The organism is Marinococcus sp. LNSP9103-4 (genome assembly GCF_056034345.1).
The window spans coordinates 1-41,533 of sequence record NZ_JBQLIA010000025.1 but is presented as its reverse complement, the minus strand read 5'-3'; the positions used below and the strand labels follow the sequence as shown (position 1 = coordinate 41,533).

Below are 41,533 nucleotides of genomic sequence, written 5' to 3'. Positions count from 1 at the left end.
ACAAAAGCATGGCTTGCGCTGGACACTCCTCGCCGGAGGGGCACGAAACACCGCGCAGGCGATGCTTGTTTATGCGGTGATGAACCTCAAAAAACTCGCCACCTGGCGGTGGCGACAGACGTGCACCGGCCGTTGGAGGCTTCTTTTTCCCTCGATGGCACAAACAAAGGCCTCCGAAAATGAATTTCGGAGGCCTTTGTCTACAATCTGAAAGCCCTGATATAAAGGGCTTTTATATTAATATACTTATCAGTCAATAGGGTATACCCTATTGACTAAGACACATGTTTAAGGTCGAATAATTTTGGTGAAAGTCATTCTATTCACAGTAGGATCTATTTGAGCTACTTTTTGACTCAAAGCTATTTGAGCATTTTTTAAGTCGTTAGCTTTTATTTTTTTCTTTTTAGATAATCTATCATCTATAAAAGCTTCCATATTAATCTTTTCCTCAACTTCACCTGTATGCAAAAAAGTATATTTTATTTCAGTACCAGTGCTTTCATAAAATAATAATTCGTCTCTATTAGAATCATACGTGGCTACTTGTACTCTGTTATTTTTAGTCTCACAAAGAGCTATTTTAATCTTGTATTGTTTTAATCCATTTTCTATAATTTTAGCCCGTATATTGTGAGCTAGATCAACAAAGTCCATTGTCTCCAAATCTTCATCTAAAATTTCTATGATTTTTTCACAAGGTTCTTTATGCCCGGCGAAAGCAAATACTCTTTGTCTATCTATCACACGAAATTTTTGGTAATCTTTTTTCGTTTCTTTTATTTGGCCATTTTCATTTTCTGTAACAGATCCGTCGGTTACTATAGAGATTTCTTTGGGAGTAAATAAAACAGAAACTAAGCTCAATGTGATTACCCCCTTAACATATTTTATTTTGGCCGTATGTTTAAATTACTGTATTTGATAACAGAGTTAGGTACATAACTATTTAATAAATCTTTAACTTCTTGTTTTCCTTCGTTAGACATCAAAGGACTACACATTACTTCTAAATCTTCAAAAATGTTATCTTTTAACTTTAAATCAATATAACCAAGATCGGTTCTATTTTTGATTTTGTCCATTATTGTCTGAGGACCTTGTTTAGGTTGCATCTCAGGTACGCTAATAGGTAACGATCTAACTATATACCTCCATTCATTTTGGCCTTGCCATTCTACACGTTTGAAAATTCCAAGATCTCGAGTAATTAATTGAGTGTTAGTTTCATTTGAGTGATGTACTGTTGGCTTTAACAGTCTTTCTAAATCTGTATAAGTTACTCTAGATAGTTCTGGATAAAGAGGGCTAAATGTAATAATCTCTTTAGTCATTAAATCCAGTAAATCAGGATGAAAATTATCGTGTTTAATATTTACGTTAACACCATGTAAATTTATGTTTTCGTTTATTGATTTCTCTTCAAAAATATTGGGCCTTAATCTAATGCGTACCCCCCGGCTAGTATTAGCATATTGCTGCCATAATAATAATGAATCATCTGGAATACTAGTCCAACTACTAACATATACATGACGTCCTAATTTCTCAAAATCTTTAGTTTCTCCTTCGTCTAAATCATCTACTCCAGCTAAGCTCGAGAACCTAAATGTCCTATTAGCCAGTATTAACTTCAATACATCAAGAGTTGTATAGTGATAAAGATAGTCAACCAAGTGACTCCCCCATTTATTTATTAAGATTCTTATCTAAGTGTCGTATCAATTATTCATTGTTCATTAAAGCTTGTAAAGTGTCTTTTTCTTTATCGGAAAGTGTATGTTCGGCATAATATTCTACTGCATCAAAAACTAATTCGTTCATTCTTTTATAATCTTTACGTTTAATACTCATTAAAGAAAGAACTAAATCTTTTGTATGGTGATCTACCTTAATAGTTTGTTGAGCATATTCATTAGATTTCGCTACCATTTTTTTATAAAAATTTAATTTTCTTTAGAACTTAAAAGAGTTTCAATTGGCATTAATACTTGATCTAGATGCTTTAAAAATTGGTCTTGACCTGTTTTCGGCCATTCGGATATTTGTATTTTCATGTTATATAACTGCATAACGTTGAAACGTATTTTAACTAAGAAGCGATCAATATCTTTTAATAAACATGGGTAATGATATGGTGGATCTAATAAGTATAATGGGAAAAAAATTCATGAAGCTTATAGCTAGAAACAATACGATGGTTGCCATCAATAATCATAGCCCCCAAAGGATTACTTTGTAATTCAGGATGTCGTACAGCACTAGCAGGTTCATAATTTGCTTCGTCTAATCTAGCTGTTCTTTCTTCAACATTGTGACGAGCTATATTATACAGTTCTTTATTATTTACAATTCCTACTGGTAATTGATAGTGATTTATCAGATCACGCACATAAGGAATAAAATAAGTTATGTAATAAAAACCATCTGTAATATTGATAGGTATCGAAAATTTTTGCGAATAAATGTCTAGATTTAATTCTTCTTCATATTTTTTTCTAGATTTATCGGATAGCTTTCGTAATCTGCAGATAGGTTTTTTACAATTCCAATGTACGAATTAATTTTAGATAACAAAAGCGGATAATCTTTGATTTCTTCTTTTATCTTCTGTAAGTGCGGTGCTAATTCAAAATAAGGATTGTTTGTCATAACAGTTCTCCCTTTAAATTTGTTCAAATTTTATATTTGTTGCTTTCCAAGACTCATTTTCTTTATCCATTTTTAAGGTAACAAAAGAACTCACATCATCAGGCACATCATTATAAGAAATGGTATTCGTAAATGTAATGAATAATTCATGTGTGCTTTCAGTCGAGGAACCGTAATATACTTCCATATCACTAACGTTAGATTTTACGTCTCCACTAATTTCCCTTTCTTCTTCATTAGAAAAAGAAAGCTTTTCCATCAATTCACTTGACGCATATTCCTGAACTTCCTGTTTATTAGGGCTACTAGAATAATCAAAATAGGCTCGTACAAATTCTTTAGCTGCGTCTTTAGAAGAAGTATGAAATTCATTACTCTCTTCTTCATACTCATTATTAGAAGTATTGGCTTGCTGTTGTTGAAGCTCATTTTCCAATAGTTCGATCTGCTGTTGAGACTGCTGTTCTTGGCTTTAAAGATCGTTTTCTAGCTTTTCGTTTTGATTATTTAAAGAGATGACAAACATAAATAAGAAGAAAACAATAATCCCCATTAATGACGTAGCTATAACTGCCGATTTTTTCATGTCATCACCTCCTTAAAAGTTTAAAACATCTCTAGGTTTGGTACGCTCTGAACTGTATGACGGGTCACTTCGATATTCCAAGTGCAAGTGTGTACCTGTACTGCTTCCAGTCGTACCGCATTTACCTAAAGCTTGTCCTTGTTCAACCGATTCCCCTTTTTCTACGTCTAATTGGCTCATATGGCTGTTCACCATGCTGAATAATAAGGTGATTGCCTAACCCTGTATTTTCATGTAAGGCACTATCAATCACGCCATCTTTAACTGCGTAAAGAGTGTCACTACGAGTACAAGCAAAATCAATGCCATTGTACATTTTCTCTGTGTTATCAATCGGGTGGAACCTCATTCCATATTCAGAAGTAACATTAAAGCTTTCGACAGGCATAGCTTAATTACCTGATTCAGCACTAGCAATAGTTCTAGTCTCTGCTGAAAATCCCTCTACATAACGCATAACATGATCGGCATATTCAGTATCGCCGTAGTTGCTCCAGCCAAGCTCGGCTTCTTTTTCAGCAGCAAATTGTTCAGCCAATTCTTTACTGTACTCCCCATTGTTATGTTCTTCTGCGTAATTAATAAACCCTGTGCCAAAATTGTACGCCTGAAGTGTTAATTTTACGTCTCCATTGGCTTTTTCCAATACTTCACTAAAGTATTTGATGCCTTGGTCGATTGATCTTTCGGGGCTAGAAATCGTATTTCGTGGCAGTCCTAACGATTCAGAACTTTGCATAACATCGGCATATCGCCCACCGGATTCTTGCATGGTTTTTGCCATTAATAATTCTGTATATTCTTCAGTAAATCAATGACGAACAAATTTTATTATCATTCATTGATCTGATCACCGCGAATAGGATCGCAATCGTTTTCAAACCTCATACGGATCGATTTCCCCTGAAGAAAATCCGCCTGGGTCGAAAGCTGCACGTGCAGATGCGGCTCTGATGAATTGCCTGAGTTGCCGCATTTTCCTATCAGCTGTCCTATTGAAACGCGTTCGCCTTCCTGCCCTAGAATCGAACCGGGCTGCAGGTGAGCCAGGACGCTGTACTCCCCGGAAGCATGATGAATAACCACCACATTACCCGCCAGTTCCTCTTCATTCATAACTCCCGGCTCGTTGTCCGGAATTCCATCCACAACCACAGCTACAGTGCCCTCTGCCGGTGCATAAATTGGCTCCCCATAGGCCGCATAGTGCTCATTTCCTGCCGGCGATTTTTCATAGGTTTTCCCTTCCGTTTGAATAACCAGATCATACGCATAGCGTTGGTTGGATAGGGGATGATGAGCGTTAGCCAGAGGATGGTTCCCGCCCCAGACGATTGTCCATCCTATCCCCGGCTGTACCGGCCATCGATACTGTTGCCTGGATTTCACTTTTTCGCCAACGGGATAAATAGCTACGGGAATCATAGCCAGGCCGTGTATGATGTATTGATCATCCATGTATATATCAAGCGCCCGTTCATTCCGGTCGTCGTTCCAAACGTACTGCACTAAATGTTTGTCTATTTGATATGAAAACAGAAGAGTGTATGCTGTTACCCCTTTATTGAACCTGGCAGCCATTTCCTGAAATTCATCGCTGTCAGCAAGCTGCTTAAAATCATTCGTTGTTTGCTCGTAAATGCGAACAAAATCGCCGCGCAGAAACGAATTTCCAAACTCTTGAGGCGGTATTGGATGATTCGGAAATGTGGATGTCATGACATCTCTCCTGACTAATCATATATTTATTATTCCTTCATCATATCAAGAGTCAGTGAAAGAAGGAACATTATGGATAATATTTGTTTCAAATTAGAAAGCTTATGAAATTTTAAAACAAAAAGAGTCCTTAGACATTTATCTAAGAACCCTTGCTAGCCGCTTCATTTATTTTTTTATACGCAGTCTTACCATATTCCAGGACATGCGCGGCAGCTCTGCCTGCAGCTGCTTTTCTTCCAGAACAGCATTGCCGCCGTTGTGCGGTGCTACTTCTTCCTTATCTTTCGTGTTCACCGCTTTCGGATCATCATGCTCGAGCACGACATGCTCCACTACCTCCGCCTGTTCAAACGAACGCAGGTCATAAGAGATGGATAATGATTCTTCTAGATGCCTGTTGGTCATAAAAAGCACCAGCTCATTTCGTTCTTCATTCAATACTACCGCACTATCTAAGTATGGAACGTCTGTAAATTCCCTGGAATCGTATTTATCCGATTGAATAATCGGGTGCAGTGCTTTTCCACGTCCGTAGACCGACAAATAATAATATGGGTAATAAATGGTCTGCTTCCACGCTTTCCCCTGATTTTCCGTCATAATCGGTGCGATCACGTTTACCAGCTGCGCCATGCAGGCCATCTTTACACGATCAGCATGGTTAATCAGCGTATGAACCATGTTAGCTACGAGCAAAGCGTCTTCGAAATTATAAACATCCTCCAGCTGCGGCGGCGCGATCTGCCACGACTCCAGCTTCTCATCCGCTTCGGTCGAATGAAACCATACGTTCCACTCATCAAAGCTGAGATTAATTGTTTTATTGCTTCGTTTTTTAGCCTTAATGTAATCACATGTGGAGATGACCGTACGAATGAATTGATCCATATCCAATGATTTTGCTAAAAAATTAGCCGTATCATTTTCCGGGTTCCCATAATATTGGTGCAGCGAAATATAGTCGGCAAATTCGTAGGTGTGCGAAAGAGTCGTTGCTTCCCATTCCGGGAAGGTCGGCATAGCAGCACTTGAGCTTCCACAGCTCACTAGTTCTATTGATGGATCTACAGTTTTCATTGCCTTCGCTGTTTCATAAGCGAGACGGCCGTATTCTTCAGCCGTTTTGCCACCGAGCTGCCAGGGGCCGTCCATTTCATTGCCAAGGCACCACGTTTTAATATTGTGCGGCTGATCATAGCCGTGGGATTTCCGCAGATCACTATAGTACGTGCCCCCGGGATGATTGCAGTACTCCAGCAGATATCTTGCGGCATCGATGCCTCTGGTGCCAAGGTTTACAGCCATCATAACCTCGGTGCCGGCTTTTGCCGCCCAGTCAGCAAATTCATTTGTACCCACTTCGTTTGTTTCTATAGTGCTCCAGGCAAGCTCCAGCCGTCTCGGCCGTTCATTTTTTGGCCCAACACCGTCTTCCCAATTATAAGCTGAAACCATGTTCCCCCCTGGGTAACGAACGATGGGAACCTGCAGATCCCTGACTAATTGCAGTACGTCCTGGCGAAAGCCTTGTTCATCTGCCAGTTCATGTGCCGGCTCATAAATGCCGCCGTATACAGCCCGTCCCAATTGTTCGATGAAGGAGCCGTAAATTCGCTCATCCACATCGGAAATCACAAAATCCTTATCGACAATAACTGAAGCTTTAGGTTGTTTTTTCGCCATATTTTGTACGCTCCTTGGTTATGCTGTAATTCGTAAATTCCTGCTCTCGTACACTTTTTTCTTCCAAACGCTGGTACAGATTTTTCGTAATAAATACGGTTGCTAATGCGGAAAGACTGCCGTAGAAAAAGAGGAAAAATGCCGGGATCGTTAACGCCCCGTAGATTAGAGCAAAATGAACTGCTATTAATGAAACAGTAATATGCATTTTTGTGATTCCAATAATCAAAGCGTTTTTAAAGTAAGTTAATAAACTCGTTTGAAAGCTTGAATGTAAAGCAAAAAGATGCACTGTCAGTGAACTGTAAACGACTAAAATAACAATGTAGAAAAATATTGTTACTGCGTTTGCGGAAAAACCGTTATTCAGCGCCGCATAGTTAACCAGAATAAGCACGGCGCCTCCCAGCCACAGGAAGCCAAGCATATTTGCCTGCATAAAATCCCGTTTGTAAAACTGAATAAATTTTTTCCCTACCTTTATCTCCCTGCTGTTCAAAAGCTCTTTTGAAACACCAAGTGCTGCCGTCGACGCTGGAAAAATGCCAAACGCTATCAGTCCGCCAAGCATCCCTACAATCCAACATACGTTTAATATAAAAAGTTTATTGATCCATGCGAAAATCATATTTAATTTTTCTAATGGGAGCTTTTTCATACTTTTTTCCTCCCCCTGGAGTAATCAGCCTTTAACACCGCCGACAGTAAGTCCGGAGATAAAAAACTTTTGAAAGAATAGAAACAGGATGACAATAGGCACGATTGTCAGAACGGATCCGGAAAACAAGAGCTCATAGTTATTGCCATAAGGAGTAAGTAATGTAGCCAAGCCTACCGGAAGCGTGAACATTTCACTCGACCTTAGCACCAACAGCGGCCACAAAAAGTTATTCCAGCTGGTAAGTCCCTGCAGAATAGCCATTGCCGCAAATGACGGTCCCATGAGCGGGGCCATTATTTTGAAAAAGATGCCGTATTCAGTGCAACCGTCAATTCTGGCCGATTCCATCAATTCTTTAGGAAGCCCGAGACAGTATTGTCTAAAGAAAAACACCGCTATTGGAGCGACAATTAAAGGAAGCATGACAGCAAAATAGGTATCCACCAAATTGAAACCGATCATCATCTGGTAAAGTGGAAGCATTAAAATTTCGAATGGCACCATAAGTACAAACAATACAAGCATGAAGATAATTCTCGAGCCTTTAAAATTGTACATCGCGAGCGCGTATCCCACCATGGAGGAAAAGAATAGCGATAATACGATTAAGCCTCCACTGATAATAAGACTGTTCATGTACCACTGCCAGTAGCTGGCCCCCTCTTCAGAGAAAACGGCCAAATAGTTTCCAAGGTCCAGGGTAGTAGGATCAAAGAAAAAGGAAAGCCCCTGCCTCATCAATTCAGAAGAAGGCCGCATAGACGCTACTATTAATGAAACTATTGGTGTTAGAGCAATTACAGTTATTACTGCAAACAACGCAGTTAACAGAATTGACAACCATTTTTTATTATTTTTGCCCATTACTCTCTACTCCTCCTTTTTGAAGGCGCCAAAGAATTTTAGCTGAAGCATGCTTACAACAAATATAATCAGCATTAGCACGACTCCGATAGCTGCACCGAAGCCCATATCGTTTTGTTGAATGCCTTCGCGATAAATATATCCTACAACGGTTAATCCAATGTTGCCGGGAGAACTGTTTTCCCAGAATACAAAGCTTTCTTCAAACATCCGAAAGCCATTAATAATCGTAATTGTGGCCACAAATATAATAACTGGTTTTAAAGCGGGCATTGTAACAAATAAAAACTTCTGCCAGGCGCTCGCTCCGTCAATATCAGCTGCTTCATATAACTCTTCTGAAACATTCTGCAGGCCTGCGAGAAAGTATAATATGTTTACACCTATCCAGCGCCAGCAGGCAAGCAGCACCATTAAAAACATTCCTGTACCTGCCCCGTACCTCCATTGCACTGGTTCCATACCTATTAGTCCTATTAGTTCGTTTACAAAGGAGTTTTCTGACTCCCCAAACATCATCCGGAAAATGATACCGGCGACAATAACTGAGGTAAGAGCCGGTATAAAAAGTGAAGCTCTGAAGAAGTTTTTAAAATACAGGGATTTGCTGTTTAAAAACACTGAGAGCACAATCGGAATCATTACTAATATAATGACTGTAAAAAATACGTAGGTTGCTGTATTTCCCAGCGCCTGAAAAAAAGTCGGGTTCAAAATTCGCTGGTAATTATGAGTTCCTATAAAGGTGGTCTGCCCAGGAAGAACCTGCTGAAAACTCATAACCACCGCCTGAATCATTGGATACAAGTACAATGCCAGGAAAGATACAATGAAAGGCGACACAAAAACATAAGGGGCGACCTTTCTTGAATTCAGAAAATGCAGAATACCTTTTAAAGAAAAAGTCTTTTTATTGGACATTGTTTCTGAACGTTCCATTTTTAGCTCCTTTCCGTTAAATAATGATAGAAGGAGGGCAAAAGCCCTCCTGCCTATTGTTCTGTCTGACCACTGCTTACTGCCTCTTCAGCCTGTGCCAATGCTTCTTCTGGATCCTGGCTCTGCTGTCTGACAGCACTGTTTAATACATTTGTGTGAATTTCAGATTGTACATCCGGCAAGTCTGACGTAATATTTCTCGATTCTATTTCGTCATTTAAGTCAAGAAGGGTGTCAAAGATGTCATCCCCAAAGTAATCATAATATGGGTTTGGCTCGTCCATCGCTTCGTCATCCCAAACTGAGTACATTGGTGGATCAAATCCTAATTCCTGCCATAATGCGATATTCCCTTCCTCCGATAATTTAGCGTAGGCTAAAAATTCTTTAGCCAAATCGGGCTCTTCAGTTTGTTTCGTGACGACTGTACCTGTGCCTCCCATTCCTGCTGTACGATTTCCGCCTTCTTCCCATACTGGTAAAGGTCTAATTTCCATATTATCTTTCAAATCTGGCATATAATCAATGAATCTTCCCATATACCAGGTAGGCATCATCAACGAAGCAGCTCCTCCGTTATTCATGTATCCATAATAATTTTCAGAGTGATGGTGTCCACCCGGGGCAGGTTCGGCTATCATATCTTCATTCACTATGTCACTTAGAAATTGTAGCGTATCAACATTTGTTTCGTTGGCTAAAGTTAAACTTCCGTCTTCGCTAAAATAATCTGATTCTCTTTGGCTAATTAAAGGCCAAAAGCTCGAATGCCCATCTACTTCTATTGTAGTCATCATAGAATCGGTATTTTCTACTACTTGTTCTCCGGCTTCTACGTAGTCATCCCAAGTGACAATTTCATCTATATCTACGTTGGCTTCTTCCATAATCTCCGTATTGTAATACATTACTGTAGCGCCAACATGATAAGGCATGCCGTAATAATTATCATCCTTGGAATAAATATCAAACCGTTCTTCCACCATATCGTCGAGTACCGGTTCTACGTATTCATTCATCGGCTCTAATTGAACATCCCCCTCTAAATAATTAGAAAAATAAGGAAGTTCTATGTCTGCCATATCAGGAGCACCGGATCCTGATTGAAGAGAAAGAAGTAAATTGTTATTCATCTGCTCAATAGGATAAACCTCAGCCTGCAATTTAATCGGTCGGTCCTCATACTCCTCATTCCATCTTTCCACTGCATCTTCAAAGAGTACGACGTGTTGTTCACTAAATGTCCAAAAAGTTAATTCAGTAGCGTCTTCACTCTCTTCTCCAATAACTTTTACTTCCTCCGCTTCTCCACTCTCACTGCTTTCTCCACTGTTTCCGTTTCCATTTTCATCTTCACTCCCGCCGCCACAGCCTGCCAAATATACAAGCGACATCATTGCACCACCAAAAATTGACCAACGTTTCATAATTGCCCCCCTTATCTATTCTCCTAACTTATACGTACAAGTTATTTTTCATTTAACCACAGGGTTATATTTATTGCAAGCGCTTTCCTGTAATTTCTCTTCAGTTGTACGTATGTGTATGATACGATAAAAAGAAAAAAGAGGTGTATGATGGTCTCAAAATATAAACAATTAAAGCAGCACATCCAATCCAAAATTTTGGACGGCAGTTTCCGTCCCCATCAGAAAATCCTATCCGAATACGAATATGTAAAGAATTTTGAAATAAGCAGACACACGGTACGCCAGGCTATCGGTGAGCTTGTGAGCGAGGGATGGCTGTACCGGGAGCACGGCGTAGGAACGTTTTGCGCAGACCGTTCTAAATTTTCTCCCCCATCCACCCGTAAAAATGTAGCCATTATCACTACGTACATTTCAGATTACATTTTCCCCTATATTATCCGCGGGGCTGAAAGGTATTTAAGCGATAAAGGCTACAATGTTATTCTCATGAGCACCAATAACGATTTTGATAAAGAAAAACAGGCGCTCGAAAATATTCTTACCCAGCAGGTCGATGGACTGATTATTGAGCCAACGCGCAGCGCGCAGGCTAATCCAAACCTAAACTATTACTTGAATCTCGAAAATGCCGGTATTCCTTATGTCATGATGAACGCATACTATGAAGAGCTTGAACCGCTGAGTTTAACTTTAAATGATCAAGAGGCTGGCTTCCGCAATGCAGAGCATTTAATTCAGCTGGGCCACCAGCGAATTATAGGATTATTTAAAAACGATGATATGCAGGGCGTCCAGCGAATGAAAGGCTTTCTTAAAGCCCACCGCTATTATGGCTGTCCGGTAGATCCATCTCTGCTGATCACGTATTCCACTGACGAAAAGTTTTCCAAGCCCGCCCAGGCCGTCGAGCAGATTTTATCGAACCAGACCGACGACGGCCCTACCGGCCTTGTAAGTTATAATGACGAGCTCCTCCTTCAGCTTCTCGATGTCTTCCGTAATAAAAATCTTCAGATTCCTGCGGACATTTCTGTCACAAGCTTCGACGATTCACATTTCGCGCAAATCTCCGAAGTGAAATTTTCTTCTATCGTACATCCAAAAGAACGCATGGGAGAGGATGCAGCAAAATACGTAACCACACTCATAGAACAGCCGGACGCAGCTCTTTCCTCTATTGTTTATGAGCCTCATTTTGCCGACCGGCATTCAACCCAAAGCTTAAAACCCACACCGGTTATGCGAACAGAATAAGCTTTAAGTCTTTACAGATTAATAAATGAAAACCCCGCAAGAAAGCTGCCTATTTTGTTAATAGCAGCTTTTTTTGCATTCAAATGATCCTTACAGCAGGAAATATTTAACTGAAGATTTATTCACTCATGAGGGAAGTAAACAATTGCTCAAAAATTAAAATTTACAGTTGTAAAAATAATATTCCTTTTTAATCTTAGATTAACAATATTTATATTCTGATACGTACAAGTATGTTTTAAGCTTAGAATTTTTCTTTCACTGCTCTATTGCAACTAGTAGTGAACAGAAAGTAGTTGCTTCAAATGTAATTCCGTGGTTAAATGACTTTAACTTATACGTACAAGTTCGTTTTATTTTTACATTCCATTAACGCAATGAAACAGAAATGAGAGATTCATTCGAATTACTAAAAATGCTTTTTAAAGGAATGAGTCAAAATGAAGCAGTCAGAAATGAAACAAGCCGTTACTCAAGGCCAGACTTCTCTCGGAATTGAATTTGGCTCCACGCGTATTAAAGCAGTATTGATGAACAACAGCTTTGAAACAATCGCCTCGGGCAGTTATGAATGGGAAAACCAAGTGAAAGACGGTTTTTGGACATACCATCAGGAAGATATTATTACTGGTTTGCAGAAGGCTTATAGTGACATGACATCCGAAGTAGAAAGCACTTACGGGATCACCCTCCGCACTATTGGTTCGATTGGAATTTCCGCGATGATGCACGGATACATGCCATTTGACCACACCGGGGAGCTGCTTGTTCCATTTCGCACGTGGCGTAATAATACCACAGGCGCTGCGGCCAGCGAATTGACGAGCCTTTTTCAGTACAATATCCCGGAACGATGGAGTATCGCCCACCTATATCAGGCCATACTCGATGATGAAAAACATTTGCCGCGTATTCAGTTGATTACGACTTTAAGCGGATATCTCCATTGGCTGCTGACCGGAAAACAGGTCATTGGAGCCGGGGATGCCTCGGGGATGTTTCCAATCGACGAAACTACTCAGAACTACAACGACTTCATGCTTGAGCAGTTCGACACTCTCACTGCAGCAAGAAATTATCCATGGAAAATTAAAGACATTCTTCCTGAAGTTCTTACAGCTGGCGAACAGGCAGGCGCCTTAACCAATGACGGCATTAAAATTCTGGATAAATCACACAACCTGCAGCCCGGGATTCCGTTTTGTCCTCCGGAAGGTGATGCCGGAACCGGAATGGTGGCTACGAACAGTGTGAAAAAACGTATTGGAAACGTTTCTGTAGGGACCTCTGTTTTTGCGATGATTGTGCTGGATCAAAAAATTTCTAACACTCATCCGGAAATTGATTTAGTTACTACACCAAACGGAAACCTTGTCGCCATGGTGCACGCGAATAACTGTTCAAGTGATTTGAACGCGTGGCTTGGGTTGTTCCGGGAATTTTCAGAAGCAACGGGACAAAAGCTTGATTCTGACGAATTGTTTGAAGTGATGCTGCAGAAAGCTCTCGAAGCGGATCCTGATGGCGGCGGCCTGCTCAGTTATGGTTATTTCTCCGGTGAAAATATTACAGGACTGGAAAGTGGCCGCCCTTTGTTTGTGCGCTCTCCGGAAAGCAATTTCAATTTAGCTAACTTCATGCGCACACATCTTTTTTCTGCTTTTGGTGCCCTAAAAATCGGCATGGATCTTTTAACAGATAAAGAACAGGTAGCGATTGATAATGTCTTCGCTCATGGCGGCTTATTTAAAACTCCAGTCGTGGGACAACGAATAGTTGCTGCTGCAATGAATACGCCTGTCTCTGTTATGGATACGGCCGGAGAAGGCGGAGCCTGGGGCATTGCTGTACTGGCTTCCTATATGAAGAACAAAGGCCCGGCTGAGGCACTGGAAGAATTTTTGGACAATAAAGTTTTTAAAGAAATCGAAACCACAGAAATTCATCCTGATCGCGCTGACGTAGAAGGATTTGAAGTCTTTATGGAACGTTATAAAAAAGGTCTCGTCATCGAACAGACAGCGGTTGATCATTTAACACCGGCCGAAGCAATCGGCGAACAAGTCAAAGTAAATTAAACTATCAATAAGAAAAGAGGATTACTTATGCCCGCTATTGAAAAAAAAGAATTCTGGTTCATCGTAGGCTCCCAGCAGCTTTACGGAGAAGAAGCCCTAAAGGAAGTAAAGGCTCATGCCCAGCACATAACTGATGCATTAAATGAGAGCGGTATTTTACCTTATCCACTTGTTCTAAAAGACTTAGCAATCAATACAGATGAAATTACACGCACCATGAAAGAAGTGAACTACCGTGATGAGGTGGCAGGCGTTATCACATGGATGCACACCTTCTCCCCCGCAAAGATGTGGATTCGCGGAACGAAGATACTGCAAAAACCACTGCTTCATCTAGCTACCCAATTTAATGAAAGCATCCCCTGGGAAACCATTGATATGGACTTCATGAACCTGAATCAGTCGGCCCACGGGGACCGCGAGTACGGCTTTATCAATGCCCGCTTAAACAAGCAGAACAAAGTGGTCGCAGGCCACTGGGAGCATGCCGGCATCCAGCAGGAAATTGCCCAATGGATGAACACAGCTGCAGCTTATAACGAAAGCTTCAACATTAAGGTTGCCCGCTTCGGCGACAACATGCGTAATGTAGGTGTTACGGAAGGCGACAAAATTGAAGCGCAGATTCAATTTGGATGGGTCGTCGATTACTACGGGATTGGGGACCTTGTGGAGTACGTCCATCGTGTTACAGACGAAGAGATTGATGCGCTACTTTCGGAATACGAAGAGCTTTATGAATTTGAGTACGGCAGCTATCCAGAAGAACAATGGAAAGACAGCGTTAAAGTACAGGCAGGCTATGAAATTGCTATTAAACGCTTCCTGGATGATGGTGGCTACAACGCTTTTACGACCAACTTTGAGGATTTACATGGAATGAAGCAGCTGCCGGGCCTTGCTGTTCAACGCCTCATGGGACAGGGGTACGGCTTTGCTGCTGAAGGGGACTGGAAAACGGCTGCGCTCGACCGTTTGATGAAGGTGATGAGTCATAACGAATCAACAGGTTTTATGGAAGATTACATCTATGAATTAACGGCTGGAAAAGAATCTATCCTTCAATCACATATGCTTGAAGTAGACCCTACGATGGCAAACCATAAGCCAAAAATCGTGGTATCGCCATTAGACATTGGAAATAAGGAAGATCCTGCACGCTTAGTTTTTGATGGTAAAGCTGGAGACGGGGTCGTGGTTTCCATGGCGGATTTTGGAACGCATTACAAGCTTCTGATTAATGAAGTGTCGGCATTTGAACCTCCTGTTCCTGCCCCGAACCTCCCGGTGGCCCGCATACTCTGGAGTGTTAAACCAAATCTCCAGGATGGAATAAAAGCCTGGATTGAAAATGGAGGTGGCCACCACACCGTTGTTTCATTAAATGTAACGACAGATCAGATTATTAATTACGCGAAGCTGGTAGGTCTGGAGTACGTCGTTATCCGGTAATGAATTTCATATAAACGTCGTAAATGTTAAAAAATATTTAAGAGTCAAAAATACATGTACGTACACTGAAGGAGGTTTCCTATTGCTGGAACTATTGAAGCAGGAGGTCTGCAACGCAAATCAGGGACTCGTTGATCATGATCTCGTTACTTTTACCTGGGGGAATGTCAGCGGATTTGATCCCGAGACAGAATTATTGGCCATCAAGCCTTCCGGGGTGCCTTATGAAGAGCTCTCTCCCGGGGATATTGTACTGGTGGATTTGAAAGGAAACGTTGTGGAAGGCGATTTAAAGCCTTCCTCTGATACTCCTACCCATATCGAGCTGTATAAAGCTTTTCCAGGTGTACGGGGCATTGTTCATACGCATTCGGACTGGGGCACAGCCTGGGCCCAGGCTGGCAAAAGCATTCCCTGCTCCGGAACTACTCAGGCGGATTACTTTTACGGAGATATTCCCTGCACACGTCAACTAACAAAAGAAGAAGTCCAAAATGGTTATGAAAAAGAAACAGGGTCAGTCATTATAGAAGCCATGCAGGGAAAAAATCCTGTGGAAGTGCCGGGAATAGTTGTTCACGGGCATGCTCCGTTTGCTTGGGGGGGCTCTCCAGAGGACGCCCTTCATAATGCTGTCGTGCTTGAAAAAGTCGCAAAAATGACCTTTCTTTCCTTCCAGCTCTCAGGTGAGCTTCCCCTCGATGACCATGTACTGCAAAAGCATTACGAAAGAAAGCACGGAGAAAATGCCTATTACGGGCAGTCTAAATAATTCCTGATTTCAAGAGCAAGCCTGTTTAAACCACGGCTTGCTCTTTTTTCCGTTTAAAACGCTTGAGAAGGCTTACATAGCTTTTGTATAATTAATTAGTCTATTTCCGTATACCAGCTCAATGCATTCGAATACAGGATCTTATCAGTTGCTTTCTCATCAAATAAATTTTGAATCATTTCAATGTCTTCATACTTGAACGGTCTCGGCGCTCTTGTGGATGGCAGATCTGTGCCAAACATCAATGCATCCGGGTTCGTCTTGTAAATGGAGGTTAAAGCATGCCCGACGTTTAATTCCACCCGGCCGAACCCAGTGGCTTTCACTCTGAGGCCTTTATCCACCAATCGCAGCAGATGAGGCAGTCCTTTCTCCGACAGTCCTAAATGATCGATGGATACAGCAGGCAGCTTTTCAATAGTTGAGGTGATTTCAGGCAGCCCCTTGGCATCCATGTAAAGTTCAGAGTGCCAGCCCGCTGTTTCATGCACTCTCCTTGCCAGGTACTCGAGCCGGGAAATATCTTCAGAGCCGCCCCGCCGGATATTAAACCGCAGGGCCCTCACACCTTGGTCATGCAGCCTTAAAATTTCTTCATCACTCACACTGGACGGCAGCTGAGTTACTCCACAGAATTCGGGCCCCAGCTGTTTAAGAGCTTTTAATAAATATCCCTGATCAAACCCCTGAAACGAACCTGACACAACTGCTCCGCCCAGGACATTGAGTTCAGCCGTATCTCTCTGATAATCGGCTGCCATATATTCCGGAGGTATATAGCTTTGATTTTCAGTAATAGGAAAATCAAAATCAATAATGTGCAGGTGCGCATCAAACATTCTCATATTCTCCCTCCTCTTTTATCTCTTCTAAGAATATCCCGGTTCAGATTATTTGGTCAAAAAATCTCTAAATGTTCGCCCCCTTCTCTCCTCACACATAGTATGCAACGCAATAAACATGTAATATATTTTTGACATTATGTTAAAAATATATTACCATAAATGTGAGGAGGCCATAGATGAATGAAAGAACAAGGTGAATTAACTAATCAGCTGTCGGTATTCCGGGCCAAAAAGGGATATTCCCAGGCAGAGGTCGCAAAGAGAATCGGTGTGAGCCGCCAGACCATTATTTCCCTGGAAAAAAATAAATACAGCCCTTCTCTTAAATTAGCATTTGAACTGGCACACTTATTTGAAACCGGCGTGGAAGATATTTTTCAATATAATTTGAAAGGAGAGGAATAACATGGAATGGTTCTTCTATCCGTATTTAGCCGTTGTTATTTTCTCCATCATCATTTGGTTTAGGTTTCAACACGGGGAAGAAGGAAAAGATGAACGCGGCCGTGAAATTATTAACCGATCGTATTCGATTATTTTTCCCATGTTTATCATCGGCTGGGTCGTAGTCAGATTGATCGAAGACTTCGTAGTTCCACTCGACGGGGACGCCTGGCGGGACGCCATGTGGTATTTGATTACCGGGATTATGATTCTTCATTCCATCCTAATTTTTACCTTCAGGAAAATCTACTAATACTAAAACCATAAAACAGCAAACCAAAGAGAATAACATTAACAATTAATTATCTTAATTTTCGTATAATTTAATATAGTAAATGTCTTAATTGATTTTCCCGAAATGTTTCTATGCTTCATATTGTCTGCCACATTACCTGAAAAATGGTGATGTGGCCTTCGTTAACAGAAAAACTGTCCCCAATCACTAAAGGATTTAAATATTGGCGGAGCTTTACATCAACTTTTTTTTGATTTATTCATTGTTTTTTCTATCGCACCAGCCTATACTTATATTACATCAAAAAAATTTGATATAAAAAGGAGATTTTTTCAATGAACTCTCCCTCTTCTTCTAAATTTGTTGCAGCTTCCCCATTCACTATCTATGAACAAAAATTCAAAGCCCTGGCCGACTATCAGCGGCTGGAAATTTTGCATCATATTACAGAAGCAGGCAGCGTGTGCGTCTGTGATTTGACTGAACGCATGCACCTGCCTCAGTCCAAGCTTTCGTATCATTTAAAAATTTTGCTCAATGCTTCACTCATCGATCGCGAAAAACACGGCACCTGGAATTACTATATGCTGAACGACCAGGCACTAAACCATCTATTGTCTGAGGAATTGTGCTGCCTTTTTCGCGAAAAATAAAAATTTATTTAAAATTAAGGGGGTTAAATCATGAAAATTCATATCGGATTAAACACCAGCAGTCTTTCCAAAGCCGTAGCGTTTTATACCAAGCTGTTTAACGAGCCCCCGGTCAAGCACAAGGAAGATTACGCCAAATTTCTTCCAGCCGGCATTCCAGTAAATTTCACTCTAAACGTTCATCCCAATGTGACCGGGAACCAGGTGGAGCATTTTGGCCTGCAGCTTCCTGATGCTGACACTCTCGTCTATCATAAACAGCGTATCCAGCAGGAAGGATTTTTCGCCCGAGAGCAAACAGACACCACTTGCTGCTATGCTCTTCAGGATAAGTTCTGGGTTACAGACCCTGATGGTAACGAATGGGAATTCTTCTATACTAAAGCAGACGTTGAGACTGCCGCCAAAGAACCCGGCTGCTGCTCATCCTAGCTTCATGCTTGTCGGATCTTAACTTTCTTCCCGCCAGAACGTGGAGCAGTCTGCTTTATCAGCGATATTAAATTCGATCATATTTTTAAGTAATTCATAGTCCACCGGCTGCTCCCACGGAATGCGCACGAACTGTTTCGTATACTCATAGCCCGTCCTCGTAATCTCTTCTGAAAATTGATCAATAGCCGTTTTTTCCGGGGCAACTGCCAGATGGCGTTTAGCTGTGCTGAAAGCAATGATAAAAGTTCCGTGATCGGTAAACATCGGCTGATTCCATGCAATTTTCGGCTCCAGCTGTGAAAATTCCTTCGCTATCCAATCCAGAACCTCTTCTGTCCGCTCCCTGTGCTCCTGGTTTTCTATATTCTTCAGATACTCTGAAAAATGTTCCATGCGTCTCCCTCCCCTTGAAAAATTCAGTAATTATATAGCATTTTAAAAGGTCTTCTAATGCTACTTATATTTTAACAGTTCAAAAGGGTTTAATGCCGGCTTGCTTCATAGGTATTTTTGCTATAACACTTGGGCTCAAAAAATTAAAAGAATCTAAGATAAGATATATTTTATCTCCCTTAAGTCATTCAGCTTTGAAGATGGAGCACTAATACACCGATAACAATCAACGTTAAAGATAATAGCTTTTTTCTCGTGAATGGCTCCCGGAAAAACAAGGATCCGATTGCAGCTGTAGCAGCGACCATTACGCCGGACCAGATCGCATATGCGATGCTGATATCAATATATTGGACACTCAATGTCAAAAAGTATATACATCCTAAAAACAGAAAAAAGGAAGCAGCACTGGGCAACTTTCTCCGGAACCCTCGGGATAATTTCACCGCCACGTTCGCTATTACAGCAAATACTAAGCTTATGATTAATAATAGTGTTCCCATCACCAGGCCCCTTTATTACTTTTTTGGTTATCGGGCATATTTAGCCCAATCATGCCTGCTACAACAAATAAAACCCCCAGGGTTTTAATCGCGGATAGGTTTTCCTCAAAGAAAACGGATCCAATAAGAACTACCAGCACTGTTCCCCCTCCTGCCCATAAGGCATTTACAATTCCCAGTTCATAGTTCTCCGTAAGAATAATATAAAAACTAAGCGCTATACTATAACAAATGATGACCATGAGAGTTCCTCCCAAATTCGCAAATCCATTTGCTACCTTCATGTAGGAAGCACCCACAACTTCTAAAACAATAGCAAAACTCAGAAAAGTGTAGTATTTTAGCATAGAAGCTCCTTTTATTTTTAGAATGGATGTGTACAGATGAATATACGTATGCTGGATTATTTTCTGGCCGTCGCTCAGGAAAAAAATCTTTCCAGAGCTTCCAAAAAATTATTCATTTCTCAGCCGGCTTTAAGCAAACAAATCAAACAGTTGGAAAGCATACTTGGGTTTTCCCTTTTTGTGCGCTCCACCCACGGGATGACGCTAACCCATAAGGGGGAACAGCTGTATGATGATATCGAACCTCTTGTAAACCAGCTGCACTCGCGCATGAAAAAGCACATGGAAAGCAGAATTATTCACATAGGCGCCGACCCTTTACTGGCTTCTTATTATTTTCCACAGCATATGGAGAGCTTCAGCCCTTTTCAGATTCAGCTCACTCATATTAAAGACGATACGGTCGATTTATTGCCGCTAATTCGTTCAGGAGACATTGATGCAGCTATTGTTCAGGATCATTCCTCGTACCACGGTCTGGCTTCTGCTTTTTTATTTCACGATGAATTTTTTGCGGCAGTCCCTGCCAATCATCCGTTAGCACAGTTCGAACGCCTTTCCATGACCCAATGCTTTCAGCATCCCCAAATATTGAGCCCCTCCACCCCTCTATACCAGCGGATCATAAGGCTTATAGATGCTTACAATGCTCCAGTTCCTTCTATTAAGGAAGTTCCTTATAATGCTATTGTGGGATTTGTTGCTCAAGGGTACGGCATTTCCTACCTTCCTTCGATGGTAGTTCAAAACGTGGACTATAAAGGAGTTGTGTTTATACCTCTTCAGGAGGCCCCCCTTCACCGCGACATGTATTTGTTTGCTACAGATCAAATCTATCTGGAAATGCTTCGGAACGGCTTCGACCTGTAATTACTATAAATGCATATGGCAGGTGCGCATAATACTTATTCTGGATGGAAATATAACCAAAAGTTATATCTTCACAAAAAAACACTTTCCCCGTTAAAAGAGAAAGTGTTCGGGCTAAAGGGAGTGCAATCCTCAGAACTACTAGCAGCTCCCTTTAATATTAATTTTTTTAAACTTTATTCATCTGCCTCCTTTTCTTCCCTGTATTCCAAAATATCTCCAGGCTGACAATCCAGTGCCCTGCATATTGCTTCTAGAGTGGAGAATCGTATAGCTTTCGCCTTCCCATTTTTTAGTATTGAAAGGTTTGCCATCGTAATGCCAACTCTGTCCGAAAGTTCAGTTACGCTCATTTTTCTTTTCGCAAGCATTACGTCAATATTGATGATTATCGCCACTAGCTTTCACCTCAGACCGTTAAATCATTTTCAGATTTTATATCTATCGCGTGCTGAAATAATTTTTGAAGAACAGCAGCAAAGACTGCCACTACTGCCGGAGCAAATACAAAGCCTGCTCCAATCAGGATAACTCCCGGGGCGTCATCTAATTCCGCAAAGATGTAAAACAGCGGCATTCCTGCTATATACAAACCGCTGATGGCGACCGCACAGTACTTAATCACTTTTAAAGCTTTGAGAGCCGATGCTGAAAATGCTTTGTTTTTGTCAATGTAATTCAATAGCTTAAATGCCTGATACAGAGCAGCAAAAAAGGGAACTGCCGCTGCATACATTACAGCTAAAATTCCGTATATAACGTAGGCGAATCCCGTTTCACTGCCCGCAACTTCTCTCGCAATCAGAGGCAGCCCAAACAAACATAAAGCAAGCACCGGCAGTCCGATACAAATGACAGCTATCTTTAAAAAGAGCGTTGAGCCTCTTTTCATCAAAAGCACCTCCCTCTTGATACTTTTATTCTACCATTAAATATATTGATAATCGATAAATTTTTATTCTTAAACAAATTATAATATACATATCATTCAGGACATTCATGACTACTTTACGGAATTGTCATTAAACAAAAAATCAGGTAAGACTGAATTAACTTTAGCCTTACCTGATTACATCAATTATTCTAAACTCTCTATTATAGATGCTCTTTAATTTTTTGAATAACCTGATTGGTAGCATCTTCGCCGTCCTCTGCCCGGATCGGATCTACTTCGATGTAATTGCTGCGGTTGGTTAACTCTTCAGCCCAACCTATAAAAACATCCTCTTCATCGTCTTTGTCCACGATAGAAATTTCCCAGTGCACGCTTTTGTCCTGACGCTTCAATTCAAAGTAATACTTTGCAATTGGCATTAATTTCGCTTCGGCCTGCCCGTCGAACTGATCTTCTAAACTTTTCGGCTGATCAGCCATAAAAATACTCCTCCCGTTTAAACACTCGCGTGCAAAATAATTTGAAGCAGCAAAAACATAACTGCTTCTCTTCGTTTATTTCCGTTTAAATGCTTCATTAATCATTGAATGTGAGAGCCTGCACGTCAAAAGCTGATTGAAATAAATCAGTACTGTTTTTATATATTACCCGGTCGATTTAGTCCAAAGCAGATAAAGATATCCCAGCTGGGCCCGTTCATATTTTACAATTTCCAGATCAGAAGCATCGACTATTCCTTTGATATCCCGGTCATGATGACAGCCGAATGATTTTAAAAATATAGGATTCAGGTGATGCTGCAGCCACCGCACACCTTTATTATTTAGTAACCCATGCTCAAGCAGCAGGATCTCTCCCTCACTTTTGCACCATTTGTTCAAGAGATTCAACACACGAATTGGATCCTTGTAGCAGCATAATGTGCCGGTAGAAAGAATCGTATCAAATGTGTTTTCCGGAAATGATAAATGTTCTACTTCGGATAAAATAAAATCAGCATTTACTTTGTATTCTTTCGCGCCGGCTTCTGCCGCCTCAAGCATTCCCGGGCTGAAATCAACACCGGTATATTCAGCGTCCAAAGGCAGAAAAGCATAATTCATCCCTGCTCCGACAGCGATTTCCAGTGTTTTCCCTCTCGCGGCACCGCATATCTTTCTTCTCCATTTATTATCCGCTTCATATTTTCTATGCCTCTCGTGCTTATAGGCCTGCTTGTTAAATTTCTGCACCAATTCTTCATTATTCATTATCAGTCCTCCTCTTTTTGCCATGTATTGTGGTTCAAAGATGACTGTTATTAAAATAATGAGGCTGTTACATTGATTATACTCTTTTCTATTCTTTCCGGCCGTTAAATTACATTCATTATTTCTAAAGTTGATATGCTTTTTGCTGCTGAATTAAAAACAATCCAACCCCGAGCAGCACGATCATCCCGCCGATAATCTGTAGTGCGACGACTTCTTCTCCAAGAATGAAAAACGCCAGGATAGTAGCGCCAACCGGTTCGCCCAGAATCGTCATTGAAATAGTGGAAGTGTTAATAAAGTTCAACAGATGATTGTAAATAACATGGGCAATTGTCGGAAGAATTGCAAGCAGCATAAATATCTGCCATTCTTCAGCCCCGTATCCCCGCACCGGCACACCCGAAGCTGTATTAAAAATATGCAGAGATATCCCTGCTACAAAAAACACAATAAAGCTGTACAGCCAGTGTGACACCCGCTTTACGACACGCTGGCCGATTAATAAATAAACAACCACCGCTATCACGCTCAAAAAGGAAAGCAGGTTGCCGAGTAAGGCAGAGTTGCTGCTGCGCCCAAGGTCTCCCAAACCAATAATCACTACTCCTAAAATCGACAGGCTGATCGTAATCAGCTGCGGTATGCTGACTCGTTCTTTATAAATCAAAAAGCCGCCGGCCAGCGCTACTACCGGCTGCAGGGCCAGAATAATGGTGGAGCTTGCCACCGTTGTCAGCTTTAATGAACCAAACCAGAGTGCAAAATGCATGCCAAGGAAAACCCCTGAAAAGATGAAAAGCACCCATTCCTGTTTTTTGATATTTTTAAAGTCTCGTCTTTTTAACCAGACAAAAGGGAGTAAAAACAAACTGGCAATATACATGCGGTACATGCTGAGAATCGTGGCCGGTGCTTCGGACCATTTTACAAATATCGCCGCAAAAGAAATCGCGATAATAGATATTATCAGTAAAAATGCTGTTGATTTATTCATCCTTTCTTCTCTCCATCCTTTATTATCATCTCTTTTTGTATTGACATAAAGAATCGTATCAAACGAGCGTTTAAAAATCCGGTATATAATTTCCTATTTTAAGCTACTTTTTTCCGGTGCTTAAATACCTACAAATGCTTTAATAATATTTACATAATCAACCATTTTATATATTATGGTGGCTTACTTAAAAGATTAGGAAACAATGACACTTCATATAATACTGAAGGGAGAGCCTGCTATGAAGAAATCATTACCCGGCTTGATAACGCTAATCGGTATTATCGCCGTTAACTGGCTTATAGCCTTTCTTTTATCTGCAGCTTTCATTGAATTTTCGTTTTTAACCGGCCTGGCTGCCACAATTGTGATCGGCTGGCTTACTTCGTCCGGCGGCTTTTCCTCCGATGCCGTTCGTATGCAGACGCAGGGGGATACAGGTATTAGAATGGAAACAGAATCCCGCAGCGGTCTCCGTTTCTCAATGCCTTTCTTCGTCGCCCTTACATATACCTTACTTACTTTAATAATAACGATCTACTATTACCGGGATTATTTTTTATAAGTACATGATACTATCACCTCGGCCAATAATTACTCGGGCTCACATCAAAAAAGCCTCTTTTCAGCTGTTTAAACTGAAAAGAGGCTTTTAAAATAATTAAAATTATATTTACGTCATTTGCGGCTGTTTTTGATTTTTCAATCCAAGCACCTGCTCGGTAGACTTATGGATTTCATCAATCATCTCTGGATTTTCTGAAAGGTTCATACCGTATGAAGGGATCATTTCTTTTATTTTCGGCTCCCATGCTTCAAGTTGCTCTGGGAAGCATTTCTCCATGATTTCGAGCATCACAGAGACTGCAGTAGACGCACCCGGAGATGCTCCAAGGAGTGCAGCTATAGAGCCGTCCTCGGAGCTGATCACTTCTGTGCCGAACTGCAGGGTGCCTTTACCTTCTTCAGTATCTTTAATAACCTGAACCCGCTGGCCGGCTACGAGCAGCTCCCAGTCCTCTGTTTTTGCGCTTGGGACAAATTCCCGGAGCTCTTCCATGCGCTGTTCCTTTGACTGCATTACCTGCGTGATCAGGTATTTCGTTAATGGCATGTTCTTAGCTCCCGCTGCCATCATTGTAATCAGGTTATCCGGCTTGACGGATTTCAATAAATCCATCAGGGACCCCGTTTTCAAAAACTTTGGAGAGAAGCCGGCATACGGTCCAAACAAAAGTGTTTCCTGATTATTGATATACCTCGTGTCCAGATGCGGAACAGACATTGGAGGTGCTCCGACGGGCGCTTTGCCGTATACTTTGCCGAAATGCCCGTTGACAACATCCGGATTCTGACAGACCATAAACTGGCCGCTTACCGGAAAACCACCGATGCCCTTTCCTTCTGGAATACCGGATTTTTGCAGCAGGTGCAAGCTTCCGCCGCCTCCACCAATAAACACAAAATCCGCCTCGTGCAGCTCAAGCGTTTCTTTTTGATGATTGCGCACCTTCACTTCCCAGGTACCGTCTTCGTTACGCGTAATATCATCCACGTCATGGTTATATTTCATTTCTACGTTATTCTTTTCAAGATGGTTAAACAGCTGACTCGTCAACGAACCAAAATTCACATCGGTGCCGTCTGCAATTTTAGAAGCCGCTATCGGTTCTTCAATCTGACGGTCCTTCATCATTAACGGCATCCATTTTTCAAGCACTTCCGGATCCTCTGAAAATTCCATCCCTGAAAATAATGGATGCGCAGACATTTTTTCGTAACGCGTCCGTAAAAAGGAAACGTTATGATCGCCGCGCACATAGCTGATATGCGGCAGAGGCATAATAAAGCCACGCGGGTTATGGATCAAGTCGCTTTTGACCAGATAGGACCAAAACTGTTTGGACACCTGAAATTTTTCATTGATGCTGATGGCCTTACTGATATCAACGGAGCCGTCCGGCTGCTCGTTTGTATAATTTAATTCACATAGCGCCGCATGACCGGTTCCTGCATTGTTCCATTCATTCGAGCTTTCTTCACCCGGCTTTTCCAGCTTTTCAAACACTTTGATATTCCAGTCCGGGGACAGCTCTTTCAGCAGCGCACCTAATGTTGCACTCATAATGCCGGCCCCGATTAAAATGATTTCTTTTTCACCCTGTTGTTTATTCATTTCTTTCCTACTCCCTACATAATAGAAAAAGACGTCTCCTTTTGGCGGAAATCTTCCGGCCATATTTTGTTCACGTCAGGGAGGCATCTTTTCCAATAATTTTGCACCAAATATAGATTATCATTATTAGACGAAGATTAAAATCATTATTATTAATATAATAACCGTTTATGAACCTAGAAAAACAATTAATATAATTCAAGACCCTTTAAAGCCTTTTCCAAGCTAAAAAAACCGAAACCGGAGAATTTCCTCCGGTTTCGGTCCGCTTATTATGATGATTAGTCGACTACTGTTACTTCAACGTCCTTACGGCCGAAGGAAAGTGCTTCGGAGTTGGTTGGTACGTGAACGTCGATGCGATTGCCGTTAATAGCGCCGCCAGTGTCTTCTGCTTTATAAGTGCCCATGCCTTCCACTTTTACAGTGGAGCCGAGTGGGATAACGTCCGGATCAACAGCGATGACGTTAGCGTCACGGTCGTTGTTAAGGTTAACGCCTGTTGCCGTGATGCCGCTGCAGCCTGCACACTCAGCAGTGTATGCTGTTGCTTCCACTGTCATGGTTTCGCCGCCGCTTGTGCTGTTCGAGGACTCGGAAGTCGAAGCTCCTGCTACTTCTTCGCTGGATTCACTTGAGGAATCAGAAGATCCGCCGAGAGCTGCCTGCGTTTCCGGACCGGCTACGCCGAAGTAGTTGCCCGCAGAAGAAGAAATACCGTTTGCTGCCTGAAAGTCTTTTACGGCGCTGAGCGTTCTTGGGCCGAATGTAGAACCAGTATTTCCGTGGAAGTAGCCTTTTTCCTTCAGCGTGTCCTGAAGCTCTGCAACAGAGGAGTTAACGTCGCCGTAAGTCATAGAACCATGGTCGCCGATGGATGCGTCTGCTGCCTGTGGTGCTCCGAATACGACGCCTGCTGTAATTGCTGTACCGAATAGTGTCTTTTTCATCATAAATAATTCATCCTTTTTAATTATAATATTTGTTATTCGTCCTAATGACGAAATCCATTGAAAAGTTTACCTATATGTTTACTTGCCTTTACGTCGTCACTGCATTGATTATCATGTCGTTTTACTGCTTTTGTTTTTTTGTGCCGTCTCTCAAACACAACGCTACCGATTATGCCTTGAAAAAGTACAAATGGCAATAACATTAATTTAGTTGTAATCTAACCTTAATAGTTTTTCATATTATGTAAAATTAACAGGTATTCCTACACATATTCCACTAAAAACTGCCGTATTTTTACTCATTACTACTGAAAATATATTTAAAATATTACGCTATTATTACAATAAGCCCGTGTTCGCGTAACATTATTAGAAATAAAGAAAGAAAATACTTTTGAATTTTGCTTGTACGTGGTAAATCTATTAGTTTTTAAGCTTTTCCAGGGCATATCAGCAACTAAAAAACCCATACAGCACTTCTTTTTGAGAAGTCTGCATGGGGCCAAACTTAATAGTAGAATTTATTTCACCTGCTTATATGAAGTGATCTCCAGGTCTTCGTCTACGGTGGCTTCGTACGTTTCCACTTTCGTTTTTCTGCCATCGTTGTTCAGCACATCGATTTTTACGTGCCATACGCCGTCTTTTTCTTCTGTAGAAGTAATACGCTTTGGTTCAGCTACATAGTTTTCGAAAAATGCATTGACGCTATCCATTACTTCGGTAAGCCGGGGGCCATTCTGTTTGGATTTTTTCTTTTTAGAAGGCGCCGGTTTTCCTTTGGAAGCAGAGCCCGCTGCGTTCCCTGCATTTTTTAATTGCGGCCTGCCTTCATTTTTAGAAACCATTCTTGCTTTTTTAGGCGTCTGTTCTTCATTTTTATTCTCTGAAGATGATCCTGACATGCCGGGAATTTTCGCTTTCGATTTTTCTGCGGTCTGCTTTACGCTGTCTTTGGCTTCCCCGGCTTTTTTTAGAGGCTTCTTCAACAAGGAAGCTGCTCCCCCGCTTTCATTTTCTTCCTCCGAAGCATTGGTTTCTTCCTTCGAATCTTCAGAAGATTCCTCCTCCCCGTCTTTCTTTTTAATCCCCTTTGTGATCATCGGTATAGCTCCTCCGATCAAACTTCCGGCTGCCATCAGCCCGTAGGTAACTTTATCTTTTTTATCAGTCATTATGTTTTCTCCTTTCTTTACTGCTCAACTCTGAATGACCCTGCCGAACCTTTATTTGTCGGCAAGGGCCTTGATAGACGAAGTACTTTTTCTGCTGTCGCTGCTTTTCGTGGCTTCTCGCCTCATTTCTTTTATCAAATCGTCCCATGAATTCTCCATAAAGTCATTTTTCACCTGCTGCTTGAGCTCTTCTTTGAGCTTTTTATGCATGTCGTTCTTCCATTCTGAAGCCAGGGTACGTGTAACTCCACGGACGAGGCTTTCATGTGCAGCTTTCGATAGAAAAGAAGAGCCTGCGGCACCTGATTTGTCTGTGCTGCTCTTATCCTCTTCATTTTCAGACAGGTCTTCGTTACCATTCTCATCAGATGTTTCTTTTGTCCCCGGATACGCTTCATTAACCTGTTTCATGATTTCCTTAATCATACCGTTTTTATCTTCTTTCGTTACCTGCAGTCCGCTGTCTGCCGCCAATTTTTTAACAGCCTGCTTATCCATCGAATACAGGTTAACCTCTTCTTCATTACCATCTTTATTCGAAATAATGACTCCGGCGTAATTTTCTTCATTTTTTTGACTTGTAGACGAGCCTTCTGCATTTTCTGCTTCCTCATGTTGAATCGTCAGCTTAAAGCCATCTGACTGATTTATAATTTCATCAATCATATCCTGTTTTCTGGTTGATTTAATTTTTAAGCCGCTGTCCTTTGCCAATGCTTTTATAGCTTTATTACTCAAAACGCGAAGATTTACTCTTTCTTCCGCTCCTTCATTATCGACGATGACTACTGCCGATTGTTGGTATTCATCGGAAGCTGATTCCCGTACAGCCATCGGTTCTCCCTCATTTCCCGCCCGTTTCCGGATATTTTCCAAAAATTTCTTCATTTTTAAACTACTTTAACTTATATACCCCTTAATCAAACTAATAAGTACAAAACTTTCTTTTATCCATATTTTTTGAAAACCTCCGCCAAATAAAACAGCGGCCTTTCTCCCGAAGAGAAAAGACAGTTGTCATTAAAAACGGTTTTCAACTGCCGGAATAAGTGGTGACTGATGTTATTCCACCTGTTCGTTTTGCTGATCACGGCGGCTCGTTTTCTTTTGTTTGTACTCACTTTGGCCATGAAGATATACAAAATAGCCCTTCAAGTTTAAAAAAACTCAAAGGACTTATTAGATCTAATTTATGGTTTTAAGAGCAGCGCTTATAAATGGACGTGTAATCCAGCAAAAACTTCTTCTTTTCATTATACAGCTATACGATAGTAATTAAGGTTTTCACCATAAAGCTTCCTTTTTTCTATAAACCCTAGTCGTTGCAATTTTCTAACTTTTTTACGTAAATAGCGTTCTGACATCTCTGTTTGCGCTGCAAGTTCAGCCTCCTGGCAGTGAAACCATCCGTTCTCCAAAAATCCAAAATAAGCCGTTTGCTCTTTAAATTCTTTTATGAGCGCACTGTATATTAACGCTTCTGCGTATCCAACCTCTCTTACAATTGCTGGATTAACACCCTCATGTAATGATTGTTGATATTCTCTATTTTCCAGCAAGAGCCACCCCTCCATTGTTACCAGGTTATTTGATGAGACTGTTGCTTACGATTTTTCAGGATTAATTCCACTGGCTATGTTTTTCTCTAACGATTCTTTTTCCTCTCCTAGCGTATAAAAAAAACTTTGAAAACCATTACATTACAAAAATGTAACAGGAAATCTGCTTTTGTTTAAAATTGACTGGAGCCTTCGAATGCAGCTTTTTAAACCAGGCAAAGTCCTGTGCTTCAGCACGCCCTGCCTTATGATATAGTTATTTCATTACAGTCAGTACTGTTATCAAAAGGAGGGATCTCATTTGGAAAGATGTTCATGGTCACAAAAAAATGAACATATGCAGGAGTATCATGATAATGAATGGGGACGTCCGAATACAGATGACAGCTATTTATTTGAAATGCTAACGCTTGAAGGCGCTCAATCCGGACTCTCCTGGAACACGGTGCTTGCTAAACGGCACCATTACCAGGAAGCTTTTCAGCAATTTGATATTCAGAAGTGCGCCTCCATGGCAGACGAAGACCTGGAGTATATTCGGCATTATTACGGCGTGATTAAACATTCTGCCAAGTTAGCTTCTGTGCGAAATAACGCTGCAAAAGTCCTGACAATCCAGGAAGAATACGGCAGCCTGTCTTCCTTCTTTTGGCGGTATGTTGATTTCACCCCAATTATTCATGAGCGGAAAGAAGAAACAGAGGTTCCATCTTATACAGAGCTTTCCTCTCAAATAAGCAGGGAATTGAAAAAACGGAAATTCAAATTTGTCGGACCGGTAACGGTGTATTCATTTATGCAGGCCATTGGTATGGTGGATGACCATGTTCGTACCTGTCCCTGCCACTCTAAAAATACTAATGCTTGATTTGGCAGTGTTTAAAGCCTCTGTCTTTCTTTGAAACAGACCTTTTGCACAATTAAAGTTCTCGTCCGGTTGTTAATACTTTTATTTTTACTTTTCACCGGGAACATGAGGTTTAGATTTCATTCGATAAATTATAAATTCATGTTCCAGAAAGAAGGTCAATTATTATGGAAGAAACAAAATACCGGGCGGTAATGCTTCAAGAGGACGGTACGGTAGTGGAACGGCATTATACCCGAAGACAGTTGTTCGACGGGGGACAAAACGTAAACCTCCTTAACAGCCATTATCATGTGCTCCCTGACGTTTGGGCTGTGGGGTTTTATGAATTGCCGGAAGAAATTGAAGAGGTCTGGGCTGAAACAAAAGAAGCCTCTTTCCCTCTCCCAGCTATCTTTTTCAGCTACAACCCGCACACCCAGGCCATGGCTAATATGAGTGATAAACTGATCGAACAAACGAAAGCCGAAGTACAGAAAGCCCGGCTCCGCAAAAGTAAATAGCGTTAAAAAAGCAATGCCTTTCCTGTTAATGGAGTGACATTGCTTTTTATTGGACACAATTTGAGATCTTAAAACAGCTTAGACACCTCATTGAACGGGCTCTTGCAGGCTTATATTATTTTCAGCTGTAGTTCGCCTTACTTTTATTTCCGGAGCCAAAATAATCGTTCTGCTTGACTGTTTTTTTCCTTTAATCTGATCTACGAGCGTCTGGGTAACAACTTCCCCCATTTCCACGATTGGCTGGGAGATCGTGGTCAGCGGCGGGTGGCTGAGAACAGCAATGAACGTGTCATCAAATCCTACTACCGAGAAGTCATCGGGCACACTTTTTCCAATTCCTCTCGCGCCCTGTATGCTTCCTATAGCCAAAAAGTCTGTCAGGGCAAACGCCGCACTGATATTAATGTCTTTTTTCAGCCTATCCATTACAGCCTGCTCAGCCTGCTGGGTAGTCATCAGCTCTTCTATAATTTTTACATTCTTTTTAGGAAGCCCCGCCTCTTCAAAAGCTGCGTAAAACCCTCTCAAACGGTTCTGTTCACTTGAATTGTCCAAATCCCCAACCAGCAGCAGTACTTCCCGGTGGTTTAATGCCAGCAAGTGCTGGGCGGCCAGGTAACCTCCCCGAAAATCGTCCACCAGTACAGTGCTGACAGCAAGAGTGGGGATATCCCGGGACACCAGCACCACGGGAATATTTTGATTCATAAATTCTCTGAGTGATTCCATATTATGCATACCAGTGCCCAGCACGACTCCATCCACTTTTTTTTGATTCAGCCACCACAAATACTGGACTTCTTTTTCGGGATCATTGTCAGTATTGCATATAACCACACTGTATCCATTTGCGTGTCCTGTATCTTCTACACTTCTCGCGAGCTCTGCAAAGAATGGGTTTGCAATATCTGGAATCACCAGTCCAATGGTATGCGTATGCTTCCCCGTAAGCGCGGAGGCTACCATGCTCGGATGATATCCTACTTCTTCTATTATCTTCAGTATTCTTTTTTTCGTTTTTTGTCCGACGTCGGCTTTGTCATTGATTACTTTTGAGACCGTAGCAATCGAAACTCCCGCCCGTTCTGCCACATCGTAAATGGTTGGTTTCATTTTTCTCCTCTTTCTCCTTCTTATTAACTTCCCTCTTTCCTTCAACGTTTATACTTTTGACGGTTTATTATAAACAAATACGTATTGGATATTCAATTACTTTACTTTTTTTAGCAAATTTACGAAAGCTTGTATACGAATTGTTTAATTTGAGGATATTTCATTAAGAGCCTTTTCTACATAATAATAGGCAGTGTTCGCGCACTCCTGTTTTTCCATCTCCCAATATTCTTCACGAAAAAGCTCCAGACTGGCTGCCCCGTTGTATCCAATCTGCTTCAGGGTGTTTCCGATATCCTGCAGTGGAATAATTCCCAGAGTCGGAAATACCCGGTTCGCCTCAGTCCGCTCTTCTTCCGCCACATCTTCGGCATCATCAATATGAAAAATAAATAATTTATCTTTATCCAGTTGTTCAAGATCCTGGAGCTGCGAGCCTCCAATAAAGAAGTGGTAAGCGTCAAGAACCAGGCCGACATTGGGTCGATCCGTACGCGATACAATGTAATCAGCCATTTTTAGCTCATTTACTGAAAAACTTTTATAGCCGATGAATTCAAAGGCTATACTCACATTGTGCTTTGAAGCAATACTCCCCATACGTTCAAGCATTCGGGACGTGTTTTCGATAATGTCCTCATTAGGTATTCCCTCCGGTATTTCACTAGGCACGGCGATTACGTATGGGCATCCTATTTTTGAAGCGATCCGGCACCAGCGCTCTGTTTCCTGCAGTATTTTCTGCTGCTCAAGCTCCGGTTTCATATTAAAAAACTCGATAGAATTGATGGCGCAGGGACGAACTGCGGACTTTCGAAAGTGCTCTGCCAGCTCCGTAATTGAATGATCTTCCAAATAAGAGTCGAGCTTATAGGTGCGGAGCTCTAATGTCTCAAACCCTGCCTTTTCTGCTACTTCAATGTCTTCAAGTAAGTCGCATTGATTTGTAGTCGATCCGTTCAGTCCTATTTTCACTGTAAAACCTACTTTCAGTTACAAAAGCCGGGAATCTTCTAAAGGTTCCTCGGCTTTTTGTCTTAAATTTTCATCACCATTATCCTAGGATAGTTTAGACTGTCTATCTGCTTTTGCCTGATCATTTTTCGATTTTTGATCGAGCCAGATTTGCTCAATTTCTTCGAGCGATTTATTTTTCGTTTCAGGCACGAATTTCCAAATAAAGAAGAACGCGAACGTGCTTACTGAGCCGTAGATCAAAAATGACCCGACACCAAAGGCTTCATTCAGCGGTGGAAACGTCGTGGAAGCTAATAAATTAGCACCCCAGACAAGCGTTACAGCAAGCGACATTGCCTGGCCTCTGATTTTATTCGGAAACATTTCTGAAAGCATTACCCAGGCGACTGGCCCCCATGTCATTTGGAAAAACGCTACAAATCCTAAAATAAATACAAGAGTGGCGACACCGTAAATACCTGCAAAGAACAGCATAGCTACAGTCACTAAACATATAGCACACCCTGCTGAGCCTAATAATAGCAAAAATTTCCTCCCGTTTCTGTCGATGAGACGAATCGCAATCAAGGAAACAACAACGCCTATAGCACCTACAAGCACAGTTTGAAGCATCGAAGCGGACTGACCGGCGCCGAGGCTTTCAAATATTCGCGGAGCATAGTAGAGAATAATATTTATCCCGATGAACTGCTGCAGGACAGCAATAGTGAAGCCAACGATCAAAACCAGCTTACCGTAATAAAATAAGTTGACTTTCTGCACTTTGGTATTTAGTGATTCCTGGATACTCGAAAGCGTACGACTGGCAGCTTCCTTGGATCCGTGCAGCTTTTCCAGTACATTGTATGCCTGCGTATCTGCATTTTTAAGAGCCAGATACCTCGGCGTCTCCGGAATAAATAGAAGCAAAAAGAAAAACAATGCAGCCGGCACGAGCTCGGAAGCGAACATAAGTCTCCAGCCGGTTTCGTCGATCCAGGCGCTTGACTGCCCCCGTGAGATTCCCCAGTTTACGATGTATACGACTGTCTGACCGAACACAACGGCCATGTTATACAGCACCACAAGCTTCCCGCGGATATGCTGGGGACTCATTTCGCTGATGTAAACCGGCGCAATCGCGGAGGCAAGACCTACACCAATACCACCGAGAATACGGTACAGGTTAAATGTAATCAGCAAAGATAATGTTGGCTCACCCCGGGTGAAAAAGAAAAGCTCCGGATAAGCAGATCCCAGGGCGGATAAAGCAAACAAAGTCGCAGCAATAATCAGCGTATTCCGCCGGCCAATACTATTCGCAATGAAGCCGGATATTAAGGCCCCGATAATACAACCGGCAAGGGCGCTTGAAACGGTCAATCCATGAATAAGCGAACCTAATCCTAAACTATCCACGAGATACAGCTGCACCGATTGTTCTGCTCCGGCAATAACGGCCGTGTCATAGCCAAAGAGCAGCCCTCCCAGTGAAGCAACCAGTGCAACTGATACTATATAAAAACTTTGATTGTTTTTCATTTGAATTTAAGAAGGGAAAGGTCCTCCCTTCCTTCCTCCTTTCTTTCCTTAAGGGAAATAGGCTCAATATGAGTTTTTCGTGGTTTCGGGAAAGAAGTTTATCAACCGGCAGCCGCCAGATGAACGTTTTTTAGAATGATCTGATCTTTATATAAACATTTTACCCGTTGCTTCTTTTACATGCCGGTAAGACTGCTCTCCTAAGTGATATTTTTCCATTTCCCAGTAGTCGGGCCGGAACAACTCCAAACCGACCATACGTATATGTCCTATTTTTTGCACTCTTTTCCCAATCTCCTGTAAAGGAATTACTCCGAGGCCTGGAAAAATTCGGTCTTTGTCTTCAAGCTCTTCTATTCGTGCATGTTCTGCATCGTTAATATGAAATACAAATATTTTTTCAGATGGCGTTTGTTCAATCGCATCCAGAGAAGAGCCTCCGGTGTAAAAATGAAAAACGTCCAAAACGAGCCCGACATTTTCACGATGTACTTTCTCCATAACTTCTCTGGCAGCTTCGAGGGTCTTTATCGAAAACTCCTGAATACCTATAAATTCAAGTGCAATGTTCACCTGGTATTTGCCTGCAATATCGCTCATTTCCTGAAGCATTTGCACGCTGTCTTTTACGATTTCTTCATCTGAAATATCCGGAGGCCTCGGGCTCGGAACAGCAATGACGTAGGATGACCCGGCAGCGCTTGCGATTTGACACCATTTTTCTGTGTCTTTTAACACCTGCTCCCTCTCCTCCCCCTGCTTCAGGTTAAAGAATTCGATGGCATTGATGGCATCCGCCTTCACGGATGTCCGTGTGAACAGCTCAGTCAGATCATCGAGTGTATGATCCTTTAAAAAGCTCTCGAGCTTGTACGTCCTAAGCTCTACTACGTCATAGCCTGCATGCTCTGCAACAAGGATATCTTCTTCCAACGTACACTGATCTGTTGTAGAGCCGTTTAATCCATACAGCATCTCTTCCTCCCCTTCCTTTTTACAGTACGTACACTTTGTCCTGGTACAGTTCCTGCATATTGATACGCTCTCCATTATTCATATAGGAACGGGTTGCTGCGAGCGCTACCTGCATATTGATTTTGGAATCCACTGAAGTAACCCGCGGGCTTTCTTCTCCTTTGGCACATTTAATAAATTGTTCGAGCTCCTGCACGTATGCTTCACGGAATCTCATCTGAAAGTTAGGTACAATCTCGTGGTTACTTCCTGTGCTGCTCTGAACAGTGACATCGCTGTTACGCAGGGAACCGACAAAGATGGCGCCCTCTGTTCCGATAATTTCGGCCCGGATATCGTGTCCATACGGCGAATTCCGGCTTGCTTCCACATCGCCCGCTCCGCCGTTTTCAAACTCGAGATACGTAATGGCCTGGTCGACGTCGTTATATTCTTCCATGAATGGATTCATTAAAATCCGTCCATGACCGGAAACCGAGGAAATTTCGGAGCTCATTAAATACCGTGCGATGTCGTAATCGTGAATAGAGCAATCCAGAAAGATACCGCCGCTGTTTTTAATGAAGGAGGCCGGCGGAGAACCGCTGTCTCGTGTAAAGCCTTTAAAATAAATCGGCTTTCCAATCTCTCCAGCATCAATTCGCTGCTTGGCATCAAAGTATCCCGGATCATACCGGCGCATAAAGCCAACCTGGCAGATGACATCAGCTTTCTTTACCACTTCAATGACTTCGTCCGCTTCTTCGATGGTGGAGGTGAGTGGTTTTTCCACAAATATCTGCTTCCCGTGTGAGGCCGCCTTTTTAATCATCTCTGCATGCGTGCTCGTTGGTGTAACGATCACTACCGCATCAATATCCGGATTCTGGAAAACCTCCTCCGGGTCCGCTGTCCATGCCGGTACCCCAAGCTGTTCTGCAGCCCTTTCCGCATGCTCAGCGATCGGGTCGCAAATCAAAACAAGCTCCGCTCCTTTTACTTTGTTCATCATATTGCTTGCGTGAAACATCCCCAGTCTTCCAAGACCTAAAACCGCTACTCTTATATCCTGCTGTGCCATGGCACACCCTCCTTTAATTGATTTCAACACTGTCTGGTTTATAAATTTCGGAAATGGCCGTCCATCCCCGTTTGTTTACAGATCGTTCGACAGCCTCCAGAATCGCCTGGTTCCTCACTCCGTCTTCAAAGTTCGGAGCTGCGCTCGTTTGATTCCCAATATTGTCCATCAGAGAAGCAATCAAATTGACGAAGGTGTGCTCGTACCCGAGAATATGGGCAGCCGGCCAATAATTCCCGGCAAAGGGATGCTCTGCTTCCGTGCAGTTGATCGTTTTGAATCCCTGCAGTCCCGGTTCGTCTTCTTCAAAGTAAAACTCTAAATTGTTCATGTTTTCCATATCCCAGCGAATGGATCCTTTTTCCCCGTTAATTTCAAAACGGTTGCCAGCACGGTTGCCGCGGCTGAACCGGGAGGCTTCAAATGTGCCCATCGCCCCGTTCTGGAAAGTGGCGAGAAAGGCAGAAGCATCATCTACCGTTACTTCGCCCCACTCGCCTTCCCGGATCTCCGTCTGGAGATTGTGCACGGTATCACCAAGCGGGCGCTCTTTAACAAAGGTCTTCATCATTCCCGCTACTTCGTCAAATTCGCCCACGAGAAATCTGGCAAGGTCAATGATATGAGCGCCAAGATCGCCAAGCGTACCCGAGCCCGAAATATTTTTCTGCATGCGCCAGGTGAGCGGGTAGTTGGGATCCATCAGCCAGTCCTGTAGAAATGTTGCCCGTATGTGATAAATACGCCCCAGTTTTCCACTGTCAATCAGCTGTTTGGCAAACTGAACCGCTGGAGCAAACCGGTAATTGTGGCAGAGCATGTGAGTTACATTATTTTTTTCTACAGCATCGCGCATCCGGACCGCTTCTTCCACGGATAATGCCAACGGCTTTTCACACAGCACATGCTTGCCGGCTTCCGCTGCTGCAATGGCAATCTCACTGTGAGTATCATTGGGAGTCACTATATCAACCAAATCAATATCTCTACGATCAATCAGGGAACGCCAGTCTGTGGTGTGACGGGACCAGCCCATCTTTTCAGCAGCCGGCCCCACCCGAGAAGAATCCCTTCCAACAATCGTATCAAGTCTCGGCGTTACCGGACTATCAAAATAGAAGGGAACGTCGCGGTACGCATGGCTGTGGGCTCTCCCCATCATCTTGTAGCCCACCATTCCGACATTAATTGTTTTCTTTTCTTCTTCCATTGTTTCTCCACCTCCATATATTCTCTCTGTGCAGGGAGCAGCATATTTTCAATGCAAAAGCTTCCTGCAGATTTACTTAAGCGCTTAAGTAAATTTTAAAAAATAAATGCGTTTTTAGCCGAATAACCGTTTCATTTTCGGCAGCGACTGAGCGGCGTCCTGATACAGTTTTTCTTTCGGTTCCTCTCCTTTGTCGGGATTAAATGGATCTTTCCCCGGCGCCAGGCATTCTAAGGTAATCGTGCCATTGTAGCCGGTTTTTTTGACGATTTCAGCTAACTCCCCCCAGTCAAGGCGGCCTTCTCCGATTCCCTGTCTATTGCTGTCTGCCACGTGTAAGTGCGCCAGACCCTCTCCTGCATTACGAAAAGCTGCCTCGAAGCTGGTTTCTTCAATATTCATATGGAACGTATCAAGCATCGTTTTCACTGAAGAATGATTTACTTCTTCTACAAACGTCCGGGCCTGGGCCCCGTTGTTTATAATACAGCTTTCATACCGGTTAAGCGGCTCCTGGACTAAAATAACATTTTGACTTTCCGCGTAAGGAGCTAGCTCCTGCAGGGATTTCACAGCTGCCTCCCCGTTTTGCTTCTCACCGTTTTCAGGAGCTGATTTGCCGGGCGCGCATGGGGACATCACAAAATATTCTGCACCAGCTCTGGCCACCCGGTCGATCTGTTCATGAAAATATTCTACGGCTTTTTTTCGCATCGCCCGATCTGTCTGGGACAGATCTGTCGCTTTATCAGGCCATCCGGCATTTGCTGTTAAACCGCGAATCGTTAACTGTAATTCGTCTGCCAGTGTGTTTAGCTCGTCCCAGTCATGGTCATGGGCATGAATTTCAATTTCGTCATACCCCATCTCTGCCACGTCCCGCATCGTCTGTTCAATCGGCTGATCGCCAAACACCCAGCTGCATATTGAAAACTTCATTTTCTTTCCCCTTCTGCGACCTGCCTCTATGCTTTCTTTAGTGCCTTTACTCTACTTGCAAAGTCTATTTCCTCACCCGATCTGGCGCTTTCATAAATGGCATTGATAAGCATCGTTAATTGATACGCATCATCCACATCCACTGGCGGTACTGTGTCATTTACCAGAGCATCAATAAACAGCCGGTCTTCTTCGATATATCCGCCCTTCTCGTAAAATGGCACTTGTGTATAATCTTCGGCTATCATCTGTTTTTCCAATCCGGGAGACAAGCGAACCGTTTCAAGCTCAGCTGTTGTAGCTGTAGAGTATTTCCCGTAGATTTCAATAGCTTCAAAAGGAAAACTCCAGCCTGAATGAGCGGAAGAAACAAGCGTCGCAATACCTCCGTTTTCAAATGTAACCAGCACCGCAAAATCGTCAAATTCATTATCGGAAATATTTTGTCTTGCTTCGCACCGAACAGTTTTTACCGGACCGAAAAAGTACGGCAGAAGATCAATTTGGTGTATTGTTGTTTCGTATAAAAAGCCGCCTGTTTTACTTGAATCAGCTGTCCATGCCGGGTTAAGCAATTCCCCGCGGTTAAGTTTAAACTGGCCAAGATGCGGATCGAGTTCTCCGCCTTCAATCCATTCTTTTACCTTCTTATGGGTATTTGCGTACCGCCGATTCATTCCCAGATTGTAAACACCCTTTGATCCTTTTGCTGCTGCCCTAATTCTTTCAGCGCCCTCCTCGGTCACAGCCATCGGTTTTTCACTAAATACATTCAGGTCTGCTTCCAGGCATTTGATGACAGGCTCTACATGAGTCGTATTTGGGGTGGTCACGTATACAGTATCGACGCCTAAAGCAATTAATTCATCCAGCGTCTCCACAGCCTGCACCTTCCCCTCAAGAGCGTCTGCTAATTTTCTTGCATTATCCAGGACAATGTCTGCAACTCCTGTGATTTCCACGCGTTCGTCCTCCTGCAGAATAGAGCCGTGTACCGAAGCAATAAAGCCTGATCCTAAAAAACCCACTTTAACTTTTTTCATAAGTGAACCTCCTAAATTAGAGTAAGCGCTTTCGTAATAATAAACTCATTGTAATTAATTCCACTCCTTATGTAAACCCTTTCAATTATATTTTTCCATTTTTCCGTGATTCTGTGTATATTTAATGTTACTTCTCAATCGTAATATTTATTGTATTGAAATTTTAATTTCTAAGTATACAGTCATTTACCGAAAAAACAGTACACAACTTTACATAAAATGGTTGGTGGATTTATTGATTTCCTTGTCTTAACGCTCTTTCTTCCAGTATTTTTTTTATTTACATCTGGCCCTGAATCTTTTTCTAAATAATGTATCAATAATGCTATTTTTTACACAGTTTTAATTGAAACTTTAGATATGAGTAAAATATCATTAAACGGGTAAATAATTTTAATAATACAGAATTTTATATTTTCAAAAATTACTTTTAAAACAACGGGGCCTGTGCCTTTCCAACATTCTTCCAGCCCGTTCAAATCGTTTATATTAAAATAACGCTTATCTATTATTAAATGCTGCAGGCCCGGAGAAAGGAGCAGCATTCATGAAATACGAAATGAAACATGCTGTGTATGAAGAAATGATGAATCACATTGAACAGGAAGAGCCTTCAAGCGTTGAGGAATTTGTCCAGCAGGCAGCAGATAATTTTGAGATGGCGCTGCTGCTTCCTTTTTATATGTATTATTATCACCCTCACGAATGGCAGAATTATTCCTTGTTTGCCAATGATCCTCTGCCAAAAACGTTAAACTATGCCGCCTATATTGCACTCGATGCTCCCGCTCTTAACGTGAATCCGAGGCTTAAACGTTTTTTTTACGGCACCTACTGTATTACTTCTTCACCGCCGGACGACAAGACGATGCTTTCCATTGAAGAATGGACAATGCATTTATTCCGGAAATATTGGCAGCTTCATCAGAAAACCTTATTTTTCGGAAACTATGTAGAAGTATTAGATACTCACACGTCAAAATGGTTTTTAAAAACAGTACAACGGTGATGACAAGGACAATTGAATAACGATTTAAAGTATTACTTTCCAAGCCATCCCTGCTTCAAATTAAGACATGGCTTCTGGTTTTCACGTAGGGAGGGAGCACTTTATGACACCGCTGGTTATCGGTTATGCCATTCAGGGGACGGAAATCATTGTAGGTACGCCTGAGAGCCTATCCTGGTATGCAGTCTAATCCTGGGTTGCATTGCACGAAGATATAGAAGTACTGTTTCGTGCCCTGCATCCATTTGCTGTAAAAGGCGTTGCCATTCATTTTCTTCCAGATGTCCAACCATTGAAAAAGGCCTGGGAGGTTTATGATGTCAGTATTTCTCCTTATCGTCCCTCCTATCATTAATGGTATTTTACAAACGAATATAAACAAAACAGACTCCACCCAAAGGAGTCTGTTTCAGACTGTCGACAATGACTCTAATTTTAGAGTTTGTCGGCAGTTTTTTTGTGCTATGATAAAAAGAAATAGCCTG

General features: G+C 42.1%; 47 protein-coding genes and 2 pseudogenes. 14 read left to right on the top strand and 35 right to left on the bottom strand.

What is annotated here, in order from left to right; genetic code table 11:
* A pseudogene (locus ACTRXG_RS14330) lies at nt 1–211 on the top strand (hypothetical protein); the annotation flags it as partial.
* A gap of 77 nt (nt 212–288) precedes the next feature.
* Here the strand turns inward: ACTRXG_RS14330 and ACTRXG_RS14325 are convergent.
* The 13 genes and pseudogenes from ACTRXG_RS14325 to ACTRXG_RS14265 form a co-directional block, all read right to left on the bottom strand.
* The gene (locus tag ACTRXG_RS14325; protein ID WP_474285612.1) at nt 289–867 is read right to left on the bottom strand and encodes a hypothetical protein; all 579 of its coding nucleotides are present in this window, start codon (nt 865–867) and stop codon (nt 289–291) included.
* A 23-nt stretch (nt 868–890) separates the two neighbouring features.
* Nucleotides 891–1,676 carry a hypothetical protein gene (locus ACTRXG_RS14320; RefSeq protein WP_474285611.1) on the bottom strand — a complete coding sequence of 262 codons (786 nt, stop codon included), beginning with the start codon at nt 1,674–1,676 and terminating at the stop codon, nt 891–893.
* Nucleotides 1,677–2,475: 799 nt separating this feature from the next.
* A complete protein-coding gene (locus tag ACTRXG_RS14315; RefSeq protein WP_474285609.1) occupies nt 2,476–2,652 on the bottom strand; it encodes a hypothetical protein in 177 nt (58 codons plus the stop codon).
* Between the two features lie 13 nt (nt 2,653–2,665).
* A complete protein-coding gene (locus ACTRXG_RS14310; protein WP_474285608.1) occupies nt 2,666–3,088 on the bottom strand; it encodes a hypothetical protein in 423 nt (140 codons plus the stop codon).
* 162 nt (nt 3,089–3,250) lie between these two features.
* Nucleotides 3,251–3,418 carry a M23 family metallopeptidase gene (locus ACTRXG_RS14305; RefSeq protein WP_474285606.1) on the bottom strand — a complete coding sequence of 56 codons (168 nt, stop codon included), beginning with the start codon at nt 3,416–3,418 and terminating at the stop codon, nt 3,251–3,253.
* Nucleotides 3,381–3,626: a M23 family metallopeptidase gene (locus ACTRXG_RS14300; RefSeq protein ID WP_474285613.1), complete on the bottom strand. Its 246-nt coding sequence runs from the start codon at nt 3,624–3,626 to the stop codon at nt 3,381–3,383. The genes ACTRXG_RS14305 and ACTRXG_RS14300 overlap by 38 nt, the downstream gene beginning before the upstream one ends.
* A gap of 3 nt (nt 3,627–3,629) precedes the next feature.
* A pseudogene (locus ACTRXG_RS14295) lies at nt 3,630–4,031 on the bottom strand (lysozyme family protein); the annotation flags it as partial.
* Nucleotides 4,032–4,072: 41 nt separating this feature from the next.
* Entirely contained in the window at nt 4,073–4,957 is an 885-nt protein-coding gene (locus ACTRXG_RS14290; RefSeq protein WP_474285604.1) for a M23 family metallopeptidase, read from the bottom strand.
* Between the two features lie 168 nt (nt 4,958–5,125).
* Nucleotides 5,126–6,643, bottom strand: coding sequence for an arabinosylfuranosidase ArfA (gene arfA / locus ACTRXG_RS14285; RefSeq protein WP_474285602.1), 1,518 nt, complete (start codon nt 6,641–6,643; stop codon nt 5,126–5,128).
* On the bottom strand, nt 6,624–7,301 hold the full coding sequence (locus ACTRXG_RS14280) for a YesL family protein (protein WP_474285601.1): 678 nt from the start codon (nt 7,299–7,301) through the stop codon (nt 6,624–6,626). Before ACTRXG_RS14280 ends, arfA begins: the two co-directional genes overlap by 20 nt.
* Nucleotides 7,302–7,325: 24 nt before the next feature.
* Nucleotides 7,326–8,168: a carbohydrate ABC transporter permease gene (locus tag ACTRXG_RS14275; RefSeq protein ID WP_474285599.1), complete on the bottom strand. Its 843-nt coding sequence runs from the start codon at nt 8,166–8,168 to the stop codon at nt 7,326–7,328.
* A 6-nt stretch (nt 8,169–8,174) separates the two neighbouring features.
* On the bottom strand, nt 8,175–9,107 hold the full coding sequence (locus tag ACTRXG_RS14270) for a carbohydrate ABC transporter permease (RefSeq protein ID WP_474285598.1): 933 nt from the start codon (nt 9,105–9,107) through the stop codon (nt 8,175–8,177).
* A 53-nt stretch (nt 9,108–9,160) separates the two neighbouring features.
* The gene (locus ACTRXG_RS14265; RefSeq protein ID WP_474285596.1) at nt 9,161–10,534 is read right to left on the bottom strand and encodes an ABC transporter substrate-binding protein; all 1,374 of its coding nucleotides are present in this window, start codon (nt 10,532–10,534) and stop codon (nt 9,161–9,163) included.
* A 147-nt stretch (nt 10,535–10,681) separates the two neighbouring features.
* Here ACTRXG_RS14265 and ACTRXG_RS14260 point away from each other — a divergent pair, with 147 nt between their 5' ends.
* From ACTRXG_RS14260 to araD, 4 genes are all read left to right on the top strand, one after another.
* Complete coding sequence (locus ACTRXG_RS14260) at nt 10,682–11,794, top strand: substrate-binding domain-containing protein (RefSeq protein ID WP_474285593.1); 1,113 nt, start codon at nt 10,682–10,684, stop codon at nt 11,792–11,794.
* Between the two features lie 440 nt (nt 11,795–12,234).
* Nucleotides 12,235–13,872 (top strand): xylulokinase, encoded by a 1,638-nt coding sequence (locus tag ACTRXG_RS14255; RefSeq protein WP_474285591.1) that lies wholly within the window; start codon nt 12,235–12,237, stop codon nt 13,870–13,872.
* Between the two features lie 27 nt (nt 13,873–13,899).
* On the top strand, nt 13,900–15,324 hold the full coding sequence (gene araA / locus ACTRXG_RS14250) for an L-arabinose isomerase (RefSeq protein ID WP_474285589.1): 1,425 nt from the start codon (nt 13,900–13,902) through the stop codon (nt 15,322–15,324).
* Between the two features lie 82 nt (nt 15,325–15,406).
* The gene (araD, locus tag ACTRXG_RS14245) at nt 15,407–16,096 is read left to right on the top strand and encodes an L-ribulose-5-phosphate 4-epimerase AraD (RefSeq protein ID WP_474285588.1); all 690 of its coding nucleotides are present in this window, start codon (nt 15,407–15,409) and stop codon (nt 16,094–16,096) included.
* A gap of 95 nt (nt 16,097–16,191) precedes the next feature.
* On the opposite strand, the gene ACTRXG_RS14240 is transcribed toward araD, so the two are convergent.
* Nucleotides 16,192–16,941 carry an amidohydrolase family protein gene (locus tag ACTRXG_RS14240; RefSeq protein ID WP_474285586.1) on the bottom strand — a complete coding sequence of 250 codons (750 nt, stop codon included), beginning with the start codon at nt 16,939–16,941 and terminating at the stop codon, nt 16,192–16,194.
* A 180-nt stretch (nt 16,942–17,121) separates the two neighbouring features.
* Between ACTRXG_RS14240 and ACTRXG_RS14235 the strand changes: the two genes are divergently transcribed.
* The 4 genes from ACTRXG_RS14235 (at nt 17,122) to ACTRXG_RS14220 (ending at nt 18,705) form a co-directional block, all read left to right on the top strand.
* A complete protein-coding gene (locus ACTRXG_RS14235) occupies nt 17,122–17,346 on the top strand; it encodes a helix-turn-helix transcriptional regulator (protein WP_322525872.1) in 225 nt (74 codons plus the stop codon).
* 1 nt (nt 17,347) lies between these two features.
* Entirely contained in the window at nt 17,348–17,638 is a 291-nt protein-coding gene (locus ACTRXG_RS14230; protein WP_474285584.1) for a hypothetical protein, read from the top strand.
* A gap of 317 nt (nt 17,639–17,955) precedes the next feature.
* Nucleotides 17,956–18,273 carry an ArsR/SmtB family transcription factor gene (locus tag ACTRXG_RS14225; protein WP_474285582.1) on the top strand — a complete coding sequence of 106 codons (318 nt, stop codon included), beginning with the start codon at nt 17,956–17,958 and terminating at the stop codon, nt 18,271–18,273.
* Between the two features lie 27 nt (nt 18,274–18,300).
* The gene (locus ACTRXG_RS14220) at nt 18,301–18,705 is read left to right on the top strand and encodes an ArsI/CadI family heavy metal resistance metalloenzyme (RefSeq protein ID WP_474279497.1); all 405 of its coding nucleotides are present in this window, start codon (nt 18,301–18,303) and stop codon (nt 18,703–18,705) included.
* A gap of 18 nt (nt 18,706–18,723) precedes the next feature.
* On the opposite strand, the gene ACTRXG_RS14215 is transcribed toward ACTRXG_RS14220, so the two are convergent.
* From ACTRXG_RS14215 to ACTRXG_RS14205, 3 genes are all read right to left on the bottom strand, one after another.
* Complete coding sequence (locus ACTRXG_RS14215; protein WP_474285580.1) at nt 18,724–19,101, bottom strand: iron chaperone; 378 nt, start codon at nt 19,099–19,101, stop codon at nt 18,724–18,726.
* Nucleotides 19,102–19,289: 188 nt separating this feature from the next.
* Nucleotides 19,290–19,604, bottom strand: coding sequence for a DMT family transporter (locus ACTRXG_RS14210; protein WP_474285578.1), 315 nt, complete (start codon nt 19,602–19,604; stop codon nt 19,290–19,292).
* Nucleotides 19,604–19,951 carry a DMT family transporter gene (locus ACTRXG_RS14205; protein WP_474279420.1) on the bottom strand — a complete coding sequence of 116 codons (348 nt, stop codon included), beginning with the start codon at nt 19,949–19,951 and terminating at the stop codon, nt 19,604–19,606. The genes ACTRXG_RS14210 and ACTRXG_RS14205 overlap by 1 nt, the downstream gene beginning before the upstream one ends.
* 36 nt (nt 19,952–19,987) lie before the next feature.
* Here ACTRXG_RS14205 and ACTRXG_RS14200 point away from each other — a divergent pair, with 36 nt between their 5' ends.
* Nucleotides 19,988–20,821, top strand: coding sequence for a LysR family transcriptional regulator (locus ACTRXG_RS14200; RefSeq protein ID WP_474285577.1), 834 nt, complete (start codon nt 19,988–19,990; stop codon nt 20,819–20,821).
* 176 nt (nt 20,822–20,997) lie between these two features.
* On the opposite strand, the gene ACTRXG_RS14195 is transcribed toward ACTRXG_RS14200, so the two are convergent.
* The 5 genes from ACTRXG_RS14195 to ACTRXG_RS14175 form a co-directional block, all read right to left on the bottom strand.
* Nucleotides 20,998–21,219 carry a helix-turn-helix domain-containing protein gene (locus tag ACTRXG_RS14195; RefSeq protein ID WP_474285575.1) on the bottom strand — a complete coding sequence of 74 codons (222 nt, stop codon included), beginning with the start codon at nt 21,217–21,219 and terminating at the stop codon, nt 20,998–21,000.
* An 11-nt stretch (nt 21,220–21,230) separates the two neighbouring features.
* Nucleotides 21,231–21,713, bottom strand: a complete 483-nt coding sequence (locus tag ACTRXG_RS14190; protein ID WP_474285573.1) for a DUF2975 domain-containing protein — start codon at nt 21,711–21,713, stop codon at nt 21,231–21,233.
* A 203-nt stretch (nt 21,714–21,916) separates the two neighbouring features.
* Nucleotides 21,917–22,195 (bottom strand): hypothetical protein, encoded by a 279-nt coding sequence (locus ACTRXG_RS14185; RefSeq protein ID WP_474279414.1) that lies wholly within the window; start codon nt 22,193–22,195, stop codon nt 21,917–21,919.
* A gap of 165 nt (nt 22,196–22,360) precedes the next feature.
* Complete coding sequence (locus tag ACTRXG_RS14180; protein ID WP_474285571.1) at nt 22,361–22,966, bottom strand: class I SAM-dependent methyltransferase; 606 nt, start codon at nt 22,964–22,966, stop codon at nt 22,361–22,363.
* Between the two features lie 124 nt (nt 22,967–23,090).
* On the bottom strand, nt 23,091–23,963 hold the full coding sequence (locus tag ACTRXG_RS14175; protein ID WP_474285569.1) for a DMT family transporter: 873 nt from the start codon (nt 23,961–23,963) through the stop codon (nt 23,091–23,093).
* A 241-nt stretch (nt 23,964–24,204) separates the two neighbouring features.
* On the opposite strand from ACTRXG_RS14175, the gene ACTRXG_RS14170 reads away from it, so the two are divergent.
* Entirely contained in the window at nt 24,205–24,528 is a 324-nt protein-coding gene (locus tag ACTRXG_RS14170) for a hypothetical protein (protein ID WP_474285568.1), read from the top strand.
* A gap of 108 nt (nt 24,529–24,636) precedes the next feature.
* On the opposite strand, the gene ACTRXG_RS14165 is transcribed toward ACTRXG_RS14170, so the two are convergent.
* The 5 genes from ACTRXG_RS14165 to ACTRXG_RS14145 all read right to left on the bottom strand — a co-directional run bounded on the left by ACTRXG_RS14165 (nt 24,637) and on the right by ACTRXG_RS14145 (nt 29,826).
* Nucleotides 24,637–26,202 (bottom strand): malate:quinone oxidoreductase, encoded by a 1,566-nt coding sequence (locus tag ACTRXG_RS14165; RefSeq protein WP_474285566.1) that lies wholly within the window; start codon nt 26,200–26,202, stop codon nt 24,637–24,639.
* A 218-nt stretch (nt 26,203–26,420) separates the two neighbouring features.
* Nucleotides 26,421–27,092: a 3D domain-containing protein gene (locus tag ACTRXG_RS14160; RefSeq protein WP_474285565.1), complete on the bottom strand. Its 672-nt coding sequence runs from the start codon at nt 27,090–27,092 to the stop codon at nt 26,421–26,423.
* Between the two features lie 521 nt (nt 27,093–27,613).
* Nucleotides 27,614–28,267: a hypothetical protein gene (locus ACTRXG_RS14155; RefSeq protein ID WP_474279404.1), complete on the bottom strand. Its 654-nt coding sequence runs from the start codon at nt 28,265–28,267 to the stop codon at nt 27,614–27,616.
* A 51-nt stretch (nt 28,268–28,318) separates the two neighbouring features.
* A complete protein-coding gene (locus ACTRXG_RS14150; RefSeq protein WP_474285564.1) occupies nt 28,319–29,155 on the bottom strand; it encodes a hypothetical protein in 837 nt (278 codons plus the stop codon).
* 365 nt (nt 29,156–29,520) lie between these two features.
* Nucleotides 29,521–29,826, bottom strand: coding sequence for a hypothetical protein (locus tag ACTRXG_RS14145; RefSeq protein ID WP_474285563.1), 306 nt, complete (start codon nt 29,824–29,826; stop codon nt 29,521–29,523).
* A gap of 301 nt (nt 29,827–30,127) precedes the next feature.
* Here ACTRXG_RS14145 and ACTRXG_RS14140 point away from each other — a divergent pair, with 301 nt between their 5' ends.
* Together ACTRXG_RS14140 and ACTRXG_RS14135 are read left to right on the top strand one after the other, a co-directional pair.
* Complete coding sequence (locus ACTRXG_RS14140; RefSeq protein ID WP_474285561.1) at nt 30,128–30,694, top strand: DNA-3-methyladenine glycosylase I; 567 nt, start codon at nt 30,128–30,130, stop codon at nt 30,692–30,694.
* Between the two features lie 167 nt (nt 30,695–30,861).
* A complete protein-coding gene (locus ACTRXG_RS14135) occupies nt 30,862–31,197 on the top strand; it encodes a hypothetical protein (protein WP_474285559.1) in 336 nt (111 codons plus the stop codon).
* 87 nt (nt 31,198–31,284) lie between these two features.
* On the opposite strand, the gene ACTRXG_RS14130 is transcribed toward ACTRXG_RS14135, so the two are convergent.
* The 8 genes from ACTRXG_RS14130 to ACTRXG_RS14095 all read right to left on the bottom strand — a co-directional run bounded on the left by ACTRXG_RS14130 (nt 31,285) and on the right by ACTRXG_RS14095 (nt 40,039).
* Nucleotides 31,285–32,313, bottom strand: a complete 1,029-nt coding sequence (locus ACTRXG_RS14130; RefSeq protein WP_474264172.1) for a LacI family DNA-binding transcriptional regulator — start codon at nt 32,311–32,313, stop codon at nt 31,285–31,287.
* A 144-nt stretch (nt 32,314–32,457) separates the two neighbouring features.
* Complete coding sequence (locus ACTRXG_RS14125) at nt 32,458–33,288, bottom strand: sugar phosphate isomerase/epimerase family protein (protein ID WP_474264170.1); 831 nt, start codon at nt 33,286–33,288, stop codon at nt 32,458–32,460.
* Nucleotides 33,289–33,372: 84 nt separating this feature from the next.
* Nucleotides 33,373–34,812: a sugar porter family MFS transporter gene (locus tag ACTRXG_RS14120; protein ID WP_474282626.1), complete on the bottom strand. Its 1,440-nt coding sequence runs from the start codon at nt 34,810–34,812 to the stop codon at nt 33,373–33,375.
* A gap of 147 nt (nt 34,813–34,959) precedes the next feature.
* On the bottom strand, nt 34,960–35,787 hold the full coding sequence (locus ACTRXG_RS14115) for a sugar phosphate isomerase/epimerase family protein (RefSeq protein WP_474285556.1): 828 nt from the start codon (nt 35,785–35,787) through the stop codon (nt 34,960–34,962).
* A 19-nt stretch (nt 35,788–35,806) separates the two neighbouring features.
* Entirely contained in the window at nt 35,807–36,847 is a 1,041-nt protein-coding gene (locus tag ACTRXG_RS14110) for a Gfo/Idh/MocA family oxidoreductase (RefSeq protein WP_474285555.1), read from the bottom strand.
* A gap of 13 nt (nt 36,848–36,860) precedes the next feature.
* Entirely contained in the window at nt 36,861–38,057 is a 1,197-nt protein-coding gene (locus ACTRXG_RS14105; RefSeq protein ID WP_474285554.1) for a Gfo/Idh/MocA family protein, read from the bottom strand.
* 114 nt (nt 38,058–38,171) lie between these two features.
* Nucleotides 38,172–38,996 carry a sugar phosphate isomerase/epimerase family protein gene (locus ACTRXG_RS14100; RefSeq protein ID WP_474285553.1) on the bottom strand — a complete coding sequence of 275 codons (825 nt, stop codon included), beginning with the start codon at nt 38,994–38,996 and terminating at the stop codon, nt 38,172–38,174.
* A gap of 26 nt (nt 38,997–39,022) precedes the next feature.
* A complete protein-coding gene (locus tag ACTRXG_RS14095; RefSeq protein ID WP_474285551.1) occupies nt 39,023–40,039 on the bottom strand; it encodes a Gfo/Idh/MocA family protein in 1,017 nt (338 codons plus the stop codon).
* Between the two features lie 547 nt (nt 40,040–40,586).
* Here ACTRXG_RS14095 and ACTRXG_RS14090 point away from each other — a divergent pair.
* The gene (locus ACTRXG_RS14090; protein ID WP_474285549.1) at nt 40,587–41,048 is read left to right on the top strand and encodes a hypothetical protein; all 462 of its coding nucleotides are present in this window, start codon (nt 40,587–40,589) and stop codon (nt 41,046–41,048) included.
* Nucleotides 41,049–41,533: the final 485 nt, after the last annotated feature.

Coding starts and splice junctions, on each gene's coding strand:
- ACTRXG_RS14095 (WP_474285551.1), bottom strand. CDS start 40,039: ATGAAAAAAGTTAAAGTGGGTTTTTTAGGATCAGGCTTTATTGCTTCG.
- ACTRXG_RS14175 (WP_474285569.1), bottom strand. CDS start 23,963: ATGAATAAATCAACAGCATTTTTACTGATAATATCTATTATCGCGATT.
- ACTRXG_RS14255 (WP_474285591.1), top strand. CDS start 12,235: ATGAAGCAGTCAGAAATGAAACAAGCCGTTACTCAAGGCCAGACTTCT.
- ACTRXG_RS14160 (WP_474285565.1), bottom strand. CDS start 27,092: ATGATGAAAAAGACACTATTCGGTACAGCAATTACAGCAGGCGTCGTA.
- ACTRXG_RS14180 (WP_474285571.1), bottom strand. CDS start 22,966: ATGAATAATGAAGAATTGGTGCAGAAATTTAACAAGCAGGCCTATAAG.
- ACTRXG_RS14165 (WP_474285566.1), bottom strand. CDS start 26,202: ATGGCCGGAAGATTTCCGCCAAAAGGAGACGTCTTTTTCTATTATGTA.
- ACTRXG_RS14190 (WP_474285573.1), bottom strand. CDS start 21,713: ATGAAAAGAGGCTCAACGCTCTTTTTAAAGATAGCTGTCATTTGTATC.
- araA (WP_474285589.1), top strand. CDS start 13,900: ATGCCCGCTATTGAAAAAAAAGAATTCTGGTTCATCGTAGGCTCCCAG.
- ACTRXG_RS14130 (WP_474264172.1), bottom strand. CDS start 32,313: ATGAAACCAACCATTTACGATGTGGCAGAACGGGCGGGAGTTTCGATT.
- ACTRXG_RS14300 (WP_474285613.1), bottom strand. CDS start 3,626: ATGCCTGTCGAAAGCTTTAATGTTACTTCTGAATATGGAATGAGGTTC.
- ACTRXG_RS14100 (WP_474285553.1), bottom strand. CDS start 38,996: ATGAAGTTTTCAATATGCAGCTGGGTGTTTGGCGATCAGCCGATTGAA.
- ACTRXG_RS14115 (WP_474285556.1), bottom strand. CDS start 35,787: ATGCTGTATGGATTAAACGGCTCTACAACAGATCAGTGTACGTTGGAA.
- ACTRXG_RS14210 (WP_474285578.1), bottom strand. CDS start 19,604: ATGGGAACACTATTATTAATCATAAGCTTAGTATTTGCTGTAATAGCG.
- ACTRXG_RS14280 (WP_474285601.1), bottom strand. CDS start 7,301: ATGAAAAAGCTCCCATTAGAAAAATTAAATATGATTTTCGCATGGATC.
- ACTRXG_RS14110 (WP_474285555.1), bottom strand. CDS start 36,847: ATGGCACAGCAGGATATAAGAGTAGCGGTTTTAGGTCTTGGAAGACTG.
- ACTRXG_RS14235 (WP_322525872.1), top strand. CDS start 17,122: ATGAAAGAACAAGGTGAATTAACTAATCAGCTGTCGGTATTCCGGGCC.
- ACTRXG_RS14090 (WP_474285549.1), top strand. CDS start 40,587: ATGAAATACGAAATGAAACATGCTGTGTATGAAGAAATGATGAATCAC.
- arfA (WP_474285602.1), bottom strand. CDS start 6,643: ATGGCGAAAAAACAACCTAAAGCTTCAGTTATTGTCGATAAGGATTTT.
- ACTRXG_RS14205 (WP_474279420.1), bottom strand. CDS start 19,951: ATGCTAAAATACTACACTTTTCTGAGTTTTGCTATTGTTTTAGAAGTT.
- ACTRXG_RS14230 (WP_474285584.1), top strand. CDS start 17,348: ATGGAATGGTTCTTCTATCCGTATTTAGCCGTTGTTATTTTCTCCATC.
- ACTRXG_RS14275 (WP_474285599.1), bottom strand. CDS start 8,168: ATGGGCAAAAATAATAAAAAATGGTTGTCAATTCTGTTAACTGCGTTG.
- ACTRXG_RS14260 (WP_474285593.1), top strand. CDS start 10,682: ATGATGGTCTCAAAATATAAACAATTAAAGCAGCACATCCAATCCAAA.
- ACTRXG_RS14315 (WP_474285609.1), bottom strand. CDS start 2,652: ATGACAAACAATCCTTATTTTGAATTAGCACCGCACTTACAGAAGATA.
- ACTRXG_RS14265 (WP_474285596.1), bottom strand. CDS start 10,534: ATGAAACGTTGGTCAATTTTTGGTGGTGCAATGATGTCGCTTGTATAT.
- ACTRXG_RS14185 (WP_474279414.1), bottom strand. CDS start 22,195: ATGGCTGATCAGCCGAAAAGTTTAGAAGATCAGTTCGACGGGCAGGCC.
- ACTRXG_RS14240 (WP_474285586.1), bottom strand. CDS start 16,941: ATGAGAATGTTTGATGCGCACCTGCACATTATTGATTTTGATTTTCCT.
- ACTRXG_RS14170 (WP_474285568.1), top strand. CDS start 24,205: ATGAAGAAATCATTACCCGGCTTGATAACGCTAATCGGTATTATCGCC.
- ACTRXG_RS14290 (WP_474285604.1), bottom strand. CDS start 4,957: ATGACATCCACATTTCCGAATCATCCAATACCGCCTCAAGAGTTTGGA.
- ACTRXG_RS14225 (WP_474285582.1), top strand. CDS start 17,956: ATGAACTCTCCCTCTTCTTCTAAATTTGTTGCAGCTTCCCCATTCACT.
- ACTRXG_RS14200 (WP_474285577.1), top strand. CDS start 19,988: ATGAATATACGTATGCTGGATTATTTTCTGGCCGTCGCTCAGGAAAAA.
- ACTRXG_RS14155 (WP_474279404.1), bottom strand. CDS start 28,267: ATGACTGATAAAAAAGATAAAGTTACCTACGGGCTGATGGCAGCCGGA.
- ACTRXG_RS14215 (WP_474285580.1), bottom strand. CDS start 19,101: ATGGAACATTTTTCAGAGTATCTGAAGAATATAGAAAACCAGGAGCAC.
- ACTRXG_RS14135 (WP_474285559.1), top strand. CDS start 30,862: ATGGAAGAAACAAAATACCGGGCGGTAATGCTTCAAGAGGACGGTACG.
- ACTRXG_RS14305 (WP_474285606.1), bottom strand. CDS start 3,418: ATGAGCCAATTAGACGTAGAAAAAGGGGAATCGGTTGAACAAGGACAA.
- ACTRXG_RS14150 (WP_474285564.1), bottom strand. CDS start 29,155: ATGAAGAAATTTTTGGAAAATATCCGGAAACGGGCGGGAAATGAGGGA.
- ACTRXG_RS14270 (WP_474285598.1), bottom strand. CDS start 9,107: ATGGAACGTTCAGAAACAATGTCCAATAAAAAGACTTTTTCTTTAAAA.
- ACTRXG_RS14120 (WP_474282626.1), bottom strand. CDS start 34,812: ATGAAAAACAATCAAAGTTTTTATATAGTATCAGTTGCACTGGTTGCT.
- ACTRXG_RS14105 (WP_474285554.1), bottom strand. CDS start 38,057: ATGGAAGAAGAAAAGAAAACAATTAATGTCGGAATGGTGGGCTACAAG.